Source organism: Caulobacter sp. 602-2 (assembly GCF_011043625.1).
GTDB lineage: Bacteria > Pseudomonadota > Alphaproteobacteria > Caulobacterales > Caulobacteraceae > Caulobacter.
The window spans coordinates 1-57,671 of the sequence record NZ_JAAKGT010000008.1 but is presented as its reverse complement, the minus strand read 5'-3'; the positions used below and the strand labels follow the sequence as shown (position 1 = coordinate 57,671).

At 70.1% G+C, this 57,671-nt stretch carries 43 protein-coding genes, 2 tRNA genes and 1 other annotated feature (1 of these 46 running past the window's edge); of the genes, 29 read left to right on the top strand and 16 right to left on the bottom strand.

Going from position 1 to position 57,671, the window contains the following annotated elements; translation table 11 throughout:
• Both G5B46_RS16200 and G5B46_RS16195 read left to right on the top strand, forming a co-directional pair.
• Positions 1–2,695 carry the 3' portion of a polar localization protein TipN gene (locus G5B46_RS16200; RefSeq protein WP_165260340.1) on the top strand. The gene continues 332 nt to the left of window position 1, outside the view, so only the last 2,695 of its 3,027 coding nucleotides appear in the window; the start codon falls outside the window, past its left edge; the stop codon is at positions 2,693–2,695.
• 7 nt (positions 2,696–2,702) lie between these two features.
• Positions 2,703–3,263 carry a sugar transferase gene (locus tag G5B46_RS16195; protein WP_165260579.1) on the top strand — a complete coding sequence of 187 codons (561 nt, stop codon included), beginning with the start codon at positions 2,703–2,705 and terminating at the stop codon, positions 3,261–3,263.
• Here G5B46_RS16195 and G5B46_RS16190 read toward each other — a convergent pair.
• Entirely contained in the window at positions 3,260–3,565 is a 306-nt protein-coding gene (locus G5B46_RS16190; RefSeq protein ID WP_165260338.1) for a hypothetical protein, read from the bottom strand. The two genes, G5B46_RS16195 and G5B46_RS16190, sit on opposite strands and share 4 nt — an antisense overlap.
• 132 nt (positions 3,566–3,697) lie before the next feature.
• Here G5B46_RS16190 and G5B46_RS16185 point away from each other — a divergent pair, with 132 nt between their 5' ends.
• The gene (locus tag G5B46_RS16185) at positions 3,698–4,066 is read left to right on the top strand and encodes a PRC-barrel domain-containing protein (RefSeq protein WP_205691722.1); all 369 of its coding nucleotides are present in this window, start codon (positions 3,698–3,700) and stop codon (positions 4,064–4,066) included.
• A gap of 157 nt (positions 4,067–4,223) precedes the next feature.
• On the opposite strand, the gene G5B46_RS16180 is transcribed toward G5B46_RS16185, so the two are convergent.
• Positions 4,224–5,672: a mannitol dehydrogenase family protein gene (locus G5B46_RS16180; protein ID WP_165260336.1), complete on the bottom strand. Its 1,449-nt coding sequence runs from the start codon at positions 5,670–5,672 to the stop codon at positions 4,224–4,226.
• A 200-nt stretch (positions 5,673–5,872) separates the two neighbouring features.
• Between G5B46_RS16180 and G5B46_RS16175 the strand changes: the two genes are divergently transcribed.
• The 4 genes from G5B46_RS16175 (at position 5,873) to G5B46_RS16160 (ending at position 10,865) form a co-directional block, all read left to right on the top strand.
• Positions 5,873–6,223 carry a hypothetical protein gene (locus G5B46_RS16175; protein ID WP_165260334.1) on the top strand — a complete coding sequence of 117 codons (351 nt, stop codon included), beginning with the start codon at positions 5,873–5,875 and terminating at the stop codon, positions 6,221–6,223.
• Positions 6,224–6,275: 52 nt separating this feature from the next.
• Positions 6,276–7,877, top strand: a complete 1,602-nt coding sequence (locus G5B46_RS16170; protein WP_165260332.1) for an FAD-binding oxidoreductase — start codon at positions 6,276–6,278, stop codon at positions 7,875–7,877.
• 67 nt (positions 7,878–7,944) lie between these two features.
• Positions 7,945–9,477: a M20/M25/M40 family metallo-hydrolase gene (locus G5B46_RS16165; RefSeq protein ID WP_165260330.1), complete on the top strand. Its 1,533-nt coding sequence runs from the start codon at positions 7,945–7,947 to the stop codon at positions 9,475–9,477.
• Positions 9,474–10,865: a serine hydrolase gene (locus G5B46_RS16160; protein WP_346764940.1), complete on the top strand. Its 1,392-nt coding sequence runs from the start codon at positions 9,474–9,476 to the stop codon at positions 10,863–10,865. The genes G5B46_RS16165 and G5B46_RS16160 overlap by 4 nt, the downstream gene beginning before the upstream one ends.
• Here the strand turns inward: G5B46_RS16160 and G5B46_RS16155 are convergent, their stop codons facing one another.
• Positions 10,866–12,374 carry an altronate dehydratase family protein gene (locus G5B46_RS16155; RefSeq protein WP_165260328.1) on the bottom strand — a complete coding sequence of 503 codons (1,509 nt, stop codon included), beginning with the start codon at positions 12,372–12,374 and terminating at the stop codon, positions 10,866–10,868.
• Between the two features lie 162 nt (positions 12,375–12,536).
• On the opposite strand from G5B46_RS16155, the gene G5B46_RS16150 reads away from it, so the two are divergent.
• The 7 genes from G5B46_RS16150 to G5B46_RS16120 all read left to right on the top strand — a co-directional run bounded on the left by G5B46_RS16150 (position 12,537) and on the right by G5B46_RS16120 (position 22,214).
• Positions 12,537–13,619: a LacI family DNA-binding transcriptional regulator gene (locus G5B46_RS16150; RefSeq protein WP_165260326.1), complete on the top strand. Its 1,083-nt coding sequence runs from the start codon at positions 12,537–12,539 to the stop codon at positions 13,617–13,619.
• Between the two features lie 105 nt (positions 13,620–13,724).
• The gene (gene uxaC / locus G5B46_RS16145; protein ID WP_165260324.1) at positions 13,725–15,179 is read left to right on the top strand and encodes a glucuronate isomerase; all 1,455 of its coding nucleotides are present in this window, start codon (positions 13,725–13,727) and stop codon (positions 15,177–15,179) included.
• A gap of 25 nt (positions 15,180–15,204) precedes the next feature.
• Positions 15,205–16,047 carry a 5-dehydro-4-deoxy-D-glucuronate isomerase gene (kduI, locus tag G5B46_RS16140; protein ID WP_165260322.1) on the top strand — a complete coding sequence of 281 codons (843 nt, stop codon included), beginning with the start codon at positions 15,205–15,207 and terminating at the stop codon, positions 16,045–16,047.
• 142 nt (positions 16,048–16,189) lie between these two features.
• Positions 16,190–16,945 (top strand): 2-dehydro-3-deoxy-D-gluconate 5-dehydrogenase KduD, encoded by a 756-nt coding sequence (gene kduD, locus G5B46_RS16135; RefSeq protein ID WP_165260320.1) that lies wholly within the window; start codon positions 16,190–16,192, stop codon positions 16,943–16,945.
• Between the two features lie 286 nt (positions 16,946–17,231).
• Positions 17,232–19,958 (top strand): phosphoenolpyruvate carboxylase, encoded by a 2,727-nt coding sequence (gene ppc, locus G5B46_RS16130; RefSeq protein ID WP_165260318.1) that lies wholly within the window; start codon positions 17,232–17,234, stop codon positions 19,956–19,958.
• A gap of 472 nt (positions 19,959–20,430) precedes the next feature.
• A complete protein-coding gene (locus tag G5B46_RS16125) occupies positions 20,431–21,105 on the top strand; it encodes a bifunctional 4-hydroxy-2-oxoglutarate aldolase/2-dehydro-3-deoxy-phosphogluconate aldolase (protein WP_058348668.1) in 675 nt (224 codons plus the stop codon).
• Positions 21,105–22,214 (top strand): sugar kinase, encoded by a 1,110-nt coding sequence (locus tag G5B46_RS16120; protein WP_165260316.1) that lies wholly within the window; start codon positions 21,105–21,107, stop codon positions 22,212–22,214. The genes G5B46_RS16125 and G5B46_RS16120 overlap by 1 nt, the downstream gene beginning before the upstream one ends.
• 181 nt (positions 22,215–22,395) lie before the next feature.
• Here G5B46_RS16120 and G5B46_RS16115 read toward each other — a convergent pair whose 3' ends face one another.
• Positions 22,396–25,179: a M14 metallopeptidase family protein gene (locus G5B46_RS16115; RefSeq protein WP_240903533.1), complete on the bottom strand. Its 2,784-nt coding sequence runs from the start codon at positions 25,177–25,179 to the stop codon at positions 22,396–22,398.
• A gap of 150 nt (positions 25,180–25,329) precedes the next feature.
• Positions 25,330–25,383: a sequence feature (sul1 is cis-regulatory element that is thought to sense ions involved in sulfur or methionine metabolism; They are found in Alphaproteobacteria), on the top strand.
• Positions 25,384–25,429: 46 nt separating this feature from the next.
• Here G5B46_RS16115 and G5B46_RS16110 point away from each other — a divergent pair.
• Positions 25,430–26,878: a SulP family inorganic anion transporter gene (locus G5B46_RS16110; protein WP_165260312.1), complete on the top strand. Its 1,449-nt coding sequence runs from the start codon at positions 25,430–25,432 to the stop codon at positions 26,876–26,878.
• 7 nt (positions 26,879–26,885) lie between these two features.
• On the opposite strand, the gene G5B46_RS16105 is transcribed toward G5B46_RS16110, so the two are convergent.
• The 3 genes from G5B46_RS16105 to pepN form a co-directional block, all read right to left on the bottom strand.
• Entirely contained in the window at positions 26,886–27,263 is a 378-nt protein-coding gene (locus tag G5B46_RS16105; protein WP_165260310.1) for a VOC family protein, read from the bottom strand.
• A 51-nt stretch (positions 27,264–27,314) separates the two neighbouring features.
• The gene (locus G5B46_RS16100) at positions 27,315–29,852 is read right to left on the bottom strand and encodes a PAS domain-containing sensor histidine kinase (protein ID WP_165260308.1); all 2,538 of its coding nucleotides are present in this window, start codon (positions 29,850–29,852) and stop codon (positions 27,315–27,317) included.
• Between the two features lie 295 nt (positions 29,853–30,147).
• A complete protein-coding gene (pepN, locus tag G5B46_RS16095) occupies positions 30,148–32,739 on the bottom strand; it encodes an aminopeptidase N (protein WP_165260306.1) in 2,592 nt (863 codons plus the stop codon).
• A gap of 179 nt (positions 32,740–32,918) precedes the next feature.
• Between pepN and G5B46_RS16090 the strand changes: the two genes are divergently transcribed.
• From G5B46_RS16090 to G5B46_RS16080, 3 genes are all read left to right on the top strand, one after another.
• A complete protein-coding gene (locus G5B46_RS16090) occupies positions 32,919–33,755 on the top strand; it encodes a hypothetical protein (protein ID WP_165260304.1) in 837 nt (278 codons plus the stop codon).
• Positions 33,756–33,804: 49 nt separating this feature from the next.
• Positions 33,805–34,713, top strand: a complete 909-nt coding sequence (locus G5B46_RS16085) for a hypothetical protein (protein ID WP_165260302.1) — start codon at positions 33,805–33,807, stop codon at positions 34,711–34,713.
• Positions 34,714–34,797: 84 nt separating this feature from the next.
• Positions 34,798–35,466 carry an OmpW family outer membrane protein gene (locus tag G5B46_RS16080; protein ID WP_165260300.1) on the top strand — a complete coding sequence of 223 codons (669 nt, stop codon included), beginning with the start codon at positions 34,798–34,800 and terminating at the stop codon, positions 35,464–35,466.
• Positions 35,467–35,537: 71 nt separating this feature from the next.
• On the opposite strand, the gene G5B46_RS16075 is transcribed toward G5B46_RS16080, so the two are convergent.
• Complete coding sequence (locus G5B46_RS16075; RefSeq protein ID WP_165260298.1) at positions 35,538–36,089, bottom strand: hypothetical protein; 552 nt, start codon at positions 36,087–36,089, stop codon at positions 35,538–35,540.
• Positions 36,090–36,235: 146 nt separating this feature from the next.
• Between G5B46_RS16075 and G5B46_RS16070 the strand changes: the two genes are divergently transcribed.
• From G5B46_RS16070 to G5B46_RS16040, 7 genes are all read left to right on the top strand, one after another.
• Positions 36,236–37,351 (top strand): acyl-CoA dehydrogenase family protein, encoded by a 1,116-nt coding sequence (locus G5B46_RS16070; RefSeq protein ID WP_165260296.1) that lies wholly within the window; start codon positions 36,236–36,238, stop codon positions 37,349–37,351.
• A 14-nt stretch (positions 37,352–37,365) separates the two neighbouring features.
• A complete protein-coding gene (locus G5B46_RS16065) occupies positions 37,366–38,586 on the top strand; it encodes an acyl-CoA dehydrogenase family protein (protein WP_165260294.1) in 1,221 nt (406 codons plus the stop codon).
• Between the two features lie 21 nt (positions 38,587–38,607).
• On the top strand, positions 38,608–39,075 hold the full coding sequence (locus tag G5B46_RS16060) for a hypothetical protein (RefSeq protein WP_165260292.1): 468 nt from the start codon (positions 38,608–38,610) through the stop codon (positions 39,073–39,075).
• Between the two features lie 176 nt (positions 39,076–39,251).
• Positions 39,252–40,847 (top strand): tetratricopeptide repeat protein, encoded by a 1,596-nt coding sequence (locus tag G5B46_RS16055; protein WP_165260290.1) that lies wholly within the window; start codon positions 39,252–39,254, stop codon positions 40,845–40,847.
• Complete coding sequence (locus tag G5B46_RS16050) at positions 40,844–42,265, top strand: hypothetical protein (protein ID WP_165260288.1); 1,422 nt, start codon at positions 40,844–40,846, stop codon at positions 42,263–42,265. Before G5B46_RS16055 ends, G5B46_RS16050 begins: the two co-directional genes overlap by 4 nt.
• A complete protein-coding gene (locus G5B46_RS16045; RefSeq protein WP_165260286.1) occupies positions 42,262–42,753 on the top strand; it encodes a hypothetical protein in 492 nt (163 codons plus the stop codon). The genes G5B46_RS16050 and G5B46_RS16045 overlap by 4 nt, the downstream gene beginning before the upstream one ends.
• Entirely contained in the window at positions 42,747–42,896 is a 150-nt protein-coding gene (locus G5B46_RS16040) for a hypothetical protein (protein ID WP_165260284.1), read from the top strand. The genes G5B46_RS16045 and G5B46_RS16040 overlap by 7 nt, the downstream gene beginning before the upstream one ends.
• Positions 42,897–43,221: 325 nt before the next feature.
• Here G5B46_RS16040 and G5B46_RS16035 read toward each other — a convergent pair whose 3' ends face one another.
• Complete coding sequence (locus G5B46_RS16035; RefSeq protein WP_165260282.1) at positions 43,222–44,853, bottom strand: amidase; 1,632 nt, start codon at positions 44,851–44,853, stop codon at positions 43,222–43,224.
• 67 nt (positions 44,854–44,920) lie between these two features.
• Positions 44,921–47,140, bottom strand: coding sequence for a S9 family peptidase (locus tag G5B46_RS16030; RefSeq protein ID WP_165260280.1), 2,220 nt, complete (start codon positions 47,138–47,140; stop codon positions 44,921–44,923).
• A 148-nt stretch (positions 47,141–47,288) separates the two neighbouring features.
• Between G5B46_RS16030 and G5B46_RS16025 the strand changes: the two genes are divergently transcribed.
• Positions 47,289–49,541 carry a TonB-dependent receptor gene (locus tag G5B46_RS16025; protein ID WP_165260278.1) on the top strand — a complete coding sequence of 751 codons (2,253 nt, stop codon included), beginning with the start codon at positions 47,289–47,291 and terminating at the stop codon, positions 49,539–49,541.
• Between the two features lie 186 nt (positions 49,542–49,727).
• Here G5B46_RS16025 and G5B46_RS16020 read toward each other — a convergent pair whose 3' ends face one another.
• Entirely contained in the window at positions 49,728–50,708 is a 981-nt protein-coding gene (locus G5B46_RS16020) for an alpha/beta hydrolase (RefSeq protein ID WP_165260276.1), read from the bottom strand.
• 105 nt (positions 50,709–50,813) lie between these two features.
• Here G5B46_RS16020 and G5B46_RS16015 point away from each other — a divergent pair, with 105 nt between their 5' ends.
• Positions 50,814–52,028, top strand: coding sequence for a multidrug effflux MFS transporter (locus G5B46_RS16015; RefSeq protein ID WP_165260274.1), 1,215 nt, complete (start codon positions 50,814–50,816; stop codon positions 52,026–52,028).
• Positions 52,029–52,207: 179 nt separating this feature from the next.
• Here G5B46_RS16015 and G5B46_RS16010 read toward each other — a convergent pair whose 3' ends face one another.
• From G5B46_RS16010 to rlmB, 5 genes are all read right to left on the bottom strand, one after another.
• Positions 52,208–53,356, bottom strand: a complete 1,149-nt coding sequence (locus G5B46_RS16010; RefSeq protein ID WP_165260272.1) for a hypothetical protein — start codon at positions 53,354–53,356, stop codon at positions 52,208–52,210.
• A 78-nt stretch (positions 53,357–53,434) separates the two neighbouring features.
• Positions 53,435–53,818, bottom strand: a complete 384-nt coding sequence (locus G5B46_RS16005) for a DUF423 domain-containing protein (RefSeq protein WP_165260270.1) — start codon at positions 53,816–53,818, stop codon at positions 53,435–53,437.
• Positions 53,819–53,822: 4 nt separating this feature from the next.
• The gene (locus G5B46_RS16000; protein ID WP_165260268.1) at positions 53,823–54,551 is read right to left on the bottom strand and encodes a TerC family protein; all 729 of its coding nucleotides are present in this window, start codon (positions 54,549–54,551) and stop codon (positions 53,823–53,825) included.
• Positions 54,552–54,666: 115 nt separating this feature from the next.
• Complete coding sequence (locus tag G5B46_RS24205; protein ID WP_205691720.1) at positions 54,667–56,250, bottom strand: hypothetical protein; 1,584 nt, start codon at positions 56,248–56,250, stop codon at positions 54,667–54,669.
• Between the two features lie 91 nt (positions 56,251–56,341).
• Positions 56,342–57,178 (bottom strand): 23S rRNA (guanosine(2251)-2'-O)-methyltransferase RlmB, encoded by an 837-nt coding sequence (gene rlmB / locus G5B46_RS15990; protein ID WP_165260266.1) that lies wholly within the window; start codon positions 57,176–57,178, stop codon positions 56,342–56,344.
• A 175-nt stretch (positions 57,179–57,353) separates the two neighbouring features.
• Between rlmB and G5B46_RS15985 the strand changes: the two genes are divergently transcribed.
• Both G5B46_RS15985 and G5B46_RS15980 read left to right on the top strand, forming a co-directional pair.
• Positions 57,354–57,437 (top strand) — tRNA-Tyr (locus G5B46_RS15985).
• Between the two features lie 106 nt (positions 57,438–57,543).
• Positions 57,544–57,617, top strand: a tRNA-Gly gene (locus tag G5B46_RS15980).
• Positions 57,618–57,671: the final 54 nt, after the last annotated feature.

Genomic DNA, 57,671 nt, shown 5'->3' with positions numbered 1-57,671 from the left:
ACCGTACGAACCGCCGCTGCGCGAGGATCGCTCCAGCGCGCGCCGCTCGTTCTTCCGCACCTCCGCGCCGCCGGAACCGGTCGCGCCGCCTGAGCCTGAAGCCGAACCGATCGCCGAGGCGCCGCCGCCCGCGCCTGAACCAGAACCCATGCCCGAATTTGCTCCGCCGCCCGAGCCGCGCAGCCGTCGCACGCGCAGCGCCGAGCGCGCGCCGGCCGACGACCTGCCGCCGCTGCCGACCTTCCTGACCGCTCCCGCCGCGGCCCAACCGCCCGCGCCGCGTCCCGAGCCCGAACCGCCGGCCAGGCCCGATCCGGCCGCGCGTCCCCCGGTCGCCGAGCGTCCGGTGCAGGCCCTGGCCGAACGCGCCGAACGCAAGCCGATGCCCGGCGGCGTCTATTGGAGCATGGCGGTCTGCGTCGCGGCCCTGTGGGCGGTGGCGCCGGTGATGTTCGCCCTGGGCTATGGGCCGACCCTGCCGATGCCGGTGACCATGGCGGTGTTCGCGGCCCTGGCCGCCGGTCCGGCCGCCTTCATCCTGCTGGCCGCCTACATGCTGCGCCAGGCCATGGGCGTGTCGGCCGAGCTGCGCCGCACGCGCCAGCTGACCGACCAGTTGCTGACCCCCGCCGCGCTGGCCGCCGCCGGGGCCACCGGCGTGGTCGACGCCCTCAGCGGCCAGATCGACGCGGCCACCAGCGCCGCCGACGCCGCCCGCGAGCGCATCGTCACCCTGCGCCAGGCCCTGGCCGAGGAGACCGCCCGCCTGGTCGAGGCCGCCGACTCGTCGAGCCGCATGGCCAAGCAGCTGGCCGAGGGCCTGGGCCACGAGCGCAACGCCATGCAGGCGCTGTCGGCCACCCTCGACACCCAGTCCACCGCCGTGGTCGACGCCATCGGCAGTCAGGCCCGCATGGTCGCCGAGGCCTCCGACCTGGCCGAAACCCAGTTGCGCGAGGCCGAGGCCGCGCTTGCCGCCCGCGCCGCCGATCTCGCCGCCGCCGCCGCCGAGGCGTCGGACGCCGCCCGCGTCGGGGCCGAGGACCTGTCGCGCCAGATCGCCCGCCTGGAAACCGCCGGCCAGGGCGTCGGCGACCAGATCGGCAGCGTCGAACGCAGCCTGGCCTCGCAGCGCGCCGCCCTGGTGGCCGTCGCCCAGGCCCTGCGCGCCGACCAGGAGGACTTCTCCTCCGAGACCGAGACCCGCACCGCCCAGCTCACCGAGTTCGTGGCCTACACCCGCGTCGGCGCTTCCGAGCTGGGCGACATCGCCGCCATGGGCGCCGAGGTGCTGCGCGGCCTGATCGTCTCGTCCGGCGACCAGCTGCGCGAGATGGCCGAGGCCGCCCGCGCCGAACGCGAGGCCCTGGCCGCCGAGACCCAGGCCGCCCTGGCTCGCCTGGAAGCCGCCGCGGTCGACCGTCGTGGAGACCTCGAGGCCGAGCTGACCCGCGCCATGAACGCCATCACCGACGCCGCCCAGCGGGCCGGGGAGGGCGTGGAGCTGCGCGTCGAGACCGCTCGCGGCCGCGTCGACCAGCTGAACGAGATCGCCTTCTCGGCCGGCCAGAAGGCCGACGCCGTGTTCGAATCGCGCATGCAGGAAGCCCGCGACCTGATCGAGAACTCGGCCCAGGTGGTCGAGCAGGCCGGCGCCCGCACCGCCCAGAAGCTGGCCGAAAGCGTCGAGACCGCTCGCAGCGCCATCGCCGAGATGGAGCGTCTGCTGGTCGAGGCCGGCCAGAGCAGCGCCGCCCTGCCGGGTGAGGCCCTGGCTCGCGCCGCCGAGGTTCGCGCCCAGATCGAGAAGGGCATCGACGACCTGCGCGCCGCCGCCCGCCGCACCGCCGAGGAGACGGCGGCCATCGATCAGGCCTTCCAGGACCGCGTCCGCCGCAACTACGAGATGCTGAGCGAGGCGGTGACCCAGATGAACGCCGCCGCGGCCCAGACCCCGAGCTTCGCCGCGCCGTCGAGCCGTGGCGCCTCGGCCCTGGTGCGTCCGCCGCAGATGGCGCCTCAACCGGCCCCGCAACCGGCTCCGCCGCCCCAGCAGCGCCAGGCGCCGCCGCCTCCGCCTCCGCCCGCGCCGCAGCCCCCGCGCGCCCAGACCCCGCCGCCGCCGGCCTATCCCTCGGACGACTTCGCGCCGCTGGAGCCGCCGCCGCGCCAGCGCCTGAAGCTGACCCCCACGGCCACCGACGACGAGTTCCGCACCATGTTCGACGCCGCCGGCGGTCGTGGCGCGGCGCCGGCTCCGCCCGAGCCCGTCCAGGACGAAGGCGGCTGGAGCTGGAAGAACCTGCTGGGCGACATGCAGGGCAGCTCGCCGGGCGACGCTGCCCTGGGCGAAAAGCTGGCCGGCGAGATCCTGGCCATGGGCATCGACCCGTCGGCCCTGCTGCCGCGCGGCCGCATCGACGAGATCGCCGCCGCCATCCAGACCCATGACGAGGCCGGCGCCCGCGAGGTGGTCAAGAAACTGGCTCCCGCCGCGATCCGCCGCCTGGTGCGCCGCCTGTTCTCGGACGCCACGCTGAAGACCAACGCCGAGCGCTTCGTGCGCCGCTACGCCGGCATGGTGAGCGAGGCCGCCCAGCAGGATCGCGAGGGCTTCCTGGTGGCCGCCCTGCTGGCCTCGGAGGCCGGTCGCGCCTACCTGCTGCTCGACGCGGCGGCCAGCGACCTGGCCTGATCGCGTGTTGAAGCGCGCCTTCGACTTCGCCGCCGCCGCGGCGGGCCTTGCCGTGCTGGCCCTGCCGCTGGCGGTCGTGGCGGTGCTGGTGCGCGCCACCTCGCCGGGGCCGGCGGTCTACTGGTCTCAGCGGGTGGGGCGGGAAAACCGCCTCTTTCCGATGCCCAAGTTCCGCACCATGCGGATCGACACCCCCGAGGTCGCCACCCACCTGCTGGACGACCCGCACCGCTGGCTGACGCCGGTCGGGCCGTTCCTGCGCAAGACCAGCCTCGACGAACTGCCGCAACTGTGGAGCGTGCTGGTCGGCCACATGAGCCTTGTGGGCCCGCGCCCGGCGCTGTTCAACCAGGACGACCTGGTGGCCGCCCGCACCGCCGCCGGCGTCCATGCCTTGCGTCCGGGCGTCACCGGCTGGGCCCAGATCAACGGCCGCGACGAACTGGCCATTCCCGAGAAGGTGGCCCTGGACGCCGAGTACCTGGCTCGCGCCTCGTTCCTGTTCGACCTCAAGATCCTGCTGGGCACCGTGGCGCCCGTGGTGCTGGGCAAGGGCGTGCGGGCCTAGGGCAGGCTATCCCGCAGGGCGTAGACGCTGACCACGCATAGGGTAAGCCAGCCGCCTATCGCCCAGTAGGTCCGGTGCAGCCGGGCGATCAGCGGGCCGCCCGGAAAGCGTCGGCTGTACTCGGCGGTGATCCGCATGCCCTCGATGTTGGTATGCCAGCGTCGGCGGTAGCGTGCGTCGAGTTGCGGGTCCGCCGCCAGCAGGGCGGCCGCCATGGCGTTGACGATCTTCACGCCACGCAGGGCGAGAGCCCCGCCGGCGGCGCCCATGGCGAGAAATCCGAGAAGTCCGAGAACCATCATGGCGACCGCAGGCTAGCCGCGAATTCGCAGCGAAGCGAGACCATGCGCGTCGCCGTCGAGCGCAGATCCGGTCTCGGCGGAACGGCGCCGTGTACGGAGCGTTGGCTCGGTGCATCAACACGGAGACACGCCATGAAGCGGATCGCCCTGACCGCCATTGCTTTCGCCCTGCTGGGGGGCGCGGCCTTCGCCCAATCGACCATCGCCCGCGACGAGACGCTGAGCGCCAAGGGCAGCTTCACCGTCGGCCAGATCGAGGACGCCGACGTCATCGACTCGGCCAACCGCAAGGCCGGCGAAGTCGAGCACGTGCTGCTGGACGCCGCCGGCAAGCCGACCGCCGTGGTGATCGAGATCGACCGGGTCGGACCCGACAAGAAGGTCGTCGTGGCCCTGGCCGACGTCTCGGTCGCGCCCGAGCCTGGCGACCCGAACGACTACCTGGTCCGCACCAAGCTGACCAAGGACCAACTGGCCAACCTGCCGGACTGGAAGCCGTAGGGGCTTCTCTCTTCCTGTCATTCCCGCCCTTGTGGCGGGAACCCCTCTGAAAGTCGCAAGGGCGAGAGGGGCGGCGTGCAGAGCACGCCGCTTGCGTCTCATCCACCAGCGGAACCAGGGTTTCCCGCCACAGGGGCGGGAATGACGGGAGTATAATCTAGCTCAGCTCGCCGTAGGCCTTCTCGACCGCCGCCACGAACCGCGCGTCGCTCGCCAGCTCGGGCGGGAACACCGCCTCCACCGCCAGGAACGCGGCGACGTCGCCCTTCACCTCGCCGGGCAAAGCCTGGACCACGGCTAGCAGCCGGTCGGCCAGCGGGTCGGTGACGGCCGCGCCCTCGGCGGCGCGCAGCTTCAGGAACTTGAACCAGGCGGCGATCGGCACGGCGAGGCGCTCGACGCTGCGGCCGGCCTCCAGGGCGTCCTTCACGGTGCCGAGGATGCGGAACGGCAGCTTCTGCGAGCCGTCCCAGGCGATCTGGCTCAGCAGGTGGCGGATCTCGGGATTGCGGAAGCGGTCGAGGATCGCCTCGGCGTAGGCGGGAAGGTCAAGGCCGCGCGGCGCGGTCAGGGTGGGGATGATGTCCTGGGCCATCAGGTCGCGGGCCAGGGCCTCCAGCGCCGGATCGCCCACCGCCTCGAACACCGTCTCATGACCCTTCAGCAGGCCGGCATAGGCCAGGGTGGAGTGCACGCCGTTCAGCAGGCGCAGCTTGGCCCGCTCGAAGCCCCGCACGTCGTCGGTCAGGGTGACGCCAACGCTGGCGAGGTCCGGCGCGCCTTCGCCCAGTACGTCCTCGACCACCCACTGGGTGAAGGCCTCGCGCTGGATCGGCCAGGCGTCGAACAGGCCGGTAGCGGTCTGCACGCGGGCGCGCAGGGCGTCGTCGGTGGCGGGGGTGATGCTGTCGACCATGGTGCGCGGGAAGGCGCCGTTCGCCTCGATCCACGAGGCCAGGGCCGGGTCCACCGCCTGGGCGAACGCCACGGTGGCGGCCTTCAGGCGCCAGCCGTTGTCGGCGAGGTTGTCGCAGGCCACCACGGCGTAGGGCGGCAGGCCGACGGCGAAGCGGCGGCGCAGGCCTTCGACGATGTAGCCGACGGCGCTGACCGGGCGGCCGGGCTGGGCCAGGTCGTGGACGATTTCGGGATGGGCGGTGTCGAGCTTGCCCTCGCCGGTCAGGGTGTAGCCCTTCTCGGTGACGGTCAGGGTGACGATCCGGGTCTGGGGCGCGGCCAGGCGGGCGAACACGGCTTCGGGATCTTCCGGCGCGACCAGCACCTCCAGGATCGAGCCGATGACGCGGAAGCTGGTCTCATGGTCCAGCTGAGCCAGGGTGTAGAGGCCGTCCTGCGGGGCCAGGGCGTCGCGCACCCCGGGGCTCTTCAGCGAGACGGCGCAGATGCCCCAGCGCGGGTCGGCGGCCAGCAGCTTGTCGAAATAGAAGGCCTGGTGGGCGCGGTGAAAGGCTCCCGGACCGAAGTGGACGACGCCGATCTCGACCTTGTCACGCGCGTAGGACGGCAGGGCCACGCCGGGCAGGGCGGCCGGGAAGCTGGTGGCGCTAAGGCGCAGGGCCTGGCTGGCGGCGGTGTCGGTGGTCACGGGGGCGCCTCGATAATGATCCGGCGGGTCTTGAAGCCCGCCCGGACGCCTAGATGAGCCAGGAAGACACCGGTGGCAATGGCGGTTTCGCAAAGACTTTCCGCAACGGCGCCCCAGCCGTCGAGAAACCCGCTGGGCGTTATAATTTTCACATAAAACCGAGGCGCGCATCGCCACCCTGGCCGCCCCAGGGGAAGAGAATGCGTACGATTCTGACGATCATGGCGGTCTTGGCTGTTGGCGCGTGCAGCCGGGTGGAAGCCGACACGCCCGCGGCCCAGCGCGCGGCGGTGACCAAGGCGTGCCTCGACGGCGACCTGGCCGCCTTCGGGCTGAAGCTCGACCGGGTGGGCTGCGCCTGCGCCTCCAACGTGCTGCAGGCCCAGCTGTCGCCCAAGGCGATGACGGCGCTGGAGGACTATTCGCGCGGCCGGCAGGACGGTTTTGATTCCGCGCGCGCCGGGCTGAGCGGCGACGAGAAGCTGATGCTGGATCCCAAGCGTCCGGCCGGCGCGCCCGACCTGCGCAAGGTGGCGGCCGACTGCCTCTAACCAGGCGCTGAACGACAAGAGCAAGACGACAGACGAAAGAGTGGGGGAGACGATGCAGACCAAGCGCTATTTCGCCAGCCGGCGCGACTTCCTGGCCGCGGGCGGCTTCCTGGCGGCGGGCGCAGCCCTGGCCCCGCAGGCGGCCCTGGCGCTGTCTCCTCGCGTCGCCGCCCTGCCGCCGACGCCCGCGCCGGGCGGTCCGTCCGAGGCCCGCTGGGCCCAGCTCGCCAAGGCGCTTTCGGGCCGTCTTCTGCGCCTGGGCGACGCCGACTACCAGGTGATCGCCCTGCCCAACAACCTGCGCTACGCCCACACCCTGCCGCAGGGCGTGGCCCGCTGCGCCTCGGCCAACGAGGTGGGCTTCGCCGTCCGCTGGGCGCGCGAGAACAACATCCGGCCGATCATCCGCGGCGGCGGCCACTCCTACGCCGGCTATTCGGTCACCGACGGCCTGCTGATCGAGACCAGCCTGATCAACTACGCCCGCTACGACAAGGCGACCGGCGTCGCCCGCTTCGGGGCCGGCGCGCGCAACCGCGACCTCTATCGCCTGCTGCGGGCCGAGGACCGGGCGGTGACCCACGGTCGCTGCCCGTCGGTGGGGGCGTCGGGCTTCCTGCTGGGCGGCGGCATCGGCTTCAACATGCGCGGCCACGGCCTGGGCTGCGACCAGCTGGTCGACAGCAAGATCGTGCTGGCCGACGGCTCGCAGCGCAGCGTCTCGAAGACCGCGCCCGACCAGCGCGACCGTGACCTGTTCTGGGCCTCCCAGGGCGGCGGCGGCGGCAATTTCGGCGTCAGCACCGAGTTCGCGCTGCAGACCTTCGACGTGAAGGGCAAGGTGGTCACCGTCTTCGACCTTTCCTGGAGCCGCACGCCCGAGATCCGTCCCAGGGTCTCGGTCGAGGCGCTGGGCGCGCTGCTGATGGGCGTGCTGGACGCCGCCCCTGGCAAGCTGGGCTCGCGGGTGTCGTTCGGGGCGATCACGCCGCTGCAGTACAAGGCCGGCTACGACGTGCCGATCAGCGTGCTGGGCCAATACGCCGGCCCGCGCGAGGAGTTGCTGAAGATCCTCAAGCCCGTGCTCGACGTGGCCCAGCCCACGGGCGGGGCGGGGATCAACGAGTTGCCCTACTGGGCGGCGCAGGACTTCCTGCACGAGGACGGCTTCGCCACCTTCTACCAGGAGCGTTCGGCCTTCGTGAACCGCAAGGGCTTCGGCCTGGAGGACCTGGTCGAGGGCTTCCGGCATCTGCGCCAATGGCCGGGCGTCAACGGCTATTGCGACCTGCGCTTCTTCCAGACCGGCGGGGAGATCAATGTCCCCAAGCCGGCCGACACCGCCTTCGTCCATCGCGACAGCCGTTGGCTGATGGTGGTGGGCCTCTACTGGAGCGAGGGCGACAGCCACAACAAGATCCTGCTCGACGCCAACCGCGTCTGGCAGGACGAGTTCTACGCCGCCATGAAGCCGCGCGCCGGCGGCGGCGCCTACCAGAACTTCGCCGACCCCTCGCTGTCGCACGACCCAGACAGCGCCGACTATTTCGCGACGGCCTATTACGGCGACAACCTCGGCAGGCTGAAGGCGATCAAGGTCAAGGCCGACCCTGATCGGGTGTTCAATTTCAACCAGGCGATCCCCAGGTCCTAGCGGCGCCTTGCTCACCGCCGAGTCGTAGCCTCCTATCCTCTCCACGCAGAGTTTCGTGGGGAAGACGATGACCGACGTTCCTAGCCGCCGCACGCTGATGACCGGCGCGGCCGCCGCCACCCTCCTGGCCCCGGGCCTGGCGGGCGCGGCCGCCAAGCCCTCCGTGCGCGAGGCCGACATGGCGGCGATCCGCAAGGCCGCCGAGGCCGGCTACGAGGCCTCGGTCAAGCGCATCCAGGACTGGATCGCCCTGCCGTCGATCGCCGCCGAGAACCGCGACATGGACAAGGGCGCCGACTACATGGCGGCCCTGGCCCGCGACGCCGGCTTCACGGGCGTCGAGAAGATCCCCACCGACGGCGCGCCGGGCGTGTTCGGCGTGCTCGACGTCGGCGCCAAACGCTGGCTGGCGATCTACTTCATGTACGACGTCAAGCAGTACGATCCGGCCGAGTGGAGCGCGCCGCCGCTGGAGGCGCGCATCGTCGACAAGCCGGGCTTCGGCAAGGTGATCGTCGGCCGCGGGGCGGTGAACCAGAAGGGGCCGCAGGCCTCGCTGCTGGCCGCGCTGCACGCCATCCGCGCCGCCGGCAAGAAACCGCCGGTGAACCTCGTCCTGGTCTGCGAGGGCGAGGAGGAGATCGGCAGCCCGCACTTCCGCCAGATCGTCACCAAACCGAACGTCCTGGCCGCCCTCAAGAAGTGCGAAGGCGTGATCATCCCGGCCGGCTGGCAGAGCCCCAGCAACGGCGGCGTCAGCGTCAACCTGGGCGCCAAGGGCGTGGTGGAGTTCGAGCTGGTCGCCAGCGGCGAGAAGTGGGGCAGGGGTCCCAAGACCGACATCCATTCCAGCGAGAAGGCCCGCGTCGACAGCCCGGCCTGGCGCTTGGTCCAGGCCCTGACCACCCTGGTCACGCCCGACGGCAACACGCCCGCCGTCGACGGCTATTTCGAGAAGGTCCGCCCCCTGACCGCCCGCGAGAAGGAGCTGATCTCGCTGGCCGCCCAGCGCATGACCGAAGCCGACGCCAAGAAGGCCCTGGGCGTCGACCGCTGGATCGACGACCTGCCGTGGGAGAAGGCGCTGGAGCGGCTGGCCTCGCAGCCGACCATCAACATCGAGGGGCTGGTCTCGGGCTACACCGGTCCGGGCGGCAAGACCGTGCTGCCGGGCCGCGCCGTCGCCAAGATCGACCTGCGGCTGGTGCCGAACATGACGATGGACGACGCCGTAGCCAAGATCCGCGCCCACCTCGACAAGCGCGGCTTCAATGACGTCGAGATCAAGGTCAGCGGCGGCTACGACCCGACCGAGACGCCCGAGGACAGCCGCCTGATCCGCGCCCAGCTGGCCAGCTACAAGCGCCTGGGCGCGCCGGCGACGCTGTATCCTCGCCTGGCCGGCTCGTGGCCGGGCACGGTGTTCACCTCGCCGCCGGTCAGCCTGCCCGCCGGGCAGTTCGGCCTGGGCCACGGCAGCGGCGCCCACGCCCCCAACGAGTACTACGTGATCGAGAGCAGCAATCCGAAGGTCCAGGGCCTGGTCGGCGGCACGATGAGCTATGTCGACCTGATGTACGAAATCGCCGAGGCCAAGTGAGGGACGCGGTCTTCGCCGTCGTCATCGGACTGCTGATCGCCGCGCCCGCCGTGGCGCAGACCACGAGCGAGGGGCGCCTGTCGGAGGCGGCCATCCGCCAGGTGCTGGTCCAGCGGGTCGACGTCGACAAGCAGGCCGTGGGCATGGTCGTCGGCGTCATCGACGCCAGGGGCCGGCGGGTGATCGCCCGCGGCGTCTACGACGCGGCCGATCCTCGTCCCGTCGACGGCGAGACCCTGTTCGAGATCGGCTCGGTGACCAAGGCCTTCACCGGCCTGCTGCTGGCCGACATGGTCCGGCGCGGCGAGGTCAGGCTCGACGAGCCCGTCGTCGCCCTGCTGCCCGCCGGCTGGGTCGCGCCCGAGCGCAACGGCAGGGCGATCACTCTGATCGACCTGGCCACGCACACCTCGGGCCTGCCCCGGCTGGCGGACAACATGCCGATGGCCGACCCGCTCAACCCCTACGCCGACTATGCGCCCGAGTTGTTGGAGGCCTTCCTGCGGCGCTACAGCCTGCCTCGCGACATCGGCGCGGCTTACGAGTACTCCAACCTGGGCGTCGGGCTGCTGGGTTGGGCGCTGGCCCAGCGCGCCGGCGGCGATTACGAGACGGTGCTGCGCAGGCGGGTGCTCGCGCCGCTGGACATGTCCGGCGCCGCGATCAAGCTTTCGCCGCCGCTCGAGGCCCGCTTCTCGCCGGGCCACACCGCCGATCTGGCGGTCACGCCGCACTGGGACCTGACGACCCTGGCCGGCGCCGGCGGCCTGCGATGCTCGGCCGACGACCTGCTGACCCTGCTGGCCGCCGAGCTTGGCCTTGTCGACACGCCGCTGAAGGCGGCGATGGCCGACCAACTGGCTCCCCGGCGCATCGTGGGCGGCGACGTGCAGGTGGCCCTGGGCTGGCATGTCGCCAAGGTTCCCGGGGGCGAGATCGTCAGCCATGGCGGCGGCACCATGGGCTTCCAGTCCTTCGTTGGGTTCGACCGCGCGACCGGGCTGGGCGTCGTGGTGCTGAGCAACACCGCCGCTGTCATGGGCGTCGAGGACCTGGGCCTGCACCTGCTGACCGGCGCGCCGCTGAAGACCGCGCCCAAGGTCAAGGTCCGCGAGGCCAAGACCCTGCCGCCGGCCGTGCTGGACGGGCTGACCGGCCGCTATGCGCTGGCGCCGGACGCGGTGCTGACCATCACCCGCGAGGGCCAGCGGATGTTCGGCCAGCTGACCGGCCAGCCGCGCATAGAAATCTTCGCCGAAGGGCCGACGGCCTTGTTCGCCAGGGTAGTGGACGCGCAGCTGACCTTCACCGTCGGCGCTGACGGGCGCGCCAGCGCCTTGACCCTGCACCAGAACGGCCAGAACACGCCGGCGCCCCGCGTCCCCTAGCTAGAGCGTCACGCCCGACTTCCAGATGGCGATCTCGCGTTCGCCGTTGCGCTCGGCCTTGGTCTCCTGGCCCGACGCGGTGGCGACCACCAGGTCGAGCAGCGAGTCCGCCGCCTGGTCCATCGTCTGGCCGTCCAGCACGACCCCGGCGTCGAAGTCGATCCACGACGGCTTGCGGGCCGCCAGGGCGCTGTTCGACGCGATCTTCAGGGTGGGGGCGGGGAAGCCCAGCGGCGTGCCCCGGCCGGTGGTGAACAGGATCACCGTCGCGCCGGCCGCCGTCAGGGCCGTGGACGACACCGCGTCGTTGCCGGGCGCCTCGAGCAGGGTCAGCCCGTGCGGACCCACCCGCTGGCCATAGCGCAGCACCTCGACCAGCGGCGCGCGACCGCCCTTCTGCACCGCGCCCAGCGACTTCTCCTCCAGGGTGGTGATGCCGCCGGCGATGTTGCCGGGCGAGGGGTTCTCGTAGATGGGCTGGTGGTTGTCGATGAAGTAGCGCTTGAAGTCGTCGATAACCTCGACGGCTTCGTCGAAGACCTGCCGACTTGCAGCCCTTTGCAGCAGCACGTTCTCGGCGCCGAACACCTCGGGGATCTCGGTCAGCACCGGCGTGCCGCCGGCCGCGGCCACCTTGTCGGCGATGCGGCCGACCAGCGGGTTGGCGGTGACGCCCGAGAAGCCGTCCGAGCCGCCGCACTTCAGGCCCACCACCAGTTCGGAGATCGGCGCGGGTTCGCGGCGGTCGTTCTCGGCGATCTCGACGAGGGCCGCGATGGCCTCCAGGCCCTGTTCGTACTCGTCCTCGACGAACTGGGTGGTGAACGAGCGCAGGCGCTCGGGATCCAGGTCCGGGGCGCTTTCCAGCAGGGCCTTCAGTTGGTTGTTCTCGCAGCCCAGGCCCAGGATCAGCACGCCGCCGGCGTTGGGGTGGGCGGCCAGGCCCGCGATCAGCTGGCGGGTGTGGGAAAGGTCGTCGCCCAGCTGCGAGCAGCCGAACGGATGGGGGAAGGCGAAGACGCCGTCGACCCGTCCGGCGAAGCGGGCGTTGGCCTTCTCGGCGATGCGGCGGGCGGTGTTGGCCACGCAGCCGACGGTGCACAGCACCCAGATCTCGTTGCGCGTGCCCACCCGGCCGTTCTTGCGGCGATAGCCGAGGAAGCTGCGCTCGCCGACCACCTCGGTGTTGTCGATGGCGGCGGGGGCGTAGGCGTAGCCCTCGACGCCCTCGAGCCGGGTCTCGACATTGTGGACGTGCACGTGGTCGCCGACGGCGATGTCGGTCGTGGCCCGGCCGATCGGCCAGCCGTACTTCAGCACGTCCTCGCCCCTGGCGGCCGGCCGCACGGCGATCTTGTGGCCCTTGGGAATGTCGCTCCGCACGCGGATCGGCTGGCCGTGCAGGTCGACCGTCTCGCCGGCGACGAGCGGGCGCAGGGCGGTGGCGACGTGGTCGCGCGGATCGACGCCGTGGATCGATTCGCCGGGAAGAGTGGCCGTTTCGCTCATCTGGGGTCTTTGTCTTTGCGACTTTTTGTGTTGCCATCCGGTCCTAAGGGAGTGGAAACCGGTGTCAAGAGCTTCGCCAGCGCGCTTTTAGCCGCACGATTGGCGACGCTTTCGACGCTGGAGTATGACAAAAGAAAAGAACGCCCGCCGCATGGAAACGCTGTGACCTCGTCAAAGACGCCCAACAAGTCCGCCGACGAGTCGGATGTGAACGCCGCGCTGGAAAGCGGCCGCCGCCGCGCCACCATCAACGACATCGCCCGTCTGGCGGGGGTCTCCAAGAAGACCGTCTCGCGGGTGATCAACCAGTCGCCGTTCGTCCGCGAGGAGACCCGCCAGCGCATCGAGGCGGTGATCGCCGAGTGGGGCTACGCCCCCGATCCCCAGGCCCGGGGCCTGGCTTTCCGCCGCTCGTTCCTGATCGGCATGATCTACGACAACCCCAACCCGCAGTACGTCGTGAACATGCAGCTTGGCCTGCTGGACGGCATGCGCGGCTCGGGCTTCGAGCTGGTCGTCCACCCCTGCGACCGTTCCAGCCCCACCTTCCTGCAGGACGTGCGGATGTTCATCGAGCGGCAGAAGCTGTTCGGCGTGATCCTGCCGCCGTCGGTGTCGGAAGACGAGCGCGTCGCCGACCTGCTGCGCGACATCGGCTGCGAATACATCCGCATCGCCTCGGTGCCCCTCGACGAGGAGGAGCACATGATCGTCGGCCACGACCGGCTGGGCGCCCAGGCCATGGGCGAGCACCTGGTCGGACTGGGCCACGAGCGCATCGGCTTCATCACCGGCCTGCCCAGCTTCCGGTCGTCGCACGAGCGGCGAGGGGGCTTCGAGGACGCGCTGACCAAGGCCGGCGTGAAGCTCGATCCCGACTATGTGGTGCAGGGCGCCTACACCTTCGAATCGGGCCTGGCCTGCGGCGAGGCGCTGCTGGCCAAGACCCCGCGCCCGACCGCCATCTTCGCTGGCAACGACGAAATGGCCGCCGGCGTGCTGCAGGCCGCCCGCCGGGCCGGGCTGACGGTGCCCGAAGACCTGACCGTGGTGGGCTTCGACGACTTCCAGATCGCCCAGGCCGTCTGGCCGCCGCTGACCACGATCCACATCCCGACGCGGGAAGTGGGCCGCATGGCCGCCGAGAAGCTGATCGCCCGCGAGGGCTACGAGCCGGGCGATCCGGCCAAGACCATCCCCTATCTGGTGACGCGCGAATCTTCCGCTGCTCCGAAGAAAGTGTAGGGTGCGCGCCGCGCCCTGCACCTTGCACCGAACTTTGACACCGGTTACCAAGCGCCACGAAGCGGCCATCTAGCAGCCGCCGGCGAAGGGACGAGGAGACACGCCATGGCCCGGCCCCTGAATTTGCACGAGGATCGCCTGTTTCCGGCCGATCCGACCGTCCGCGGCATCGCCCGCGAGCTCTATTCGACCGTCGCGAACCTGCCGATCATCAGCCCGCACGGCCACACCGACCCGGCCTGGTTCGCGACCAACGAGCCGTTCCGCGACGCCACCGACCTGCTGCTGGCGCCCGACCACTACATCTTCCGCATGCTCTACAGCCAGGGCGTGGCGCTGGACGACCTGAAGGTGCCGTCCAAGGCCGGCGTGCCGGCCACCGACCCGCGGGCGGCCTGGAAGCTGTTCGCCAGGAACTTCCACCTGTTCCGCGGCACGCCGTCGTGGATCTGGCTGAACCACGTGTTCTCCAAGGTGTTCGGCTTCACCGAGTTCCTCGGCGAAGACAACGCCGACGCCTATTTCGACGGCATCAACGAAGCCCTGGCCACCGACGCCTTCCGTCCGCGCGCCCTGTTCGACCGCTTCAACATCGAGACCCTGGCCACCACCGAGGGGCCGCACGATCCGCTGAAGCACCACAAGGCGATCCGCGAAAGCGGGTGGGGCGGTCACGTCATCACCGCCTATCGCCCCGACGCGGTCATCGACTTCGAGGACGAGCGCGGTCCGCGCGCCTTCGAGCGCTTCGCCGAGATCTCGGGCCAGGACGTCTACAGCTGGAAGGGCTATCTCGAAGCCCACCGCCTGCGCCGCAAGGCCTTCATCGAGGCCGGCGCCACCTCGTCCGACCACGGCCACCCGACCGCCGCGACCGCCGACCTGACCGACGCCGAGTCCGAGGCCCTGTTCGCCGACCTGGTGAAGGGGAACGTGACGCCCGCCAAGGCCGAGCTGTTCCGCGCCCAGATGCTGACCGAGATGGCCAAGATGAGCCTCGAGGACGGCCTGGTGATGCAGATCCATCCCGGCTCGCACCGCAACCACAACCTGGGCCTGCTGGCCAGCCACGGCCGCGACAAGGGCGCCGACATTCCGATGCGCACGGAATATGTCGACGCGCTGAAGCCGCTGCTGGGCCGCCTGGGCGGCGACCCGCGCCTGTCGATCATCCTGTTCACCCTGGACGAGACGACCTACAGCCGCGAACTGGCCCCGCTGGCCGGTCACTATCCGGTGCTGAAGCTGGGTCCGTCCTGGTGGTTCCACGACAGCCCGGAAGGCATGATGCGCTTCCGCGAGCAGGTCACCGAGACCGCCGGCTTCTACAACACCGTCGGTTTCAACGACGACACCCGGGCCTTCCTGTCGATCCCCGCCCGCCACGATGTCGCCCGTCGCGTCGACAGCGCCTTCCTGGCGCGCATGGTGAGCGAGCACCGCATGGATTTGGTGGAAGCTCAGGAGCTGATCGTAGACCTGACGTACAATCTGCCTAAGAAGGCCTACAAGCTCGACCAGCCGCGGCCCCTCCCGGCCCCGGCGCTCGCCGCCGAATAAGAACACCACTTCCGGAGTAAACACGATGTTCGCCAAGACCTACCACGCCACTCATCCGGACATGATGTTCGCCGTCAGCAACGACGACCTGCGCGACCGCTACCTGATGCAGGACCTCTTCGTCGAAGGCGAGATCGTCCTGAACTACAACCACGCCGAACGCTTCGTGATCGGCGGCGTCGTCGCCTCGGCCGCGGTGAAGCTGCCCGACCAGACCGAGCCCGCCTCGGCCGCCGGCCACCCGTTCCTGGAGCGCCGCGAGCTGGGCGTGATCAACGTCGGCGAGACCACCGGCAAGATCACCGTCGACGGCGTCGTCTACGACATCGTTCCGCGTGACGGCCTGTACGTCACCATGGGCGCCAAGGACGTGACCTTCGAAGGCGTGAACGGCGAAGCCGCTCGCTTCTACCTGGTCAGCCTGCCGGCCCACGCCGCCTTCGAAACCAAGAAGCTGGCCTTCGCCGACGCCATCCCGCTGGAGCGCGGCGCTCTCGAAACCAGCAACGAGCGCACGATCTACCAGTACATCGTGCCGACCACCTGCAAGTCGGCTCAGCTGCTGCTGGGCATGACCGTGCTGAAGCCGGGCAGCGTCTGGAACACCATGCCGCCCCACCTGCACGACCGCCGCTCGGAAGCCTACTTCTACTTCGGCCTGGGCGAGAACGACCGCGTGTTCCACTACATGGGCGAGCCGGACGAGATGCGCCACATCGTGATGGCCAACGAAGAAGCCGTCATGAGCCCGCCGTGGTCGATCCACATGGGTTCGGGCACCGCCAACTACACCTTCATCTGGGCGATGGGCGGCGAGAACCTCGACTACACCGACATGAACGTGCTGGACATCTGCCAGCTGAAGTAGGAGCCAAGCGCTCCATCCGATCCCTTCGGCTGTCATCCCGGACGGCCGAAGGCCGATCCGGGATCTCCCGCCGACGTGGGAGGTCCCGGCTCTCCGCGCGCCGCGCTACGGCCGGGATGACAGAAGAAGTTTGAGGAACACCATGGCCAATCCGTTCAGCCTCGAAGGCAAGGTCGCGCTCGTCACCGGCGCCAACACCGGCATCGGGCAGGGGATCGCCATCGCGCTCGCCCAGGCCGGCGCCGACATCGCCGCCGCGGGCCGCAGCGAACCGACCGAGACCAAGGCCGCCGTCGAGGCGCTGGGCCGCAAGTTCCTGTCGATCAAGGCCGACTTCTCGACCACCGAGCCCGTGCAGCGCGTGGTCGACGAAACCGTCGCCGCCTTCGGCAAGGTCGACATCCTGGTCAACAACGCCGGCATCATCCGCCGCGCCGACTCCATCGAATTCTCCGAAGCCGACTGGGACGCGGTGATCGACACCAACCTGAAGGTCGTCTTCTTCCTGACCCAGGCCTTCGCCAAGCAGGCCCTGACCCAGGGCGGCGGCAAGGTGATCAACATCGCCTCCTTGCTCTCGTTCCAGGGCGGCATCCGCGTGCCGTCGTACACGGCCGCCAAGTCGGGCCTGGCCGGCCTGACCAAGATCCTGGCCAACGAGTGGGCGACCAAGGGCATCAACGTCAACGCCATCGCGCCGGGCTATTTCGACACCAACAACACCGAGGCCCTGCGCGCCGACGCCGACCGCAACGCCTCGATCCTGGCCCGCATCCCGGCCGGTCGCTGGGGCCGTCCGGAAGACCTCGGCGGCGCCGCTGTGTTCCTGGCCTCGTCGGCCGCCGACTACGTGCAGGGCGTCACCTTGCCGGTCGACGGCGGCTGGCTGGCCCGCTAAGGCCGCCGGCCCTTCGGCCGACACCAGACCGAATGATCCCCGCGAAGGCGACTTCGCGGGGATTCTCGTTTCAGGAGGCGGAGACCGGCCCGCCTCAAGCACAAAAAGTGCGCCGGTGAACAATGGTAGCGCAACCATTGAACCGCCCGGCTTCCCCCGAGCGAAGAAGGGCTGTAGAGCCCGCACAGCGTTCGTCCGGGCCGGGTTGGACGCGAGAACCGTTAGATTCAGTTCTTACAGTCCCGACGTCCACCGCTCTCCCTGGCGGTGGTGATGGAGCATGCGCATGCGCGACTCGGCCCTCTCCCTCGGCGCCAGCCGTCCCACCAGCCGTGATGTCCGGCAGAACGCCAACCTGCTTGGCGACCTGCTGATCGAGGCCATCGGCTATCTGGAAGGGGAGGAGGCCGCCGGCCTGGTCAGCAAAGCCCGCAAGGCCGCCGCGCATGAGAGCGAGGAGGGCGAGGCCCCAGGGCTCGACCACCTGTTCGAAGGCCTCTCCAACGATCAGGCCGTGTTCCTGGCGCGGGCTTTCGCCAGCCACTCGCTGCTGGCCAACATCGGCGAGGACGTCGCCGGCCGCCGTCGCCATGCCGAGGCCGACGCCCGTCCCGGCGACGAGCGCGCCCGCACCCTGGTCGACGCCGTCGCGGCCCTGAAGGCCTCGGGCAAGACCGACGCGGACCTGGCCAAGGTCTTCGCCGCGATGAACGTGGTGCCGGTGCTGACCGCCCACCCGACCGAAGTGCGCCGCCGCAGCATGGTCGACCGCGAGACCGAGATCTCGCGCCTGATGACCCTGCGCCGCCACCACCTGCCGGCCGACCTCGAAGCCGATATCCGCGAGCGCCTGTTCCGCGAGATCGCCCTGATGTGGCGCACGCGCCTCTACCGGCCCGAGCGGATCACCGTGAAGGACGAGATCCGCAACGCCCTGTCGATCGTCCGCACCTCGATCCTGCCCGCTCTGGTCGACCTCTATGAGGAATGGTCGGGCAAGATCGGCAGCCACGGCCACATCGCGCCGCTGCTGAAGATGGGCTCGTGGCTGGGCGGCGACCGCGACGGCCACCCCGGCGTCAACGGCGACACCCTGAAGCTGGCCCTTTCGTCGCAGTCGCGGGTGATCCTCGACTGGTACGCCGGCGAGGTGCGCAAGCTGTGGTCGAACCTGGCCGTCTCGACCGCCTACACCCCGGTGTCCGAAGAACTGCTGGCCCTGGCGGCCCAGGCCAAGGACCCGTCGGTGCACCGCCTGGACGAGCCCTACCGCCTGGCCCTGGAGCTGATCTTCGACCGCCTCACGGCCGTGTCGCAGAAGCTGACCGGCCAGTGGGTGGCCTATGCGACGAGCCGCACGGACGTCGAGCCCTACGCCCACCCCGACGCCTTCGTCGCCGACCTGCAGATCATCGTCGAGTCGCTGGAGGCCAGCGGCGGCGAGCGCCTGGTCGGGGCCTCGCTGCGCACTCTGGTCGCGGTGGCCAAGGCCTGCGGCTTCCACCTGATGAGCCTGGACCTGCGCCAGAACGCCGACGTCCACGAGCGCACCATCCACGAGCTCTATCAGCGCGCCGGCACCGGCGTGCGCTATCTGGAGCTCGACGAGGAAGCCCGCTCCAAGCTGCTGATCGAGGAGCTGTCGCACCAGCGGCCGCTGGTCTCGCCCTTCACCGCCTATGGCGAGGAGACGGCCAAGGAACTGGCCACCATGCAGGCCGCCGCCCAGGCCGTGCGCGACTACGGCCACGCCTGCATCGGCGCCTATATCATCTCCAAGTCGGCCACCCTGTCGGACATCCTCGAGCCGCTGGTGCTGCTCAAGCAGGTGGGCCTGGTCTGGGGCGGGGCTGCGCCGCGCTCGTCGCTGAAGATCGCGCCCCTGTTCGAGACCATCGAAGACCTGGAGAACGGCCCGCGCGTGCTGCGCCAGTGGCTGGAGCTGCCGATCAGCCGCACCATCCTGGGCGACCGGCCGGTGCAGGAGATCATGCTCGGCTACTCCGACAGCAACAAGGACGGCGGCTATGTCGCCAGCCGTCGGGGCGTGGCGCGCGGGGCCTCGGCGCTCGCGTTCGAGGCCGACCGCATGGGCGTGGGCATCCAGCTGTTCCACGGTCGCGGCGGCAGCGTCGGGCGGGGCGGCGGGCCGGCCGCCGAGGCCGTGCTGGCCCAGCCGGCCGGCACCGTCCAGGGCCGCATCCGCATGACCGAGCAGGGCGAGATGATCGCCCGCCGCTTCGGCGACCAGCCCACCGCCCGCCGCAACCTCGACGGCCTGGCCGCCGCCGTGGTCCAGTCCAGCCAGCGCGACGTCAACCGTCCCGACCCCAAGGTCGAGAGCGCCATGACCGCCCTGGCTCAGGCCTCGTTCGAGGGCTATCGCGCTCTCGTCTATGACGACCCGGCCTTCGAGGACTTCTTCTGGTCGGCCACCCCGATCGGCGAGATCGTGGGGCTCAACATCGGCAGCCGCCCGGCCAGCCGCACCGCCAGCCGCAAGATCGAGGATCTGCGCGCCATCCCGTGGGTGTTCAGCTGGTCGCAGGCGCGCTTCATGCTGCCGGGCTGGTACGGCTTCGCCTCGGGCGTCGAGCGCGCGGGCCTGTCGACCGCTCAGTTGCAGGACCTGGCCGGCGACTTCGACTTCTTCGCCTCGCTGCTGTCGAACATGGAACTGGCGCTCGCCCAGAGCCACATGGGCATCGCCGCCCGCTACGTGGCCCTGTCGCCGGATCAGGCCAACGCCCAGCGGATCTTCGAGACGATCAAGCGCGAACACGACAAGGCCGCCGAGATCGCCCTGGCCATCCGCGGCGGCTCCAGCCTGCTCGACAACCAGCCGGACCTGGCCGAGTCGGTGGCCCTGGCCGGCCACTCGGTCGATCCGCTCAACCACCTGCAGCTGGAGCTCCTGGCCCGCCGTCGTGGCGGCGAGCAGGCCGAGGACGTGCGCCTGGCCATCCAGCTGACCGTGGCCGGCATCGCCGCCGGCCTGCGCAACACCGGCTGATCCGGGAGGGGCGCGCCGCCGCTTGAATCGGCGCGCCCGTCAAAAACGCCAACGGTCCCCGAGCGACGTTTTCTACAGGCTTGCTCAAATGCCGAAACTGCGCTTATCTGTCTATGACACCGGTGACAAAACGAGCCGAGCTCTTCTTGATACCGGTGTCATGACGTTTTGGGTCGGCTCCCCCGACCCGGCGTCCTGCGGCTCTTTGAGTTCGCTCCTGCGCAAACTTTCCAGGGCGTCGAGCTGTAGCTCGACGCCCTTCATTTTACCTTGGGGGGCGCGTCGGGCTTCGGCTCGGCGCCCTTTATTTCGCCGGGGCGTGAGCCGTGGCGGAAATTGACGTGGCGGCAGCCACGCGATGTGGCGCAAGCCGCGCGCGCGGGCTAAGGGATCGCCCGAACAGATCTTCCACGCGCGGCGCGCCACGGCGGCGCCTCGCGCAAGAACGGCCCTTTCCGGGAGGAGTACGAGAATGCTGAAGAACCGTATGGCGGTGCTGCAGGCCCTTGAGACCCAAGGCGTGGTGCCGGTGTTCTATCACCCGGACGTCGAGATCTGTAAGAACGTCATCCAGGCCTGCGCCGACGGCGGCGCGCCCTGCATCGAGTTCACCAACCGCGGCGATTTCGCCGCCAACGTCTTCTACGAAGTCACCAAGCACTTCGCCTCGGCCGATCCGCGCGTGATCATGGGCGTCGGCTCGATCGTCGATGCGCCGACCGCCGGCCTCTACATCGCCAACGGCGCCAAGTTCATGGTCAGCCCGATCGTCAACGCCGACGTCGCCAAGCTCTGCAACCGCCGCATGATCCCCTACAGCCCCGGCTGCGGCTCGGCGACCGAGATCTCCTACGCTCAGGAACTGGGCTGCGAGATCGTCAAGGTGTTCCCCGGCTCGTCGGTCGGCGGCCCGGACTTCATCAAGGCCGTGATGGGCCCGATGCCCTGGACCAAGATCATGCCGACGGGCGGCGTCGATCCGGACGAGGCCTCGATCAAGAAGTGGTTCGGCGCCGGCATCGTCGCCGCCGGCATGGGCTCCAAGCTGATCACCCAGGAAGCCCTCGACGCCAAGGACTACGCCGGCATCTCCAAGAAGGTGCGCGAGACGGTCGACCTGATCGCCAAGGTGCGCGGCAAGGCCTGATGAGCGACAAGCCGATCCTTCAGCTTCGCCCGGCCGCCGAGACCCGCTGGGACTGCGCGGCCCTCGGCGAAGTGATGCTGCGCCTGGATCCGGGCGACGGCCGGGTGCGCAACGCCCGCCAGTTCCAGGTCTGGGAAGGCGGCGGCGAGTACAACTTCGCCCGCGGCATGAGCAAGTGTTGGGGCAAGCGCGCCACCGTCGCCACGGCCCTGCCCGACAGCGACCTGGGCTGGCTGGTCCAGGACCTGATCGGCCAGGGCGGCGTGGACATGTCCCACGTGGTCTGGCGCGAGTTCGATGGCCTGGGTCGCAACACCCGGGTCGGCCTGAACTTCACCGAGCGCGGCTTCGGCGTGCGTCCGGCGCTGGGCGTTTCGGATCGCGCCAACTCGGCCGCTTCGCAGCTGCGTCCCGGCGAGATCGACTGGGAGCGGCTGTTCGGCGAGGAGGGCGTGCGCTGGTTCCACACCGGCGGCGTGTTCACCGCCCTGGCGTCCAACACCGCCGAGGTGGTGCTGGAGGCGCTTGAGGTCGCCAAGAAGCACGGCGTGATCGTGTCGTTCGACCAGAACTACCGCGCCTCGCTGTGGAAGGACCGCGGCGGCCTCGACGCCGCCCAGGCCCTGAACCGCAAGATCGCCGCCATGACCGACGTTATGATCGGCAACGATCACGACTTCGTCGTGTGCCTGGGGATGGAGATCGACGGTCTGGTGAAGGGGCTGCCGCCCACCGACCCGGCCAACTTCAAGACCCTGGTCCCGCAGGCGGTGAAGGCCTTCCCGAACCTGAAGGTGCTGGCCACCACCCTGCGGGCCGTGCGCTCGGCCAGCGTCAACGACTTCGGCGCCATCCTGTGGGCAGACGGAGCCTTCTACGAGGCCCCGATGCGCGACGGCCTGGCCATCTACGACCGCATCGGCGGCGGCGACGGCTTCGCCTCGGGCCTGGCCTACGCGCTGATGGAGAACCTGGGACCGCAAGCCGCCGTCGACTACGGCGCGGCCCACGCGGCCCTGGCCATGACCACCCCGGGCGACACCTCGATGGTCCGCCTGAAGGAGGTCGAGGCTCTGGTGAAGGGCGCCGGGGCGCGGGTTATTCGCTGACCTTGATCCCTCTCCCCCTTGGGGGAGAGGATGGCCCGCGTAGCGGGTCGGGTGAGGGGTTGCACGTACAGAAACGCCGCGACAGCTGATCGGCTGTCGCGGCGTTTTTTCGTGGGGCGACCCCTCATCCGTCGCCTTTCGGCGACACCTTCTCCCGCAAGGGGAGAAGGGTCTTGGTGGCCTACTTGCCCGCGCTGACCGCCGGCCCGTAGAGCATGCCGTTGAACAGGAACTTGAAGGTTCCGTACGACTGCGCCCGCTGGGTGATTTCCGGGCCCATGACGAACAGCTTGCCCTTGCCCACGTCGACGTCGAGGATCGCCGTGGTGTCCTTCAGGCGTTCCTGGCCGACGGCCCAGCCGCTGCGCAGCGGCTTGTCGGTGTCGAACCACGAGACCTTCGACACCCCCTTGGCGTCCGACTTCAGGGTGAAGGTCGGCGAGCGGTCGTAGAAGATGTCGACGTCGGCCGGGATGCCGTAGGCCAGCGGCTGGGTGACGTCGACCTTGGCCCGCAGCACCGAGCCGGGGATGTAGAGCTCCTTGGTCGACAGGCCCACCAGCTTGCCGTTCTCGGTCTTGGCCGTGGCCACCTCGACGGGCGCGCCGAAGGCGGTGGCCAGGCGCGTGGAGGCGCCGATGGCGATCACCGTGCCGCCGTTCTCGGCGAAGGCCTTGAGCTGCGGGATGGTGGTCTCGTCGGTCACCGTCCCCAGCCAGCCGTGATACTCGGCCGGGATGTCCTCGGCCTTGGGCTGCGGATAGCCGCGGCCGGCCCGGAACGGACCGCCAGCGGGGGCAGGCACCACGCCGTCGGCGAACACCAGCACGTCGAAGTCCTTGGCCAGGTCGCCGGCGTCCAGGCGCTGCGGGTAGACCACCTGGAAGGGGGCCTCGAACTTCTCGAACATCCAGCGGTTCCAGCCCGAGGGCATCGAGCCGCCATAGACGTCGACCAGGCCCACGCGGATCGGCTTCAGCGGCAGGGCCGAGCCGCCCGGCTTCGAACCGACGGCCCAGGCGTCGATGCCCAGTTCCTTGACGCCAGCCTCGATCACGCCGGCGGCGGCGGGCGAGTAGGGGACGAAGATGGCCCCGGCGGCGAAGCTCTGCTTGCCGGCCTTGGCCCCGTCCTTGAGCCACGAGACCTGGGCGCCGGCCTTCAGCAGGCGGTTGGTCAGGGTGAAGGCGTTGTTGGGCGCGTGGTCGATCAGCCAGCCGGCCTTGCCCGAGCCCTTCACGGCGCCCGGCTTGACGGCGATCAGGTCGGGCACGCGCTGGAACGGGCCGTCGAAGCCGTCGAGCACGCGGTCGAACTTCACGCCCGTCTGGTAGGCCAGGGTGTAGCCGGTGACGTCGTACGGGGCCTTGGGCGGACCGCCCGGATACTCGGCGTCGTGCGGGTGGTCCTGCGGCTCGAACATGTCGAGGATGTGCGGGCGATAGGCCTGGGCGGTCTTCACCACGTAGGAGCCGGCTGGATAGGTCTTGCCGGCCACGGTGAAGGGCTTGGTGGCCTCGTCGACGTCGACGCCGGCCTTGATCAGCGCGTTCAGGAACGCCACCACGGTCGGCTTGTCGGCCTGGTCGGCGGTCAGGATGTAGCCGCGCGGATCACGCTTTTCCGGGGCCTGCAGGATGGTCTTGTACAGCGACGGATCGACCGAGGCCGAGGTCGGCGAGCCGGTGACGCGGCCCTCGAACTTCACCTTGGCGCCGGCGGCCTTCAGATCGTCGATCTCGGTCGGCGTGATCGTCCAGCTGTCCTTGCTGCCCTTGGCGATCGAGTTGCTGGCCATCTTCCAGATGTTGAACAGCATGCGCTCGCGGTTGCGCGAGGCGTAGTCCATCACCGCGCGGTCCAGGCTCCACTGGTACTCGACGGTCTGGGCCAGGTGCCAGGTCTGCGGCGGGGCCGGCATCGGGCGGTCGCCGTTGGGCAGCTGCACGTCCGGCACCAGGTTCAGCGGCATCGGGGTGGGGCCGCCGGTGATCTCGGTCAGCAGGCCCACGGCGTTGTGGAAGTAGGCGATGGAGCGTTCCATGCCGTTGTGCCAGGTCGAGTAGGGGGCGGCGCTGCGGGCGCCCGAGCCCGGCTTGTCCTCGGCGACCAGGCGGCTGTGCATGGCCATGCCGACTTCCTGCAGCGAGGTCATGACCAGCGGGTCGTAGTTGTAGTTGAACGGGTCGCGGAACGGCGGGACGAACACCACCATGCCGTTCGGGGCCGGCTGGTGCTGGTTGTAGATGATCTGCGGATACCAGTCGCGGAACAGCACCTTGTTGACGTTGGTGGTTTCCGACATCTGCGACATGAAGCTGTCGCGGTTGTTATCGTGGCCGACGTACTTCTGATAGAGGCGCGGGATCGAGTTGAACTCGCGCTTCTGCGGATCGGCGTTGCGCATGTACCAGTCCGAGACCAGTTCCATGCCGTCGGGATTGTCGTGGCCGAACAGCACGATGACGTCGTCGAGGATGCGCATCGTCTCGGCGTCGGTCTTGGTCAGCATCCGGTACAGCACCTGGATCTGGCCCTGCGAGGTCACCGTCTCGGTGGCGTGCATGCCCGCGTCGATCCAGACCACGGCCTTGCCGGTCGCGGCCAGCTTCTCGGCCTCTTCCTTGCCGACTTCGCCCTTGGCCAGCTTGCGGGCGATGGCCTTGTACTCGTCCAGCTTGGCGAGGTTGGCCGGCGAGGAGACGATCGCCACCCACTGGGTGCGGCCTTCCTCGGACTTGCCGATGTCGACCAGCTTCATGCGGTCGGACTGGCCGGCCAGGGTCTTCAGATAGGCCTCGTAGGCGGTGTAGTCGGCCAGGAAATAGTCGCTGCCCGGATCCTGGGCGAAGGCCTGGGCGGGCGGGGTGATCTCTGCAGAGTAGGCGGCTTGCCCGCCAAGGGTCATCACCAGCGCCAGGGCGGCCCCGGCCATCGCTACGTGTCGCGTCATCGCACTCCCCATCCACCAAAGCGGGGCGCGCTTTTTCGCCGGCCCCCTAAGCTTGACGCAGGCGGAGCACGAAACCGCAAGTTGGACCAGCCGACGCGCAAAAATAGTTCGCCGACGGGGCGCTTGCCCCGCGCGGTCGGATGCGGCATCACCAAGCCGCACAACGGATCCGGCCTCGCCGGATGGCTACCCCGGGCGCCGATCCCTCGGGAAACCTTCGCGGCGCGATCGCGCGCCGCCGCACCACGCAAGACCGATCCCCATGAGCTTCCTCGCCAAGACGCGCCAGCAATGGCTCGCCAATCCTGGCCGCGACCTGCTGGCCGGCACGGTCGTCGCCCTGGCCCTGATCCCCGAGGCGCTGGCCTTCGCCTTCATCGCCGGCGTCGATCCGGCGGTGACCCTCTACGCCTCTTTCGTCATCGCCATGACCATCGCCTTCGTCGGCGGGCGGCCGGCGATGATCTCGGCCGCCACCGGGGCCATGTCGCTGCTGATGGGCGGCCTCGTGCGCGACCACGGCATCGAGTACCTGTTCGCCGCCAGCCTGCTGACCGGCGTCATCCAGATCGTCATCGGCCTGCTGCGCCTGGGCCGCTACGTGAAGTTCGTCTCGCGCTCGGTGATGAGCGGCTTCGTCAACTCGCTGGCGATCCTGATCTTCATGGCGCAACTGCCCCAGCTGATCGGCGGCAACTGGCAGACCTTCGCCCTGGTGGGGGCGGGCCTGGCGATCATCTATCTCTTCCCGCGCCTGACGAAGGCCGTGCCCTCGTCGCTGGTGGCGATCCTGGCGCTCAGCGCCGCAGCCATCGCCCTGAACCTGCCGGTGCGCACCGTCGGCGACATGGGTCAGCTGCCCACGGCCTTGCCCGGCTTCCACCTGCCGGCCGTCCCGCTGACGCTGGAGACCTTGAAGATCATCGCCCCGGTGTCGCTGACCCTGGCCTTCGTGGGCCTGCTGGAAAGCCTTCTGACCGCCAACCTGCTCGACGACCTGACCGACAGCCCGTCCGACAAGGACCGCGAGACCCGCGGCCAGGGCATCGCCAACATCGTCTCGCCCCTGCTGGGCGGCATGGCTGGCTGCGCCCTGATCGGCCAGTCGATCATCAACGTGAAGTCCGGCGGCCGTTCGCGGCTGTCGACCTTCTGGGCGGGCCTCTTCCTGCTGATCCTGATCCTCGTGCTGCGCGACTGGGTGGCGAAGATCCCCATGGCCGCCCTGGTGGCGGTGATGATCATGGTCGCCTTCACCACCTTCGACTGGAACTCGGTGCGCAAGCTGCGTTCGACGCCCCTGCAGTCGACCATCGTCATGCTCGCCACGACGGTGACGGTGCTGATCACCCACGACCTGGCCAAGGGCGTCGTGCTGGGCGTGCTGCTCAGCGTGCTGTTCTTCGCCCGCAAGGTGGGCAAGATGATCAGCGTGAAGGAGCGCGACGACAGCACGCAGACCGCTCGCCGCTATGTCGTCGAGGGCCAGCTGTTCTTCGTCTCGGCCGAACTGTTCGCCGCCGGCTTCGAGTTCCACGGCCATCCCCAGCGCGTCGAGATCGACATGACCGGCGTGCGCCTGTGGGACCTCACCGCCGTCGGCGCGCTCGACAAGGTGGCGGCGCGCTATCGCCGCCAGGGCGCGGCGGTGGAGGTCGTGGGGCTGGACGAGGCGGGTTCAGCGCTGGTGGCCAGGCTGGGAACGGCCTGAGACCCTCTCACCCCTGCGACAGGCTCAGCACATTGCCGTCGGGATCGGCGAACCAGGCGACCTTGGCGCCGCCGCCGGGGGCGGTCCAGATCCCCAGGGCGTCCTGGCCGAAGCCCTCGTAGATCGTAAAGACCACGCCGCGCCCGGTCAGCGCCCGCACGCCGGCCTCGATGTCCTCGACGTGCCAGTCCACCACCGGATGGGCGCTCGCCTTGTAGTCGGGCAGGGCGGTCAGGCGGATCAGCGCCGCGCCCGCCTCCAGAAAGTCGCCGAACGGGTCGGAGCTACGCACCGCAAGCCCCAGCTTGCCGACATAGAAGTCGAGCGCGCGCTGGCGGTCGCTGACATGGACGAAGGCGACGGGAACGCCTGCGATGGCTGACATGGCCCAAACCCCGGATTGGCGATCCGGGCAGCTTGGCGCCAAACGGGGCGCTTACGCCACCGCGTAGTCGCGCACCTGCATCGGGCTGCTCTGGCTGATCGGCAGGGTGAAGCTGACCGTGGTGCCGTCGCCGGGGGTCGAGACCATCTCCAGCGCGCCGTCGTGCATCTCGACCAGCGACTTGGTCAGCGCCAGGCCAAGGCCCGTGCCCTGCGTGGTCTTGGAGTGCTGGCTTTCCACCTGCTCGAACGGACGCGCCAGGCGCGCCAGGTCCTCGGCGGCGATGCCGATGCCGGTGTCGGTCACCGACACCTTCACGCGCTCGCCCAGCGGATCGCGACGGATCTCGGCGCGCACGACGACGCGGCCCTGGCGGGGGGTGAACTTGATGGCGTTGCTCAGGAGGTTCAGCAGCACCTGCTTGACCGCGCGATAGTCGGCCTCGATCTCGGGCAGGGGCGGGAAGTCGACCTCGAGCTTCAGGCCGGCGGCCTCGGCGCGGTTGCGCACCAGGCGCACGGCGTCCTCGGTGACGTCCTCCAGGTGCAGCGGCTCGAACTTCAGGGCCATCTTGCCGGCTTCGATCTTCGACATGTCGAGGATGTCGTTGATCAGGGCCAGCAGGTGCTGGCCGCTGTTGTGGATGTCGAGGCTGTAGCCCTTGTAGCGCTGGTCGCCGAGCGGGCCGAACATCTCGTTCATCATGATCTCGGAGAAGCCGTTGATGGCGTTCAGCGGCGTGCGCAGCTCGTGGGACATGTTGGCCAGGAACTCGCTCTTGGCCTTGTTGGCGCCCTCGGCCTTGACCTTCTCCATCTCGTACTTGCGGGCCAGCTCGGCCAGCTGCTCCTGGCTGCGCTCCAGGCCGGCGACGGCGTTCTGCAGCTGCTCCTCGTTGCGGCGGCGGGCTTCTTCCTGGGTCTTGATGGCCGTGATGTCGGCGGCGGTCATCACGAGGCCGCCTTCGGCCGTGCGGCGCTCGCTGATCTGGATCCAGCGGCCGTCGTTCAGCTCGGCCTCGCGCACGCCCTTGGCGCCGGTCGGGTCGGGGATTTCCTGGCGCACGGCCAGGGCGGCGAAGCGGTTGACCTCGGCGCGGGCCGCGCCGGGCTTCAGCAGCTTGGGCTCCAGCGAGAAGACGTTGCGGTAGTTCCTGTTGCACATCAGCAGGCGGCCCTGGCGGTCCCAGAGCACGAACGCTTCCGACACGCTCTCGATGGCGTCGCGCAGGCGGTTCTCGGCGGCCTGGGCGCGGGCCTGGGCCAGGCGTTCCTCGGTGACGTCCAGCGCCACGCCGATGATGCGCGAATAGCCGTCTTCGCCCGGCTTGCCGAAGCCCTGGCCGCGGGCGTCCACCCAGATCGAGCGGCCGCCGTGCTCGCGGGCCGGGATGCGGAACGAGACGTCGAAGGCGCCGAACTGGGCGGCGTTGGCCAGCGCCTGGCGCACGCGGTCGCGATGGTCGGCCGAAATCCGCTCGACCAGGTCCTGGCCGGGGGCCACGCCGCCGCCGCCCCAGCCGAACATCGCGCCGGTCACGTCGGACATGTAGACCTCGTCCGAGCGCAGGTCCCATTCCCAGATGCCGCAGCGCGCGGCCTCGACGGCCAGGCGGAAGCGCTGCTCGCTGTCGATGAACTCTCGCTGGGCGGCCTCGGCGCGGCGGCTCTGCAGCATCAGGATCAAGGCCAGGGCGATGCCGGCGGCCAGCGGAATGGTCAGCGTCAGCACGCCTTCCATGACCTGGCGATTGATGTTGGCCACCGTGTGGCTGGGGGTGCTGACGGCGGCGATCAGCGCGCCCTGGGCCAGCGGCTCGAAGGAGACGTCGAGGCTGGAGCCGTCGACGCCGCGCCCGGTCAGGGCGGCCGCGCCGCCCTGCAGGTCCTCGACCGAGAGGGTGTAGGCCTGACTGAGGCTGGCCGCGCCCTGCACGGCGCGCCCGGCGCCGACCAGCAGGCCGCCGTCGGCCAGGAACAGGGCGACCGAGCGCTCCTTGCCCGGCTCGCCCAGCAGGCGCGAAGGATCGCCGGCGGCGATGACATAGCCGCGGCCGGCGCTGGTCTGGGCGGCCATGGCCACGTAGAGGCGGCCGCTGCGGCCGACGCCGCCGACCCAGACGCTGCGGCCCGACGAGGCGGCCGCACGGGCGGCCAGGCGCCAGTCGGCGGAGGGATCGCGGCCCGCGACGGCCAGGACCTCGGCGTTGGTGGTCACGGCCACGGCCATGGCCTCGCCGCCGGCGGCGCGCAGGGCGGTCTCGGCCGCGTCGATGGCCGAGGTCGGATCGCGTTCCAGCAGGTCGGCGGCGGCCGAGAGGCCCGCGCGCTGCGCCGCCAGGTTGGTTTCGACCTTGCCGGCCAGGATCTGGGCCTGGGCGGCCAGGGCCGCGCCGCCTGGCGGGGCGGAGGCTTCCTTCTGCAGGCTGTGCAGGCCAAGGGCGGTGTAGACGGCCAGCAGCAGCAGCGCGGCCAGAATGACGATGCGGACATAGGCCTGCGACGACCGGGCGGCGCGTATGCGAGCCACGCCCGCAGCCGAAAGTCCGGCCTTCGCCGGTCTTCCGGGTTTCGCCCCGCCGATCCGCAACGCTAAAAGCTCCGAAGCACCCCAGGCGAGTCAGTTCGCCGACATGGTGAATCTACCGTACCCGCTGCTGCGCCGTCACCCGGGGGAGAGGCGAATAAGCGGGGGATGAGCGCTTTGGTCGCAACCGTTGCGCGGAGGAATCACCTCAGGCTCGCCGCCCAAGGGACCTCCCCCCGTGGGGGAGGTGATCGCGAAGCGATCGGTGGGGGAGTGATCTGGGCCTTGGCCCGATGCATCGGAAGCTGAAAACGGCCCCCCACCGGCCTTCGGCCGCCTCCCCCAAAGGGGGAGGTTTCTACTCCAGCGCCCGGCTCGCCAGCTCCAGCACGTTCTTCGATAGGCCCGGGGCGGACTTCACCCGTTCCAGCTCGCGCCGCATCAGGTCGCCAAGCGCGGGCACGTAGCGCCGCCAGCTTCCCAGGGGCTCGACCAGGCGGGCGGCCGTCATCGGGTTGAAGCCGTCGACGGCCAGGATCTGGTCGGCCAGGAAGCGGTAGCCCGCGCCGCTGGGATCGTGGAAGCGGGCGGGGTTGGCGCTGGCGAAGCCCTGCACCAGGGCGCGGAAGCGGTTGGGATTGCCGGCGTCGAAGTCGGCGTGCCCGGTCAGGGCCAGCACGCGCGAAAGCGCGCCTTCCGACGGATCGCGGGCCTGCACCGAGAACCACTTGTCCAGCACCAGCGGCTCGTGCCGCCACTTGGCGTGGAAGGCCGCCAGCGCCTGCTCGCAGGGCTCGCCGCCCACGGCCAGCAGCGCCGAGAGGCCGCCCATGGCGTCGGTCAGCGCGGCCGCGGCCTCGAAGTGGCCGACGATGCGTTGCACGTTGTCGGCGTGCGGATCGGCCGCCAGCAGGTCGACGCAGGCGTTGCGCAGCGCCCGGCGACCGGCCGAGGCCGCGTCGGGCGAGAACTCGCCGTCGCCCTGCATGGCGCCGTGGATGCGGCCCAGCTGCTCGCCCAGGTGCACGGCGATGCGGGCCCGCAGCAGGCCGCGGGCGTCGTGGATCGCGGCCGGATCGGCCGGCTCGACGGCCAGCGCCAGGTCGCCTTCGCTGGGCAGGGCCAGCAGCAGCGCCTTGAAGGCCGGATCGGCGGCGTCGTCGTCCAGCGCCCGGCCCAGGGCCTGGGCGTAGCGCTCTTCGCCCACCTCGTCGGGGTTCCCGCCCGCGCGGGCCAGGATCAGGTCGCGGGCCAGGCCCTGGCCGGCCTCCCAGCGGTTGAACAGGTCCGGGTCGGCGGCGAACTGCACGTAGGCGTCGGCGGCGCGCGCGTCGGTGGTCAGGGTCACCGGCGCCGAGAAGCCGCGCAGGGCCGAGATCACGGGGGCTTCCGCAACGCCTTCCCAGCGCACCGTCAGGCTTTCGCCCTCCAGCAGCACCACCTCGCTGTCGCGGATCGCCCGGCCGTCCTGGGCCAGCAGGCCGATGGTCACCGGGATCGGCAGGGCCTTCTTGACCGGCTGGCCGCTGGTGGGGGCGGTCTTCTGGGTCAGGGTGATCGACAGCGCCTTGGCGGCGGCGTCATAGGCGTGGGTCAGCGACACGGCGGGGGTGCCGGCCTGTTCGTACCAGGAGAAGAACGAGGTCAGGTTCCGCCCCGAAGCCTCGGCGAAGCAGGCGATGAAGGCCTCGACCGTCGTGGCCTCGCCGTCGTGGCGCTCGAAATAGAGATCAAGCCCGGCCCGGAACGCATCGGCGCCCAGGATGGTCTTCAGCATGCGGATGATCTCCGCGCCCTTCTCGTAGATGGTCGCGGTGTAGAAGTTGTCGATCTTCAGGTAGCTCGACGGCCGCACGGCGTGGGCCAGCGGGCCGGCGTCCTCGGCGAACTGTCGGGCGCGCAGGGCCTTGACGTCCTTGATCCGCTGCACGGCCGCGCCGCGCATGTCGGCGCTGAAGCTCTGGTCGCGGAAGACCGTCAGGCCTTCCTTCAGGCACAGCTGGAACCAGTCGCGGCAGGTGATGCGGTTGCCGGTCCAGTTGTGGAAATACTCGTGGGCGACCACGCTTTCGATACGCTCGTAGTCGAAGTCGGTCGCCGTCTCCGGCTCGGCCAGCAGCAGCGAGGAGTTGAAGATGTTCAGCCCCTTGTTCTCCATGGCCCCGAAGTTGAAGTCGCGCACGGCGACGATCATGAAGAGGTCGAGGTCGTACTCGCGGCCGAAGGCCTCCTCGTCCCACTTCATCGAGCGCTTGAGGGCGTCCAGGGCGTAGGCCGCGCGCGAGGCCTGGCCCGGATCGACGAACACCTTCAGCGCCACGGTGCGGCCGCTCATGGTGACGAAGGTGTCTTCCAGCACGTCCAGCCGCCCGGCCACCAGGGCGAACAGATAGGCCGGCTTGGGGAAGGGGTCGTTCCAGACGGCGTAGTGACGGCCGCCGTCGAGCTCGCCGGCCTCCATCAGGTTGCCGTTGCTCAGCAGATGCTCGAACGCCTGGTCGGCCTCGATCCGCACCGTGTAGCGGCTCAGCACGTCCGGCCGGTCGGGGAAGAAGGTGATGGTGCGGAAGCCCTCGGCCTCGCACTGGGTGCAGAACCGGCCGCCGGACATGTAGAGGCCCATCAGCGCCTTGTTGGCCGACGGATCGATCTCGACCTCGGTGGTCAGTTCGAAGGCGTCGGGGACCTCGGCGATCACCAGCCGCTCGTCGTCCAGCAGGTACTGGTTGGCGCTCAGGGCCTGGCCGTCGATGGCGATCGACTTCAGCGCCAGCCGCTCGCCGTTCAGCGCCAGGGCCTCGCCGGCCTGGCCCGTGCGGCACACCTTCAGCGTGGCGGTCACGCGCGTGGCGGACGGCGCCAGCTGGAACGACAGGTGCGTCGTCTCGATCTCGAACGGGAACGGGCGGTAGTCGGAGAGCCGGATCGGCTGGGGCGTTTCGGTGCGCATCCGGCCAATGTAGTCGCCCGTCGGGTCGGGGGCGAGGCCGCCGGTTGCGCGGCTTGTCGATTTATCGGTTAAGTTGGCGATGTAACCGGGGGTGTTTGCAAGTGTCAGAGGTCGCCAATTCCGAGCCTGCGCCGGAGGGGTCGCCATTCCGCGTCCTGGGGGCCTTGGTCTGGGCGCCCGTGCTGGCCGCGGCCGTCTTCATCGCGGGCTTCGGCGTCTACAAGAGCGTCAGCCCGCTCTTGGTCGGCCTGTTCGTCATCCTGCGGCCGGAGGCATCGCTGAGCGACGAGGCCCTGCGCCTGTACATGTCGCTCGCCTCGCCGCTCGCCGGGATCGCTTTCGTCGGCGTCTACTGGCTGCTGGTGCGTCTGGTCGAGCGACGCGCCGTCGTCGAGCTCGCGCCGCGCGGCGCCTGGATCGAGGCCGCGCGAGGCGTGGGCCTGGCCGCTGCGGCCTTCCTCCTGTTGATGGCCGTCCTGACGTTGGCCGGCGCGATCGCGTGGCGCCCGCCGCCTGTGGGGACCTGGCTTGGCCACATCTCCGCCGGCCTGGCCTTCGGGATCGCTTCCGGCGTGCTGACGGCCATCGTGCTTCAGGGCGTGCTGACCCGGCTGCTGGCCCAGGCGCAGGGGCCGGTGTTCGGCGTCGTCGCGGCCGCCTTCGCGGCGGCCTGGTGGACCGGTGGACGCGTGCACGTCAACGCGCAACTCGGCGCACTGATCGACGGGCTGACGCTGGCCCTGATCTTTCTGCGCCAAGAACGCCTGTGGCTCGGCATGGGCCTGGTCGCGACCTGGGACGGGCTCATGACCGTCGTCAAGGGCGGCTTCTACCACGGGGACGACGGCAACGCCGCGCGGGCGTTCATCTTCGCGCCGGAGCAGGGGTCGCTGATCTCGTGGTTGCGCGGCCCTGGCGGACCCGACACCTCGGTCCCGGCGCTGGCCGGTGGAGCGCTGGTGGCCGGCTTCCTGGCCTGGAGGGCCTTCAAGGAAGGCCGCTTTACGCGCGCTTGAGGCGACTGGGCGCGCGGGACGACGAATTCGATTGGGGAGGCTTGAATCCATGTCAGACACGCTTGCGCCGTCGCCCGGTCGCCTTGCTCCGGGGCGCCGGATCGTCATCCTGGTCTGGGCGATGATCCTGATGGCGGCGTCCGGCATCGCGGGTTTCGCCACGATGGGGGCCGTCCATGTCGGGATCGACCTGGCCTTCAGCCGTGCGTCCGGCGCTAGGTTCTACATCGACCTGGTTGCGGGGCCACTGGCCGCCCTGGCGTCGATCGCGGCGGCGGTCGGAGCCTATGTCCTGCTGGTTCGGCTGGCCGAAAGGCGCTGGCCGTCCGAGCTGGCCCCGGCCTCGGCGCTTCCCGAACTGGGGCGTGGGATCGCCTTGGCCGTGCTCGCCTTCGGCCTGTTGATGGGCGTGCTCACCCTGAGCGGCGGCGTGGTCTGGCGGCCGCCGCCTCTCGTCGACTGGCGCTGGGCGCTGGCCTCCGGCCTTTCCCAGGGAGCGTTCGGGGGACTTTTGCTGGGCCTGGTGGTGCAGGGCGGGATCGCGCGGCTGGGCACGCAGGCGCTGGGACCGGCCGTGGGCGTCGTGCTCGCGGCGCTCGCCGCTTTCTGGATCCTATCGTTTGACGTGGAGCATCCGCCGATCCAGCGCGCGAACGCAGCCCTGGGCGGGGCGATCCTCGCCCTCGTCTGGCTGCGACGCCGACGGTTGTGGCTGGGGCTGGGCCTGTTCATGGGCTGGGGCGCGCTGGTGGGCGCGGTCATCGGCGGTTATTCGCTGCAGTGCGGCTACGACTCTACCGAGGCCTTCATCTACGAGCCGGGGCGAGGCGTGCTGATCGCCTGGCTACGAGGTGAGGGCGGCCCGGAAAGCTCGGTCCCCCTGCTGGCGGGCTGTGTCCTGGCCGTCGTCTGGCTGGCCTGGCGCGCCTGGAAGGAGGGCCGCTTCTCGAGGGCTTGAGGCGGATCAATGTCCGGATGCGCGGGCGGGCGCATCACCCCTGTCGACGCCTCGATGCGTCGCCGATCCAAGGGGATAAGACCAATGACCGCCCTCCGCCTCGCTCACCTTGCCGCTTTGGGCGCCGCCGGCCTGACGCTCGCCGCCGCCGCGACCGGCGCCCACGCCCAGGAGGCCTTCACGCCCGCCGCCAAGGGGACCTGGCAGGTCAACCTGCGCGCCACCAGCGTCGCGCCCGACGCGGGCGACCCGATCGTCACCTCGGCCGGGGTCGCCAGCGGCCTGAAGGCCGACGTCAAGGATGACGTCAAGCCGACGCTGGGGGTCTCCTACTTCCTGACCGACAAGCTCGCCGTCGAGGTGATCGCCGGCACGACCCAGCACACCGTCAAGGCCGTGGGGCCGGGGACCGACGTGGTCGTGCACAAGACCTGGGTGCTGCCGCCGGTGGTCTCGGCCCAATACCACTTCGCGCCTAAGGCCCGCTTCAACCCCTATGTCGGCGCGGGACTGAACTACATGATCTTCTACAGCGGCAAGGACCGTAACGGCTTCACCGTCGATCTCGACGACGGCTTCGGCTACGCGCTGCAGGCGGGCGCCGACATTGCCGTGAAGGGTCCCTACGTCATCAATGTCGACGTCAAGAAGGTGTGGTTCGAGACCGACGCCAAGATCAACGGCGGCGCGCTGAAGTCGAAGGTGAACCTGGATCCGATGGTGGTTTCGGTGGGCGTGGGGCGGCGGTTCTAGTTCCCGGAAACCTCAACACTCCCGTCATTCCCGCCACAAGGGCGGGAAGGACGGGAGGGAAGCTGAAGGCCTCAGCCCTCCACCGTTCCCGCCGCCGGGGTCTCGTGCAGTTCCCGCTCGATGGCCGCGGCCTTCTGGGCCAGGGCCAGCAGGGCGGGGGGCGCGTCCTCGGGATGGTCGCCGACCAGCGTCATGATCTCGCGCGAAAGGGCGTGCAGGCGCGGGGCGGCGGCGATCAGCTTGGCCTGGAACTCGATCTTGCGCGGGTCGCGGTCGTACTCGGCCCCGGGCGTGCGCCAGCCGCCCCAGTCGTTGGTGTCGGTGACCACGACCGGATAGGTGCCGGGGAAGGGGTGGTGCAGGCAGTCGCCCTCCTGCTGCCACTTGTTGCGGGCCCGCAGCACGCGCCAGTTCGACAGCACGCCGCCTTCCTGCGGGTCCATCCTGTCTTCGGGCTTGAGTTCATGGGCCAGGAATTCGCGGCCCAGACCCACGTCGTAGGTCACCCGCACCGGCTCGTCGAAGCCCTTGGCCCAGATGGGCACGATCTTCTCGATCGTCGCCCAGGCGCCGACGCTCTCGACCCACACCTTCTGGTTCCGCTGGAAGACGGTCTTGGCCATGGGACTCCGAAACGACGGCTGACTCGCGATAAGCGGCTATAAAATCTCGAAATCCTTGACGCCGGGTCAATCTTTCCAGGCGTTTCGACCTGGGTCATCGTCTCTTCAACGGCCGTCGCCAAGAGCGGCCGCAGGGAGAAACGGCCGTGGATTTCGACTATTCCGACGACCAGAAGTTCCTCAAGGACGAGGCCCGCAAGTTCCTGGGCGGGCGCTGTCCGCCCGCGGTGGTGCGCGGCGTGCTCGACGATCCGGCCAGGAGCTATGATGCGCCCCTGTGGGCCGCGGTGGCCGAACAGGGCTGGCTGGGCGCGGCCATTCCCGAGGAGCACGGCGGCCTGGGCCTTGGCCGGGTCGAGCTTTGCGCCATCGCCGAGGAGCTGGGGCGCGCGGTCGCTCCGATCCCCTTCGCCTCCACCGTCTACATCCTGGCCGAGGCCGTCATGGCCCACGGCACGGCCGCCCAGAAGGCCGCCATCCTGCCCCGCGTCGCCGCGGGCGAGCTGATCGGGGCCCTGGCCGTCAGCGAGGGCCCCGGCGCGCTCACCCCCTCGGCCCTGTCGGCCCGGGTGGAGGGCGGCAGGCTTTCGGGCGTGAAGATCCCCGTCACCGACGGCGACGTCGCCCACACCGCCATCGTCCTGGCCGGCGAGGGCGGCAAGCCCGGCCTCTTCCTGGTCGACCTGACCGGCCCCGGCGTGAAGCGCGAGACCCTGGAGAGCCTGGACCCCACCCGCAGCGTGGCCCGGCTCACCTTCGACGGCGCGGCCGCCGAGCGGTTGGGCGGGGCGGGCGAGGGCTTCGACCTCGTGCAGGCCATTCTCGACCGCGCCGCCGTGCTGCTGGCCTTCGAACAGCTGGGCGGCGCCGACCGCTGCCTGGAGATGGCCAAGGAGTACGCCCTGGGCCGCTACGCCTTCGGGCGCGTGATCGCCGGCTACCAGGCCATCAAGCACAAGCTGGCCGACATGTACGTCAAGAACGAGGTCGCCCGCTCCAACGCCTATTACGGCGCCTGGGCGCTCAACGACGATGCTCCCGAGCTGCCCACGGCCGCCGCCGCCGCCCGCATCGCCGCCTCCGAGGCGTTCTGGTTCGCTGCCAAGGAAAGCGTCCAGGTGCACGGCGGCATGGGCTTCACCTGGGAGGTGGATTGCCACCTCTACTACCGCCGCTCGCGGCAGCTCTCCCTGGTCGCCGGCTCGCCGAGGCTCTGGAAGGAGCGGCTGGTCAGCGAGCTCGAGAAGAAGAACGCGGCTTAAGGGAGAACAGGACAATGGACTTCAACGACTCCCCCACCGAAGCCGCCTACCGCGAAAAGGCCCGCGCCTGGCTGGCCGAGGCCGCCGTCGCCCACCGGGCCGAGCATGGCGAGCCCAAGGCCAACACGCCCGAGCACATGGCCGCCGCCAAGGCCTGGCAGGCCCGCAAGGCCGCCGCCGGCTACGCCTGCATCACCTGGCCCGCGGCGGTGGGCGGGGGCGGTGGCACGCCGATCGAATCCGTCATCTTCGGCCAGGAAGAGGGCAAGGCCGGCGTCGCCTACGGCTACTTCACCATCGGCCTTGGCATGTGCGTGCCCACGGTCATGGCCTTCTCCGACACCGACACCAAGAAGCGCTTCGTCTCGCCGGCCGTGAAGGGCGAGGAGATCTGGTGCCAGCTGTTCTCCGAGCCGGCCGGGGGCTCCGACGTCGCGGCCCTGCGCACGCGGGCGGTCAGGGACGGCGACGAGTGGGTGATCAACGGCCAGAAGGTCTGGACCACCGGCGCCCACTACAGCGACTTCGGCATCCTTCTCACGCGGACGGATCCCGACGTGCCCAAGCACAAGGGCCTGACCATGTTCTGGATCGACATGCGCGATCCGGCCGTGGAGTGTCGGCCGATCCACCAGATGTCGGGCGGGCGCGAGTTCAACGAGGTCTATTTCAGCGACCTGCGGGTCAAGGACAGCCAACGCCTGGGCGAGGTGGGGCAGGGATGGCAGGTGGCCCTGGTCACCCTGATGAACGAGCGCCTGGCGGTCGGCGGTTCGGCCGGCCCCAACTACCGCGAGGTCATGGAGCTCGCCCGCGCCCTGCCGGGCGAAGACGGTCCGGCGCTGTCCAACGACGCCTTCCGCGAGAAGCTGGCCGACTGGTTCGTGGCCTCGCAGGGGCTGAAGTTCACCCGTTTCCGCACCATGACCGCCCTGTCGCGCGGCCAGACGCCGGGCCCGGAAAGCTCGATCGGCAAGATCATCTCGGCCAACCAGTTGCAGGACCTGGCCAACACCGCCGTCGAGATGCAGGGCGAATACGGCATCCTCAGCGGCCCCGAAGCCGCCGCCGGCGCGGCCTTCCAGCAAAGCCTGATGTGGGCGCCGGGCCTGCGCATCGCCGGCGGCACCGACGAGATCCTCAAGAACATCATCGCCGAACGGGTGCTGGGCCTGCCCGGTGACGTGCGGGTCGACAAGGACGTGGCGTTCAAGGATATGCCGACGGGAAGGTAGGCGACGACGACAGGGGGCGGCATGGCGGGCGGCGACGGACGTTCGGTGGTTCCTGCCCGGTTGCCCGACGACTTTCTGGGGCGGCTTGTCGTCGACTGCCCGGCGTGCGGCGGGTTCGCGGTGATCCTGCCGCGCGATCCCTCCGACGTGCGGGCGTCCGCCGCGCGCCGGATGGTCTGTCGCGACTGCGGGGCGACGCGGGAACGGCCGCAGACGCCGAACGGCGCGCCGATCGACCCGTTCATGGGCCTGGCGCCCCGCTTCCGCGCGGTGACCCGTCATGGCGACCTCGTGGCCTGGAACGAGGATCATCTCGACTATCTCGAAACCTACCTGTCGGGCCGCATCAGGGTGGAGCAGGGGCCGGCCGATCCAGCCGGGCCACGCAATCGGACCGTCGTCTCGCGGCTGCCGGCCTGGGCCAAGTCGGCGAAGAATCGGGACGAGATCCTGAGGGCCGTCGAGCGGGTGAGACGCGAGCGCGGTTGAGCTAGAAACCGTGAAAATACACGGACTTCGCCAGCTCCTGCCCGCCAAAACCCGTTCCATTTCAGGCACGTCAAACAAGAGTTGATGAACGTTGGTCGGCGAGCTTGACAGTCTCGGGGCGGGCGGCTCATGAACGACTCTCCGATCATGGTTAACGGCGTGCGGGAGGGGGAGCGATGCACGAGGCCGGCGATGCTGTTGCGCTCCTCCGCAGGCTGAGGCGCGCGGGCGCCCATCTCCTCGAAAACAGGCGTCGTCTGATCCGCCGGGTTCCGCTGGGCGCGGTGGCGGCGGTGGCCGTGCTGCCGTTGTTCGGCTGCGACTTCTCCGCGCCGCAGCTGTTCGCCAAGCGGGCGACGGCCTGTCCGCGCCCGCAGGCGGCGCAGGGCGCCTCGGGCCAGTTCAACCAGCAGCAGATCGAGATCCGCAACCTGCGCCAGGGCGGGTTCCGCGGCGACTTCTTCGCCCAGCTGGAGCTGGCCCGCCGCTACGAGGGCCAGCGGACCAGCGACAAGAACCTCGACGATCCGGTCGAGGCGGCCGCCTGGTACGCCATGGCCCTGGCCAATCCGTCCGGCTACGCGCCGATCGCCGCCTACGAGCCGCGCGGCAAGCCGGGCAAGGCGCTGTCGCGCTTCGACGACTGCCGCGCCTTCGAGCGCCACGCCGCCTATGGCGCGCTCGACCGCCAGCTGTCGCGGATGTCGACCGAGGAGCGCGAAGAGGTCAGGAACCGGGTGATCTACATCCTGTCGACGCAGGGGGCCGACGGCTATCGCACCCTGGCGCGGATGCACGACGGCTATTTCGGGCCCTATGGCGAGCCGTCCGACAACCTGCAGGCCGTCGAGGCTTATGGCGACCGCAAGCGCATCGGCGCGCCGGCGGCGCTGGACCTGTTCCGCCGCAACGACATCGACGCCTATCTCTACAACTACCTGGCGGTGCAGACGGGCGACGTGTCGGCCTATGTGATGCTCAAGGACTTCGAGCGCTCCTCGCCGCAGCGGGCCTCGTACGGCGGCTTCGTCGAGACCAAGGCCAAGCGCTGGATCCCGCCCTACGAGTTCTATCCGCCGGATTCGCCCGATTCCGGCGTGCCCCATTCCGACGAGAGCGATCCGGCCGGCGAGGCCAAGGAAGCCGCGTTGGCCCGCCTGCACGAACTGCCGTTCGTGCACATCGGCGAGGCGCTGTCGTACCTTAGGATCATCCCCGCGCCGCTGCTCGACGAGCGGCTGCTGTCGCTCAATGACGCCCAGACCTTCCAGGCCTCGATCGGCCGACCCACGACCGGCCGCCTGACGCCGATCGAGAAGGTGAGGGCGGTGCAGTACGCGGCCGTCAACGGCTCGTCCAAGGCCCAGCTCGTTCTTGCGGTGATGTACTCCGAGGGCGTCGGCGTGCCGCGCGACTACGCCCGGGCCTATCACTGGTACGAGGAGGCCGAGCGCCAGGGTTCGCCCGAGGCCAAGTACGCCATGTCGACCTTCTTCTCGCTGGGCCTGCAGGGCGTGGCCGACCAGGACCGGGCCAAGGCGGTGGTCTACCAGCTGGACGCGGCCCTGGCCGGCTTCAAGCCGTCGGCCTGGCGGCTGCAGCAGTTGCTGGCCCAGGTCTCGCGCCCGCCGCGCGGCCCGGGCGAGCGGCCCCAGCCCTATGCGGCGCGGGCCTATGTGGCCCCGACCAGCGCCGGCCCGGTCGAGGCTACGCCCATCAACACCCCTCGCGGGGACGCCGCCCGCCCCGATGCTGAAAGGGACTATCGATGAAGCGCCTCGCACCCTTCGCGGCGGCTCTCGTCGTCCTGGGCCTGGCGGGCGCCGCGCCGCAGGTCGCCGTGGCCTCGCCCGACGCCAAGGTCGACCAGCAGATCCGCCCGTGTTTCGGCCTGCTGCTCGAACCCAACCTGTCGAAGGGCTGCGGCGTGCGCCGGCCGGTCAAGCGCAAGCCGCCGCGCCGGCCCTACTATCCCGGCGGCGGCTATGCGCCGTACCGCACGGTGGTCGATTGCGACGTCGCCTATCCGGGCGAGGTGAACGAGGTGCTGTCGCGCCTCTATGACGGCGACACCCTGACCCTGGTCTCGCGCAACGGCGGAGCCTGCCTGGAGTCGCTCAGCGTCACCCGCTCGGTGGTGATCACCGCCCGTGACTACAGCCCCTCGCGCACCCGGCCGATCCTGATCGCGCCGGCCGACCAGCCCTGCATCCGCATCGCCCCGGGCGTGGCCTTCGTGGTGCTGCAGAACCTGGGCCTGGAAGCCTCGCGCGGCGGTTCGGCCTCCTGCATCGTGGGCCGCGCCACCGAGCTGGCCTTGAAGGGCGTGGTCGTGCGCTATGACGGCGAGGCCTCGGCCATCGACGTCGCCGACAGCCGGGTGGAGATGATCGAAACGGCCTTCGTCGGCCGCACCCGCGCGCCGGTGGTCAAGCTGTCGGGCAGCCTGCAGGCCCAGGACATCGACGTGGCCGCCACCGCCATCGGCATGGCCGTCGAGACCGGTCGCGACAGCCGCCTGCGCGACATTCGTGTGGTGCGCCTGGGCGACTGGAGCGGCTCCTCGCGCACCCGCAACTCGGCCGGCTTCGTGTTGACCGGCGTCAACCGCGACCAGCTGGTGCAGATCGACGGCCTGTCGACCGACGGCTTCTCGCGCGGCATCTACATCAGCGGCGGCGAAACCACCCTGCAGCGCCCCGTCGTGCGCGACAGCGACTGGGCGGTGGTGCTGGAAGGCGCCGACCTGCGCGTGCTGGACGGCCGGCTCGAAGCCGCCGACGTCGGCATCTACGCCGCCTCGGGCGTGGTCTACGCCTCGGACAACGCCATCGCCGGGGTGATGCGGGCGGGGCTGTTCGCCGACAGCGGGGCCCAGATCCGCGCCCGCGACAACCGGGTCTTCGCCCATCCGGGCGGTTGCGAGGCCCTGGTCACCGGCTATTTCGACGGCGCGCTGACCTGCCGTCCGTGGTTCGAGGCGCCGGAGCTGTTCCGCACGCCGCGCGACCGGGCCCGCGTCGACTACGACAGCTACTGGCCGGCCGGCGCGGTGGCGGTGCTGTCGGGACCGCCATCGGGCGCCCTGGCCGGCGGTCCCGCCGATCCCTACGAGGCCTCGGCCGCCGCCGGCGGTCCGGTTGGTCCGTCCACCGGCACGCCCACCCGCCCGCAAGGAGGTCCGCGATGATCCGCCTGTTCGCATCCAGCGTCCTGGCCCTGTCGCTCGTCGCCAGCGCGGTCCAGGCCCAGCCGACGGCCGGCAAGCGGCCCGGACCGGGCGGTCGCGGCGGCCCCTGCGGCGCGCCCCTGACCGGCCAGGCCCCCGACGTCATGACCTATGACCGCGCCAGCGGCACCCAGGTGTTCGTCAGCGGCCAGGGCGGGACCGAGGTGTCGGCCTTCAACCAGCGCACCGGCTCGTCGGCGGGGATGCGGGGCGACCTGTCCAAGCCGGGCGTGACCGAGGCCTGCGCCTCCGACGCCCTGACCGGCGACGGCTACGCGGTGACCTCGCGTGGGCCGGGCGACATCGCCGTGGTCGGCCGCGACGGCCAGACCGGCGAGCGCTGGGCGATCAAGCGCTCTGACGGCACGACCGAATACTGGGATCCGCGCGGCGAGCACCGCTGCTTCCGCGGCAGCCTGGGCATCTTCCCCGGCGCGCGCGGATGCTGAGCCGGCTTTCGCTGCTGGGCCTCGCCGCCGTGGTCCTGACCGCCTGCGCCACGCCGCACGGCCACCGTCCGCCCCCGCCGCCGCATCCCTCGCAAGTCACGCCGCCGCCCCCGCCGATCGAGGCGATCCGCCCGAAGGTGTGATCAGAAAACCCTCTCTCAAAGAGAGAGGGAGGGGCCCGCCGCGAAGCGGTGGGAGGGTGAGAGGTTTCACCGCTGGCCGGATGGTGCGCGGCCTCGAAGATCAAATCTTTCGTCATCCCGGAAAGCCCGAAGGGCTTATCCGGGACCCAGGGGCGGGCGCAGTGCGGTGATCCCTGGGTCCCGGCTCTACAGTCCGCTTCGCGGACCTTCGGCCGGGATGACGACCTGGGGTGGTTGAGGTTGTCTATTCGGTGAGTTTGTCACCTCTCACCCTCCCATGGCTGCGCCATGGGCCCCTCCCTCTCTCAAAGAGAGAGGGTTTCTTCTAAGGCCCCACCGTCGCCTTCATCTCCGGCGGCCGCCTGCGCATCGTCGCCTGTTCGTAGGCGTAGCCCAGGCTCAGCAGGCGGGCTTCGCTCCAGGCCGGGCCGATGAACGACAGCCCCACCGGCAGGCCCTCGACCTGGCCCATGGGCACGGTCAGGTGCGGATAGCCGGCCACGGCGGGCAGGGTGGTGGCCGAGGCGCCGTAGTGGTCGCCGTTGACTGGATCGATTGTCCAGGCCGGCCCGGTGGTCGGGGCGACGATGGCGACCGCGCCGGTTTCCTTGAGGATCCGGTCGATGCCTTCCGGCCCCGCCAGGCGCTTGGCGTCGGCCTTGGCCTTCAGGTAGTCGGGATCATCCAGGCCCTTGGTCGCTTGCGCCCGCTCGAAGGTCTCCTGGCCGAACCAGCGCAGTTCCTCCGGCGTGGCGGCGTTGAAGGCGATCAGGTCGGCCAGGGTGCGGGTCTGAACCTTCTTCGGGTCGGTCGAGGCCAGGTAGGCGGCGATGTCGGCCTTGAACTCGGTGAACAGCACCAGGCCCTCGGCCTTGCCGACCGGGCCCTCGTCGAAGGCCTTCACCTCGACCAGCTTGGCGCCCTGGGCCGCCAGGTCCTTCAGCGCCTGCTCGAACACGGCGTCGGTCCTGGGGGAATCCCCGGTGTAGAACCGCGCCACCGCCAGGGTGACGCCCTTCAGCGACGTCTTCGACAGGCCCGCGGCGTAGTCGCTCTTGCGGGCGTCGGCCTCGGCGGTCGCCGGATCGGCGGGATCCGAGCCGGCCATGGCGGTCAGCAGCAGGGCCGCGTCGCGCACCGTGGTGGTCATCGGACCGGCCGTGTCCTGGCTGTGGCTGATCGGCACGACATGGGTGCGCGAGACGAGGCCCACGGTCGGTTTCAGGCCCACCAGGCCGTTCATGGCGGCGGGGCAGGTGATCGAGCCGTCGGTCTCGGTGCCGATCGCCGCCGTCGCCAGGCCCGACGCCACCGCCGCGCCCGAACCGCTGGATGAGCCGCAGGCGCTGCGGTCCAGCGCGTAGGGGTTGCGGGTCAGGCCGCCCACGGCGCTCCAGCCGCTGGTCGAGCGCGACGAGCGGATGTTGGCCCATTCCGACAAGTTGGCCTTGCCCAGCACCACCATGCCGGCCGCGCGCAGCCGGGCGACCAGCGGGGCGTCGCGGCCGGTGACGTTGTCCTTCAGCGCCAGCGACCCGGCGGTGGTGGCCATCGGGTCGGCGGTCTCGATATTGTCCTTGATCAGGATCGGCAGGCCGTGCAGCGGGCCGCGCGTCTTGCCTGTCTTGCGCTCGGCGTCGAGGGCGCGGGCGATCTTCAGGGCGTCGGGATTGAAGGCCAGCACGGCGTTGGTCCGGTTGCCGAAGTAGTGCTGCACGGTCAGGCGGCCCAGCACGGCGTCCTCGGCGGTCAGCTCGCCGGAGGCCTGCAGCGCCTGTTCGTCGGCGAGGCTCATCTGCGGGCCGACGAAGGCGACGTGCGCGACCTCGTCCTCGGCGTCCTTGGAAAGCGAGGCGAGGAACTCGGCCGGCGTCTGCGGCCTTGCCGCCTCCGGCGAGGCCAGGGCCGGCCCGGCCAGCAGCAAGGCGGCCCCGCCGGCCAGCAACAGACGCTTCATCCCCACGATCCGTCCCCCTGTCACATGTAGAAACGGCCCCGACCGTGAAGTCGGGGCCGCTGATCGATCACTCGCCCTTGAGCTTGCGGTCGAAGAAGTCGAGGTGCGTCTTCATCACGTGCAGGCCCTTGGAGCGGCTGCGGATGACGCTGTGGCGCTCGCCCGGATAGAGCATGGTCTCGAAGGCGATGCCCTTCTTCTGCAGCGCCGCCAGCACGCGGGTGCTGTTTTCGAAGATCACGTTGTCGTCGGCCATGCCGTGGATCAGCATCAGGCTGCCGGGCTTGAGCTTGTCGACGCGGCCCAGGAAGTCCGAGGCCGCATAGCCGGCCTTGTTCTCGTCGGGCTTGCCCATGAACTGCTCGGTGTAGTGGGTGTCGTAGAGGCCCCACTCGGTCGGCGGCGCGCCCGAGACGCCGGCCTTGAAGGGCGTGCCCTCGGCGGTCAGCATCATCAGGGTCATGAAGCCGCCGTACGACCAGCCCATCACGCCCAGGCGTTCGGGGTCGACATAGGGCAGGGTCTTCAGGAAGGCCGCGCCGACGAACTGGTCCTCGACCTCGACCGTGCCCATGCGGCGGTCCAGCGCCGTCTTGAACGCCGTCGAGCGGTTGGACGAGCCGCGGTTGTCCAGCTTGAACACCACGTAGCCGGCGTTGGCGAAGGCCTCGTCGTTGACGCCCCAGCTCTTGGTCACGCGCTGGGCGTGAGGGCCGCCATACACCGAGACGATCACCGGATACTTCTTGGCCGCGTCGAAGTTCGCCGGCTTCAGCAGCGAGTAGTGCAGCACCTGGCCGTCGGCGGCCTTCAGCGTGCCGAACTCCGGAACCAGGTGGTCGGCGGCGTAGGGCGCGTAGGGGTGGGCGGCGTCGAGCCTGTTCTCCTCGATCCAGCGCACGCGCTTGCCGGCGGTGTCGTAGAGCGCCGTCTGTGGCGGGGTCTTCGGGTCCGAGTACGTGCCGACGAAGGCGCCGTTGGCGGCGACCTTCGTGGTCCACCAGCCGCCGGCCGAGGTCAGGGCCTTGGGCGCGGCGGGCTTGATGTAGGAGACCGAATAGAGCCGGCGCTCGATCGGCGTGTCGATCGAGGCGCTGAAGAACACCAGGCCGCGCTTTTCGTCGACCTCGTCGACGGCCTCGATCTTGTCGACCGGCCAGTCGCCCTTGGTCACCTGCGCCAGCAGCTTGCCGTCGGCGGCGTAGTGATAGAGGTGCTTGTTCCCCGACTTCTCCGACGACCACAGGAACGAGCCGTCCTTCAGCGGGCGGAAGTCGTCGTGCAGCTCCACCCAGTGCGGGTCGGTCTCGGTCAGGATGGTCTTGCCCGAGCCCTTGGCCGGATCGAAGGCGATCAGGTCGAGGGTCTTCTGGTCGCGGCTCTGGCGCTGGACGTAGAGGGTCTTGCCGTCCTTCGACCAGGCCACGCGGGCCAGGTAGATGTCCTTGTCGGCGCCCAGGTCGATCTGCACCACCTTGCCCGAGGCCAGGTCCTTGACGAACAGGTCGACGACGGCGTTCGGGCGGCCGGCGCGGGGATAGCGCTGGTCGATCACGGTCGCGCCCGACGGGCCGATGTCGGCGCGCGGCACGATGTCGACGCCGCTCTCGTCGACGCGGGTATAGGCGATCAGGCGCTCGTCCGGCGACCACCAGTAGCCGGTGTCGCGGTCCATCTCCTCCTGGGCGATGAACTCGGCCACGCCGAACGACAGGGCGCCCTTGCCCTCGGTCGTCACCGCCGTCTCCTCGCCGCCGGCCAGCGGGCGCACATAGAGGTTCTGGTCGCGGACATAGGAGACGAACCTGCCCTTGGGCGAGACCTTGGCGTCGACCTCGTCGCCCGGGGTCTGGGTCAGGCGGGTCACCTTGCCGTCGGCGACGCTGTCGACATAGAGGTCGCCGTCCAGCGGCACGAGCACGAAGCGGCCCTCGCTGTCCCAGCTGTATTCGACGACGCCGCGGGCCAGCACCCGGGCGCGCTCGCGACGGGCGATCTCGGCTTCCGACAGCGCCTTGTCGCCCGACGACAGCGCGTTGGCGTCGATCAGCCGGTAGGGCTCGCCGCCTTTCACGTCCACCGCCCACAGGTCCTGCACGTTGGCGGCCTCGGCCTTGGCCTTCAGGTAGGTCACCCGCTTGCCGTCCGGCGACAGCGCCACGCCCTTGGCGGTCGGCCCGTTGATGTCCGGATCGGAGAACAGGCGCTCGGGGGTGAGTTTTTCGGCCATCACGGGAGAGGCCAGGGCGAGACAGGCCGAGAGGGCCATGAGCGAGGGACGGATCATGGCGCGGACGCTAGAGCCCCGCACGTGCGTTGCCAAGCTCCGCTTGAGAATCGTTACAATATAACATAACGGAAATACGCATCGTGGATCGGTCTCGCCGACTTGCCGCGTCCCCCTTCGTCATTTCCTTCCCGGACAGCGTGCCCCCTTGCGTAGATTTCTGCTCGCCTTCGCCTCGCTCCTGCCGCTCGCGGCCGTCCCCGCCCATGCCGAGGAAGGAGGCGAGACCCCCACCGCCGTGCAGCCCGTCCTCGTCGAGGGCGTCCAGGGCGAGCTCGGCCCCGTCCTGACCGCCTCGCGCTCGGTTCTGGCCGGCGAGACGCTGGCCCGCTTGCGCGCCGCGAGCCTGGGCGAGACCCTGGCCAAGACCCCGGGCGTGCAGAACAGCGCCTTCGGCCCCGCGGCCGGACGTCCCGAAATCCGCGGCCAGTCGGGGCCGCGCGTGGCGCTGCTGGTCAACGGCATGCCCTCGCGCGACGCCTCGACCCTGTCGGGCGATCACGCCGCCCCGATCGAGCCGTTCCTGGCCGACCGCATCGTCGTGTCCAAGGGCCCGGCTTCGGTGCTGAACGGCGGCCAGGCGGTCGGCGGCGCGGTCGATGTGAGCGACGGCCGTATCCCCGCCAGCGTTCCGGCTCAGGCCTTCTCGGGCCGGGCCGAGATCAGCGGCGGCTACAACACCGGCTCGGCCGCCATGGCCAGGCTCGACGGGGGCCAGGGCGAGTGGGCCTGGCATTTCGACGCCCTCTATCGCGACGTTCCCGACCTGCGCATTCCCGGCGGCTCCAAGGATGCGGCCTGCCGCACCTGGAAGACGCTGGTGTCCAACGTCTACGCCCAGACCCTGTGCCAGGTGCGTCTGTCCAATCCGACCTGGGTGCGCGACCCGGCCACCGGCCTCTGGGTCGACGCCACCCCGCCCGAGCGCCAGGTGATCACCGACCGCTATCCCGGCGCGGAGGGGCGGCTGTCCAACAGCGGCCTGACGACGAAGGTCGCCACGCTGGGCGCCAGCCGGATCACCGCCGACGGCTATTTCGGCGCGTCTGTGCAGCGCTATGTCAGCGACTATGGCGTGCCGGGCTTCGCCTACATCACCTCCAGCCATCCGCAGCCGTCGCCGATCGCCCTGCAGGTTCGCTCGACGCGGTTCGACGTCAAGGGCGGCCTGACGCCCGACGCCCTGGGCGTGGCGCGGATCGACTTCGCCCTGGCCCGCACCGAAGGCGACGATCGCGAGGTGATCGATGGCCAGCCCCACACCCGCCTTCGCACCACGGCCGACGACCTGCGCATCGACGTGACCCACAAGCCCTTTGCGGGCTTCACGGGCCTGGTCGGCGTGCAGGCCAGCCAGCGCGACCTCGCCACCGACGGCGCCAAGGCCTACCTGCCGTCGGTCGCCACCCGCGAGGACGCCGTCTACTGGACCGAGCAGTTCGCCTGGCGCGCCCTGACCGTGAAGGCCGGCGCCCGCGCGGGCCGCACGCGCTACGACGTCGACGAGGCCACCATCCGTCCGGGTCGTGGCCTGGGCTCGCTGGCCAAGGATCGCGACTATTCCACCACCGACCTGTCGGGCTCCGTGCGCTACGACGTGATCGAGGGCCTGTTCGTCGAGGCCCGCTACGACGAGACCGAGCGCGCGCCGTCGCTGATCGAGCTCTACGCCAACGGCGACCACTTCGGCATCCTCACCGAAGAGCAGGGCGACGCCCGCCTGAAGGTCGAGCGGGCCAAGACCGCCGAGCTGGGCGCGGGCTTCCAGCGCGGCCGCTATCGCCTGACGGCGGCGGCCTATCGCACCGACTACGACAACTATCTCTATCTGGGGAACACCGGGGTCTCGCGAACCCTGCCGGTGCGCGAATGGCGCCAGGGCGACACCCGGATCGAGGGGCTGGAGATCGAGGGCTCGGTGGCCTTCCGCGGCACGGCCGTCGGCGACGTCGTGCTCGGCGGCTTCGTCGATCGGGTGCGCAGTAAGCCCCGCTTCACCCTGCCGGACGGCTACAGCCCCTTCACTTCGTCCAAGACCACGGCCGAGTGGGACAAGGAGTATTTCCGCCGCAACCTCGACGGCGACTACCTGCCGCGCATGCCGGTCTCACGCTTCGGGGGCGACGTATCGTGGTCGCGGGGCGTCTGGAGCGCCAGCCTGGGCGCCGTCCGCTACGAGAAACAGGACCGGGTCGCCAAGAGCGAGGCGCCTACGGCGGCCTACACCCTGGTCGACGCCCATGCCGCCTACGGTTTCGAAGCCCGCGGCGCCAGGTGGGAAGCCTTCGTCGACGCGACCAACCTGCTCGACGAGGAGGCCCGGGCCCACAACTCGTTCCTGCGCTACCGCGCGCCGATGGCGGGCCGGGCGGCGCGCGTGGGGCTCCGGGCGCGGTTCTAGAACCAACCACGCACAATCTTCGTCATCCCGGCCGCAGCGAAGCGGAGAGCCGGGACCCAGGGGCCGCCGTAATGCATCGGCGACCGTTGGCGGCGGCCGACACCCCCGCGCGGGCGGCCCCTGGGTCCCGGGTCTGCGGAGCGCTTTCGCGCTCCGCAGACCCGGGATGACGACGTGAAGGTGGCTTTACTTCCCAAACCGCCGCCCCAGCCAGTCGATGATCGCCGCGTTCACCTCGGCGGGCTTTTCCTGCTGGGTCCAGTGGCCGCTGCCCTCGATGAGCACTTTCTCCAGGTCGTCGATCTGGTCGCCCATGCGGTCGGCCAGGCTCGGCGGCAGCACCACGTCGTGCTCGGCCATGATCATCAGGCAGGGGACGCCGTCGATGCGGCGGGGCAGGGGCTCGGACCGTTCCCAGTTGCGGGTGAAGTTGCGGTACCAGTTGATCGGTCCGGTGAAGCCGCCCGCCTCGAACGCCTCCACATAGACGCCCCGCTCCTCGTCGCTGAGGAACTGCTTGTCGTCGGTCGCCGGATCGTAGTGCTCCAGCGCCAGTTGCAGGGCCAGCGAGCGGCGCTCGGCCGGGCGCGAGGAGAAGCCGACCACGCTGTCGCCGGGCAGGCGCATGAAGAAGCGCATGGTCTTGTCGACGTCCTGGGCGAACAGGGCGTCGGCCGCGCCGGGCGTCTGGAAGTGCACGATGTACATGTCCGGCCCGTAGGCGGCCTTGAACATCTCGATGGGGTCGATCGGCAGGCGCGGCACGAACGGGGTGTTCAGCCCGATGATCCCGGCCACGCGATCCGGATGCAGCAGCGGCATGGCCCAGACGATGATGCCGCCCCAGTCGTGGCCGCAGAAGATCGCCTTCTCCACGCCCAGGTGATCGAGCAGGCCGACAAGGTCGCCCGTCAGGTGCTCCATGTCGTAGTCGGTGACGGCGGCGGGCTTGCCCGTCAGGCCGTAGCCGCGCTGGTCGGGGGCGATCACCCAGTAACCGGCCTGCGCGAGGGCTGCGACCTGATGTCGCCACGAATAGGCCAGTTCGGGAAAGCCGTGGGAGAAGACGATGGGAACGCCCTGGCGCGGTCCGGCCTCGTAATAGGCCATCCGCAAGCCGTTGATGTCGGCGAACTGCGGCTGCGGCCAGGTCTGCGCGGCGGCCATCGGCGTCTCCCTTGTTATGTTATCGCTGGTCAGATTGCGGGGGCGTGATCGACCGGGCAAGCGATAAAGGGTTTCCGTCGCGGCGGACGGGAGTAGAAGGCGCCCATGACTTCCGCCGCTTCCGCTTCCCCCTCCGCCACGCCCTGGCGGCTCGTCCTGCTTTTGGGGGCGCTGACGGCCTTCGCGCCGATGTCGATCGACATGTACCTGTCCAGCTTCCCGGCCATCGGCCAGACGCTGAAGGCGGGTCCCGAGCAGGTCCAGCTGACCCTGGCGACCTTCTTCGCCGGCATGGCCATCGGCCAGTTCCTCTACGGCCCGGCGTCCGACCGCCTGGGCCGGCGCGCGCCGATCCTGCTGGGCGTGGTCATCTACACCGTCGCCTCGGTGACCTGCGCGCTCGCGCCGAACATCGAGGTGCTGCTGGGCGCCCGCTTCGTCCAGGCCCTGGGCGGCTGCGCCGGGGCGGTGGTGGCCCGCGCGGTGGTGCGCGATCGCTTCGACCATGCCGAGACGGCCCGGGTGCTGTCGCTGATGACCCTGATCATGGGCCTGGCGCCGGTGCTGGCGCCGCAGCTGGGCGGCCTGATCTTCGCCCTGGCCGGCTGGCGGGCGGTGTTCGGGGTGATGGCCTTGTTCGGCCTGGCCATCGGCCTGTGGGTGCTGCTGGGCCTCAAGGAGTCGCGCTCCGAAGAGACCGCCGCCCAGGCCCGGGCCGAGAACCCGCTGCGCGCCTTCGCCCTGCTGCTGCGCGAAAAGCGCCTCCTGGGCTACGGCATCGCAGGCGCCCTGAACGGCTCGGTGCTGTTCACCTACATCTCGACCTCGCCCGACCTGGTGATGGGCACCTACGGCCACTCGCCGCTGGTCTTCAACATCGTCTTCGCGGCGAACGCCGTGGGCATCATCGGCGCCAGCCAGGTCAACCGCCTGCTGCTGCGCCGCTTCAAGCCCGACGAGGTGCTGACCCGCGCGAGCCTGGCCTCCACGACCCTGGCCCTGGTGCTGAGTTTCTTCGCCTGGACGGGCCTGGGCGGCGAGTGGACCGTGCTGCCGGTCCTGTTCCTGGCGCTGTCGACCTACGGCCTGATGTCGGGCAACACCATGGCCGGCGCGCTCAGCGTCGACCCGCGCCGGGCCGGCTCGATCTCGGCCCTGATGGGCGGCACCTCGTTCGGCGCCGGCGCCGTGGCCGCCTGGGCCGGCGGCCTGCTGCACGACGGCACCCCGCGCCCGGTGGCGATCGTGATGTTCGCCTGCCTGGTCGGCTCCAGCCTGGCGATCTTCCTGCTGGCCGTGCCGAAGAAGGCGGCGGCTTAGGCCTAGCCCCAAATCCGCCGTCATCCCGGCCGTAGCGAAGCGAAGAGCCGGGACCCAGGGGACTGGGCGCAGCGCCTGGATCCTCCACCCGGCGACGGCCGACGCATTGCGCCGGCCCCTGGGTCCCGGGTCTGCGGCCCGCTTCGCGGACCTACGCCCGGGATGACGGCTTAGGGGTTCTAAGGCCCAGTCGGCCGCAGCCCGAACCAGCCGCCGTCGGCGTCGAACAGCACATCGACATGGCGCAGCGCGTGACGGCCGGTGTTCACGAACGCCGTCGGCATCGGCGAATTGACCAGCACCTGGGTCGGCGCGATCGCGTCGCCCTGGCCTGTCGTGAAGGCCAGGGTCGTGGCCGGGGCGGTGGGCACGGTGATGGTCACCGTCTGGCCGTCCGTCAGCACCGTCGACTGGGCCTTGTCGTTGTTGTTGGTCTGCGTCCGCGTCTGCAGGGCGGCCGGATCGGCCACGCCCAGGTACATGGTCGGGATGCCGGTATCGATCAGCAGCGCGCCGGGCTGGGCGGGCAGGCCGCCGGCCGCCACCTGCATCGGCGCCTGCGGCCAGTCCATGGCGCCGTTGGGACCCTGCTGGCCCAGCTTCACGAACCGGAAGCCGCCGGTGTTGGCCGGCGTCAGGCCCACGTGCACGCCGCCCTGGGTCACCACGTAGCCTCGCCGATAGGTCTTCGGCGCGATGGGCCGGCCGTCGATGGCCACGAGGTTCAGCAGCGGGTTCTTCTGCGGCGTGCCCTGCGTCTGGCCGTTGCCCTCGCGCCCGAAGCCGACGCCCATATAGGCGATGCCCTTGGGCATGGTGATCGTGGCCTTGGGCGCCGCGCAGGTCCCCGGCGAGGACTTCACGTCGTAGCCGGGGCAGTCGTGTTCGATGTCGACCACCAGGATCGGAACCTGCGCCCGCGCCAGCTCCGCTCCCGCCGCGTCGACGAAGGCGACGCTGGTGGGGACCCAGTGGCCCACCCACAGCCGCTTGCTGCTGCTCAGGAACTCCCAGCCGCGCGGATAGGCCTTGGCCTTGTCGGCCGACCAGCCGGGCAGGTCGACGGCCGAGATCACCACCCCGGTCGAGCCGGTGTCCATCACCACCGGCGGCGGCGCATAGGCGCCCAGCGGGCCGTCCAGCCGCAGCGACACGGTCGGCGGGCCGTCGAACGGCGCCTGTCCAGCCGCCCAGGGTGTGAAGGGAATGAAGCGGCCCTGGTCGTAGGGCTGAAGGTCCGGCCCCGCCTGCGAACAGGCCTGGGTGGTCAGCGTGGTCGACGCCAGCAGTAGGGCCGCGCAGCCCTGGAGTGTCCGGATCGGTCGCATGAAGCCTGTCCTCCCTGGGTGGAGTTCACATCGCCTCGTGCAACTTAGAATGATCTATCCGCGCCTTTGCAAGCGTGGCTAGGCCTGGTCGGCGACCTTGCCGGCGCTCCAGGCCAGGACCAGCCAGCCGGCCAGGAAGGCCACGCCGCCGATCGGCGTGATCGCCCCCAGGATGCGCGGGCCGCCGAAGGCCATGGCGTACAGCGTGCCCGAGAACACCAGCGTCCCAAGCATGAAGAGGCCGGCGGCCAGGCCGCCGGAGCGTCCCGTCGCCCGCGCCACGGCGAAGGCGGCGAACACCGCCAGCGCGTGGGTCATCTCGTAGAGCGCGCCGGTCTTCAGCAGTTCGGCCGGACGCGCCTCGTGCACGCCATGGGCGGCGAAGGCCCCGACGGCCACCGAGACGAAGCCGCTGAGGGCGGCCAGGCGCAGGTACAGCTTCGGGGTCCAGATCTTCGCCATGGGCCTAGCGGTGCTTCTCGTGCTGGGTCACTTCGTCGGGCTTGATGTCGATCACGCTCGGCGCGGCGGCGTTGTATTGCTCGGTCTTGTGCAGGTCCATGACGACGCTGCGGTGGCCTTCCCAGATCATGTGCAGGGCGACGTACAGCACGATGGCCAGGCCCACGAAGCCGATCCAGCGGTGCTTGTGCAGCAGCTTGGCGATGGCGTTGGCGGCCAGGCCCATCAGGGCGATCGACAGCAAGAGGCCGAACACCAGGATGCCCGGGTGCTCGCGGGCGGCGCCGGCCACGGCCAGCACGTTGTCCAGCGACATCGAGACGTCGGCGATCAGCACCTGCAGGAAGGCGCTCTTGAAGCTCTTGGCCGGCTTGGCGCGCGGTTCGGTGGTCGGGTCGCTGTCGAGCACGGCGGCCGCGTCGGCCTCGTCGTGGTGCGCCTGGTCGCGCATCTCGCGCCACATCTTCCAGCACACCCACAACAGCAGGAAGCCGCCGGCCAGCAGCAGGCCCACCACGCCCAGCAGCCAGGTGGTGATCAGCGCGAAACCGATGCGCAGCACCACGGCCGCGCCCAGCCCGTAGAGGATGACCTTCTTGCGGTCCTTCACCGGCAGGCCGCCGGCGGCCAGGCCCACGGCCACGGCGTTGTCGCCGGCCAGGACGAGGTCGATCATCAGGACCTGGAGGAAGGCGGCGGCGGGGCCGTCGGGCGTGAAGAGCGTTTCGAGCATGCGGTCTCAATGGGGCAGGCGGCGCGCCCTGGCAAGGGTTGGAAAAAGGGGCCGGAAACGAAAGCGGCGCGCCCCGGTCGGGGACGCGCCGCTGAAGCCGTCGAAAGCGCCGATCCTAGTGGACCGGCTCGGGCTCGCGATGGGTTTCCTCGCTGGCGGGCTCGGCATGGACGACCGGTTCGGCCGCCGGTTCGACATGGGCCTGTTCGCTGACGTGCTGCACCTGCGGGCTGTCGTCGGCGGGAGCGGGGAAGGGCTCGTGCTCGGTCGCCTGGGCGGCGGCCTCCTCGGCCTTGGCTTCCTGGTGGTGGTTGAACATCGCCGTGGCCGCGGCCCCGGCGATCGCGCCGCCGGCGGCGGCCACCATCGGGTTCACATAGGCCACGTCCTGCGACTTGGGCGTGTCGAACTCCGGCTCGTTGCGGCCGTAGTCGGTCAGGGTGCGGAACTTGCGGCGACGCTCGGCCCGTTCCTTGGCCTTGGCCGCGTTGCGCGAGATCGCCACCAGGATGATCAGCGCCAGCAGAACCAGGCCCGCGCCCAGCAGCGACTTGCCCGGAACCTTGCCGATCCCCGGCACCTCGTACTGGGTGTCCAGGAAGGCCGGCAGCTTGAAGCCCTCGACCGCTTCCTTGGCCTTCGCGGGCGCGGCGGCGACCTGCTTGCTGATCGAGCCCAGCGAGAACGGCTGGGCCGGCTTGGCGCCATCCAGCGAGGCGCCGAACGAGGTGGTCAGCTGGCCGTTGGCCTCGGGCGTCGGCTTGACCTGCCAGGCGAAGGTGGTCGGCTCGCCCGGCTTGACGGTCGCGGTTTGGCGGCCGTTCGGGGTGATCTCGTAGCCCTTGCCCTCGAGGTCGGCATAGGCGCTGACCTTCTTGGCCGGCTTGCCGATGCCCAGCTTGGCGGCCTGCTGCTTGATCATGTCGCCCAGCGTGGCCGGCAGCGACAGGGTGACCTGGCCTTCCTTGCCGGTCTTCAGGCTTTCGGCGGTGGCCAGCACCGCGCCGCTGGTGGCGGCGGGGGCGACGGCGGCCTGCAGCTTCTCGACCTTGGGCGACAGCTTGGCGGCGGCGGGCGCGGCCGGGACGACGACGGGCGTCGGGGCCTTGGCCAGCTTCTCCGGCTTGGCCGGCGGCGCGACCGGCTTCAACGCCGGGGCCTGGGCCACGGCCTTGGGCGCCGGCGCGACGGGCGCGGCCTTCACCGGCGCCGGCTTGGCGGCGACGACGGCGGGCTTGGGCGCGGGCTTGGCTGCGATCGGAGCCGGCTTGGCCGCGACCGGCGCGGGACGCGCGGCGGCGACCTGGGCCGGACGGGCGTGGTGCGGCTTGGGATGCGGACGGGCCGCCGGCTTGCCTTCACGCGGATTGGCGATCGGGCGCATGGCGGTGACCAGCGTGCCGTCGGGCCGGCGCCAGGTCTTCAGGCGCGAATCGCCGCTGGTGACCGCGACCGGCTTGGGCTGGGCGATCGGACCGCCCAGCAGGCCGTCGGCCGGCGGGGCCTCGGCCGTCGCCGGCGGCGCGCCCAGCAGTTCGGATTTCTCGACGGGCGGCGGCGGCGCCGGCTCGTTCAAGGCCGACGACGTGTCGGCCGGCTGCTTGGCGCCGCACCCCGCCAGCGCCAGCACGACAACGGCGGACGAGGCCAGGGCCGCCGTCCGGAACTTCATCTGCAACATCGGGTCCCCCGATCCCATGCTTCAAATCCTTCGCGGGCAAGGCTCGCGGAGGTACTCGTCCGCGAGGAAAACACGTCGTTGCGACGAAATCAAAACGGTTAATCGGGATTCACGAACCGATTTCCCCCTTCAGGCGAACTCGTGACGTTTCATAGAGCGCGATCGCCGCCGCGGCGGACACGTTCAGGCTCTCGAAGCCGCCCGGCATGGGGATTTTTCCCATCGCGTCGCAGTGCTCGGCCACCAGGCGGCGCACGCCTTCGCCTTCCGAACCCAGCACCAGCACGGTCGGACCGCCGTCCAGCACCTCTTCCAGGCTGGCCTCGGCCTCGCCGGCCAGGGCCACGGCCCGCCAGCCCAGGTCCGCCAGTTCCTCGAGGGCCCGCGAAAGATTGACCACGCGCGCGTAGGGCACCTTGTCGACCGCGCCGACGGCGGTCTTGGCCAGCACGCCGGAGAGGGCGGGGGCGTGGCGGTCCTGCAGCACCGCGCCCTTCACGCCGAACGCGGCGGCCGAGCGGAAGATCGCGCCGACGTTCTGCGGGTCGGTGATCTGGTCCAGCATGACGATCACGCCCTGGGCCGGCGTGCCCAGTTCGGCCAGCGACAGCGGCTCGGGCTCGGCGACCTTCATGGCGATGCCCTGGTGCACCGCGCCCTGCGGTAGAAGCCTGGCGATGTCGCCCGTCTCCAGGATCTGCAGAGCGGGGTGACGCTGGAGATTCGGCGCGAGTCGCTTGGCCCGCTCCGGCGTCACCAAAAGGCGCTTGGCGGGCGGCCTGGCGGGGTTCGAAAGCGCCGCTTCGACCGCGTGATTCCCCCAGATCCATTCCTTGTCGTCGCCGGCCGGCTTGGAAAAGGTCTTGGTTTTCTGAGGTTTGGAGCGATTTTCACGTTCTGGCGCTTTTGGCCTTCTACGGTCGTTGCGTTCAGAATGAGAGGACACTATAAGACGCGCTCCGATTTGGGGGCCACGAGGTTCCGCGAGCCGGTCCGGCGGTGCTTAAGCACAGTCCGTTCCTGCTCAAAGAGCTTTTGTTCCTCGATCCACAGTAGCCGTTTGACACGGCCGCGAAGATCGAAGATATGGCCGCCTCTTCCGGTAGTTCACATCGCGCCGTGGGGGAATGTCCCGAGCGGCAAAGGGGGCGGACTGTAAATCCGCTGCGAAAGCTTCGAAGGTTCGAGTCCTTCTTCCCCCACCACGCGCGATGAACACCGGAAGGAGGGCTTGAGGCCCCCGAGCCAAGAGACGGGAGCCGACGCGACCCCGCTGCCAGTTACAGCTAGGCCCAAGTCTAGCTTACCAGGGCGGGTATAGCACAATGGTAGTGCAGCAGCCTTCCAAGCTGAGGATGCGGGTTCGATTCCCGCTACCCGCTCCAGCTCCCCCGAAAAGTTAGACGTAATCAATCAGCCGCCGGCGCGAAGGTAGAGAC

What these genes read in the sequence shown, in the direction of transcription:
- G5B46_RS16190 (WP_165260338.1), bottom strand. Translation starts at nt 3,565, where the DNA reads ATGATGGTTCTCGGACTTCTCGGATTTCTCGCCATGGGCGCCGCCGGC.
- G5B46_RS16185 (WP_205691722.1), top strand. Translation starts at nt 3,698, where the DNA reads ATGAAGCGGATCGCCCTGACCGCCATTGCTTTCGCCCTGCTGGGGGGC.
- G5B46_RS16175 (WP_165260334.1), top strand. Translation starts at nt 5,873, where the DNA reads ATGCGTACGATTCTGACGATCATGGCGGTCTTGGCTGTTGGCGCGTGC.
- G5B46_RS16170 (WP_165260332.1), top strand. Translation starts at nt 6,276, where the DNA reads ATGCAGACCAAGCGCTATTTCGCCAGCCGGCGCGACTTCCTGGCCGCG.
- G5B46_RS16165 (WP_165260330.1), top strand. Translation starts at nt 7,945, where the DNA reads ATGACCGACGTTCCTAGCCGCCGCACGCTGATGACCGGCGCGGCCGCC.
- G5B46_RS16155 (WP_165260328.1), bottom strand. Translation starts at nt 12,374, where the DNA reads ATGAGCGAAACGGCCACTCTTCCCGGCGAATCGATCCACGGCGTCGAT.
- uxaC (WP_165260324.1), top strand. Translation starts at nt 13,725, where the DNA reads ATGGCCCGGCCCCTGAATTTGCACGAGGATCGCCTGTTTCCGGCCGAT.
- kduI (WP_165260322.1), top strand. Translation starts at nt 15,205, where the DNA reads ATGTTCGCCAAGACCTACCACGCCACTCATCCGGACATGATGTTCGCC.
- kduD (WP_165260320.1), top strand. Translation starts at nt 16,190, where the DNA reads ATGGCCAATCCGTTCAGCCTCGAAGGCAAGGTCGCGCTCGTCACCGGC.
- ppc (WP_165260318.1), top strand. Translation starts at nt 17,232, where the DNA reads ATGCGCGACTCGGCCCTCTCCCTCGGCGCCAGCCGTCCCACCAGCCGT.
- G5B46_RS16125 (WP_058348668.1), top strand. Translation starts at nt 20,431, where the DNA reads ATGCTGAAGAACCGTATGGCGGTGCTGCAGGCCCTTGAGACCCAAGGC.
- G5B46_RS16120 (WP_165260316.1), top strand. Translation starts at nt 21,105, where the DNA reads ATGAGCGACAAGCCGATCCTTCAGCTTCGCCCGGCCGCCGAGACCCGC.
- G5B46_RS16115 (WP_240903533.1), bottom strand. Translation starts at nt 25,179, where the DNA reads ATGGGGAGTGCGATGACGCGACACGTAGCGATGGCCGGGGCCGCCCTG.
- G5B46_RS16110 (WP_165260312.1), top strand. Translation starts at nt 25,430, where the DNA reads ATGAGCTTCCTCGCCAAGACGCGCCAGCAATGGCTCGCCAATCCTGGC.
- G5B46_RS16105 (WP_165260310.1), bottom strand. Translation starts at nt 27,263, where the DNA reads ATGTCAGCCATCGCAGGCGTTCCCGTCGCCTTCGTCCATGTCAGCGAC.
- pepN (WP_165260306.1), bottom strand. Translation starts at nt 32,739, where the DNA reads ATGCGCACCGAAACGCCCCAGCCGATCCGGCTCTCCGACTACCGCCCG.
- G5B46_RS16085 (WP_165260302.1), top strand. Translation starts at nt 33,805, where the DNA reads ATGTCAGACACGCTTGCGCCGTCGCCCGGTCGCCTTGCTCCGGGGCGC.
- G5B46_RS16080 (WP_165260300.1), top strand. Translation starts at nt 34,798, where the DNA reads ATGACCGCCCTCCGCCTCGCTCACCTTGCCGCTTTGGGCGCCGCCGGC.
- G5B46_RS16075 (WP_165260298.1), bottom strand. Translation starts at nt 36,089, where the DNA reads ATGGCCAAGACCGTCTTCCAGCGGAACCAGAAGGTGTGGGTCGAGAGC.
- G5B46_RS16065 (WP_165260294.1), top strand. Translation starts at nt 37,366, where the DNA reads ATGGACTTCAACGACTCCCCCACCGAAGCCGCCTACCGCGAAAAGGCC.
- G5B46_RS16060 (WP_165260292.1), top strand. Translation starts at nt 38,608, where the DNA reads ATGGCGGGCGGCGACGGACGTTCGGTGGTTCCTGCCCGGTTGCCCGAC.
- G5B46_RS16055 (WP_165260290.1), top strand. Translation starts at nt 39,252, where the DNA reads ATGCACGAGGCCGGCGATGCTGTTGCGCTCCTCCGCAGGCTGAGGCGC.
- G5B46_RS16050 (WP_165260288.1), top strand. Translation starts at nt 40,844, where the DNA reads ATGAAGCGCCTCGCACCCTTCGCGGCGGCTCTCGTCGTCCTGGGCCTG.
- G5B46_RS16045 (WP_165260286.1), top strand. Translation starts at nt 42,262, where the DNA reads ATGATCCGCCTGTTCGCATCCAGCGTCCTGGCCCTGTCGCTCGTCGCC.
- G5B46_RS16040 (WP_165260284.1), top strand. Translation starts at nt 42,747, where the DNA reads ATGCTGAGCCGGCTTTCGCTGCTGGGCCTCGCCGCCGTGGTCCTGACC.
- G5B46_RS16035 (WP_165260282.1), bottom strand. Translation starts at nt 44,853, where the DNA reads ATGAAGCGTCTGTTGCTGGCCGGCGGGGCCGCCTTGCTGCTGGCCGGG.
- G5B46_RS16030 (WP_165260280.1), bottom strand. Translation starts at nt 47,140, where the DNA reads ATGATCCGTCCCTCGCTCATGGCCCTCTCGGCCTGTCTCGCCCTGGCC.
- G5B46_RS16020 (WP_165260276.1), bottom strand. Translation starts at nt 50,708, where the DNA reads ATGGCCGCCGCGCAGACCTGGCCGCAGCCGCAGTTCGCCGACATCAAC.
- G5B46_RS16015 (WP_165260274.1), top strand. Translation starts at nt 50,814, where the DNA reads ATGACTTCCGCCGCTTCCGCTTCCCCCTCCGCCACGCCCTGGCGGCTC.
- G5B46_RS16010 (WP_165260272.1), bottom strand. Translation starts at nt 53,356, where the DNA reads ATGCGACCGATCCGGACACTCCAGGGCTGCGCGGCCCTACTGCTGGCG.
- G5B46_RS16005 (WP_165260270.1), bottom strand. Translation starts at nt 53,818, where the DNA reads ATGGCGAAGATCTGGACCCCGAAGCTGTACCTGCGCCTGGCCGCCCTC.
- G5B46_RS16000 (WP_165260268.1), bottom strand. Translation starts at nt 54,551, where the DNA reads ATGCTCGAAACGCTCTTCACGCCCGACGGCCCCGCCGCCGCCTTCCTC.
- G5B46_RS24205 (WP_205691720.1), bottom strand. Translation starts at nt 56,250, where the DNA reads ATGGGATCGGGGGACCCGATGTTGCAGATGAAGTTCCGGACGGCGGCC.